The sequence below is a fragment of the Pelomonas sp. Root1237 genome (assembly GCF_001425055.1).
Lineage (GTDB): Bacteria > Pseudomonadota > Gammaproteobacteria > Burkholderiales > Burkholderiaceae_C > Pelomonas.
Genome location: NZ_LMDK01000012.1, coordinates 965,255 through 1,022,925 on the forward strand (window position 1 = coordinate 965,255; position 57,671 = coordinate 1,022,925).

The 57,671-nt window shown below is 68.4% G+C and carries 43 protein-coding genes and 2 riboswitches (2 of these 45 running past the window's edge); of the genes, 21 read left to right on the plus strand and 22 right to left on the minus strand.

Features of this window, described 5'->3' with window-relative positions; translation table 11 throughout:
- A protein-coding gene (locus ASC91_RS12225; protein WP_056196947.1) for a Bug family tripartite tricarboxylate transporter substrate binding protein crosses the window boundary here: on the minus strand, nucleotides 1-736 show its 5' portion. The gene continues 218 nt to the left of window position 1, outside the view; 736 of the gene's 954 nt are visible here — the first part of the coding sequence; its start codon is at nucleotides 734-736; its stop codon lies beyond the left edge, outside the window.
- 31 nt (nucleotides 737-767) lie between these two features.
- On the minus strand, nucleotides 768-1,331 hold the full coding sequence (locus tag ASC91_RS12230; RefSeq protein ID WP_056197263.1) for a helix-turn-helix domain-containing protein: 564 nt from the start codon (nucleotides 1,329-1,331) through the stop codon (nucleotides 768-770).
- A gap of 99 nt (nucleotides 1,332-1,430) precedes the next feature.
- Here ASC91_RS12230 and kbl point away from each other — a divergent pair, with 99 nt between their 5' ends.
- From kbl to ASC91_RS12245, 3 genes are read left to right on the plus strand one after another with little or no spacing between them, the layout of a single operon-like run.
- A complete protein-coding gene (gene kbl / locus ASC91_RS12235; protein ID WP_056196949.1) occupies nucleotides 1,431-2,627 on the plus strand; it encodes a glycine C-acetyltransferase in 1,197 nt (398 codons plus the stop codon).
- Entirely contained in the window at nucleotides 2,624-3,568 is a 945-nt protein-coding gene (locus tag ASC91_RS12240; protein ID WP_056196951.1) for an NAD-dependent epimerase/dehydratase family protein, read from the plus strand. The genes kbl and ASC91_RS12240 overlap by 4 nt, the downstream gene beginning before the upstream one ends.
- A gap of 48 nt (nucleotides 3,569-3,616) precedes the next feature.
- On the plus strand, nucleotides 3,617-4,411 hold the full coding sequence (locus ASC91_RS12245; protein WP_162247778.1) for a MipA/OmpV family protein: 795 nt from the start codon (nucleotides 3,617-3,619) through the stop codon (nucleotides 4,409-4,411).
- Here ASC91_RS12245 and ASC91_RS12250 read toward each other — a convergent pair.
- Nucleotides 4,408-4,716: an Mpo1-like protein gene (locus ASC91_RS12250; RefSeq protein ID WP_056196956.1), complete on the minus strand. Its 309-nt coding sequence runs from the start codon at nucleotides 4,714-4,716 to the stop codon at nucleotides 4,408-4,410. The two genes, ASC91_RS12245 and ASC91_RS12250, sit on opposite strands and share 4 nt — an antisense overlap.
- Before the next feature lie 83 nt (nucleotides 4,717-4,799).
- On the opposite strand from ASC91_RS12250, the gene ASC91_RS12255 reads away from it, so the two are divergent.
- Entirely contained in the window at nucleotides 4,800-6,257 is a 1,458-nt protein-coding gene (locus ASC91_RS12255) for an NAD(P)/FAD-dependent oxidoreductase (RefSeq protein ID WP_056196958.1), read from the plus strand.
- Here ASC91_RS12255 and ASC91_RS12260 read toward each other — a convergent pair.
- Together ASC91_RS12260 and ASC91_RS12265 are read right to left on the minus strand one after the other, a co-directional pair.
- Entirely contained in the window at nucleotides 6,242-7,039 is a 798-nt protein-coding gene (locus ASC91_RS12260) for an alpha/beta fold hydrolase (RefSeq protein ID WP_056196960.1), read from the minus strand. The two genes, ASC91_RS12255 and ASC91_RS12260, sit on opposite strands and share 16 nt — an antisense overlap.
- Nucleotides 7,036-8,328, minus strand: coding sequence for an O-acetylhomoserine aminocarboxypropyltransferase (locus ASC91_RS12265; RefSeq protein WP_056196962.1), 1,293 nt, complete (start codon nucleotides 8,326-8,328; stop codon nucleotides 7,036-7,038). Before ASC91_RS12265 ends, ASC91_RS12260 begins: the two co-directional genes overlap by 4 nt.
- Nucleotides 8,329-8,400: 72 nt before the next feature.
- Between ASC91_RS12265 and ASC91_RS12270 the strand changes: the two genes are divergently transcribed.
- Entirely contained in the window at nucleotides 8,401-8,868 is a 468-nt protein-coding gene (locus ASC91_RS12270) for a CBS domain-containing protein (RefSeq protein WP_056196964.1), read from the plus strand.
- Nucleotides 8,869-8,943: 75 nt separating this feature from the next.
- Nucleotides 8,944-10,041 (plus strand): chorismate synthase, encoded by a 1,098-nt coding sequence (aroC, locus tag ASC91_RS12275; RefSeq protein ID WP_056196966.1) that lies wholly within the window; start codon nucleotides 8,944-8,946, stop codon nucleotides 10,039-10,041.
- Nucleotides 10,042-10,128: 87 nt separating this feature from the next.
- Here the strand turns inward: aroC and ASC91_RS29380 are convergent, their stop codons facing one another.
- Nucleotides 10,129-11,343 (minus strand): PEP-CTERM sorting domain-containing protein, encoded by a 1,215-nt coding sequence (locus ASC91_RS29380; protein WP_162247779.1) that lies wholly within the window; start codon nucleotides 11,341-11,343, stop codon nucleotides 10,129-10,131.
- A gap of 294 nt (nucleotides 11,344-11,637) precedes the next feature.
- On the opposite strand from ASC91_RS29380, the gene ASC91_RS12280 reads away from it, so the two are divergent.
- The 4 genes from ASC91_RS12280 to ASC91_RS12295 all read left to right on the plus strand — a co-directional run bounded on the left by ASC91_RS12280 (nucleotide 11,638) and on the right by ASC91_RS12295 (nucleotide 16,787).
- Nucleotides 11,638-12,801 carry an efflux RND transporter periplasmic adaptor subunit gene (locus ASC91_RS12280; protein WP_056196968.1) on the plus strand — a complete coding sequence of 388 codons (1,164 nt, stop codon included), beginning with the start codon at nucleotides 11,638-11,640 and terminating at the stop codon, nucleotides 12,799-12,801.
- 10 nt (nucleotides 12,802-12,811) lie between these two features.
- A complete protein-coding gene (locus tag ASC91_RS12285) occupies nucleotides 12,812-16,054 on the plus strand; it encodes an efflux RND transporter permease subunit (RefSeq protein ID WP_056196970.1) in 3,243 nt (1,080 codons plus the stop codon).
- A gap of 103 nt (nucleotides 16,055-16,157) precedes the next feature.
- Entirely contained in the window at nucleotides 16,158-16,379 is a 222-nt protein-coding gene (locus tag ASC91_RS12290; RefSeq protein WP_056196972.1) for an AbrB/MazE/SpoVT family DNA-binding domain-containing protein, read from the plus strand.
- Nucleotides 16,380-16,382: 3 nt separating this feature from the next.
- On the plus strand, nucleotides 16,383-16,787 hold the full coding sequence (locus ASC91_RS12295; protein ID WP_056196974.1) for a PIN domain-containing protein: 405 nt from the start codon (nucleotides 16,383-16,385) through the stop codon (nucleotides 16,785-16,787).
- Between the two features lie 76 nt (nucleotides 16,788-16,863).
- On the opposite strand, the gene ASC91_RS12300 is transcribed toward ASC91_RS12295, so the two are convergent.
- Nucleotides 16,864-17,754 carry a LysR family transcriptional regulator gene (locus tag ASC91_RS12300; RefSeq protein WP_056196976.1) on the minus strand — a complete coding sequence of 297 codons (891 nt, stop codon included), beginning with the start codon at nucleotides 17,752-17,754 and terminating at the stop codon, nucleotides 16,864-16,866.
- 72 nt (nucleotides 17,755-17,826) lie between these two features.
- Here ASC91_RS12300 and ASC91_RS12305 point away from each other — a divergent pair, with 72 nt between their 5' ends.
- From ASC91_RS12305 to ASC91_RS12335, 7 genes are all read left to right on the plus strand, one after another.
- Nucleotides 17,827-19,140 carry an MFS transporter gene (locus ASC91_RS12305; RefSeq protein WP_056196978.1) on the plus strand — a complete coding sequence of 438 codons (1,314 nt, stop codon included), beginning with the start codon at nucleotides 17,827-17,829 and terminating at the stop codon, nucleotides 19,138-19,140.
- 482 nt (nucleotides 19,141-19,622) lie between these two features.
- Complete coding sequence (gene thiC / locus ASC91_RS12310; protein ID WP_056196980.1) at nucleotides 19,623-21,506, plus strand: phosphomethylpyrimidine synthase ThiC; 1,884 nt, start codon at nucleotides 19,623-19,625, stop codon at nucleotides 21,504-21,506.
- Nucleotides 21,506-22,504 (plus strand): FAD-dependent oxidoreductase, encoded by a 999-nt coding sequence (locus ASC91_RS12315; protein ID WP_082532649.1) that lies wholly within the window; start codon nucleotides 21,506-21,508, stop codon nucleotides 22,502-22,504. The genes thiC and ASC91_RS12315 overlap by 1 nt, the downstream gene beginning before the upstream one ends.
- Nucleotides 22,497-22,700, plus strand: a complete 204-nt coding sequence (thiS, locus tag ASC91_RS12320; protein ID WP_056196984.1) for a sulfur carrier protein ThiS — start codon at nucleotides 22,497-22,499, stop codon at nucleotides 22,698-22,700. The genes ASC91_RS12315 and thiS overlap by 8 nt, the downstream gene beginning before the upstream one ends.
- A 2-nt stretch (nucleotides 22,701-22,702) precedes the next feature.
- On the plus strand, nucleotides 22,703-23,491 hold the full coding sequence (locus ASC91_RS12325) for a thiazole synthase (protein WP_056196986.1): 789 nt from the start codon (nucleotides 22,703-22,705) through the stop codon (nucleotides 23,489-23,491).
- Complete coding sequence (locus tag ASC91_RS12330) at nucleotides 23,488-25,041, plus strand: bifunctional hydroxymethylpyrimidine kinase/phosphomethylpyrimidine kinase (RefSeq protein WP_056196987.1); 1,554 nt, start codon at nucleotides 23,488-23,490, stop codon at nucleotides 25,039-25,041. Before ASC91_RS12325 ends, ASC91_RS12330 begins: the two co-directional genes overlap by 4 nt.
- Before the next feature lie 127 nt (nucleotides 25,042-25,168).
- Nucleotides 25,169-25,681, plus strand: coding sequence for a PEP-CTERM sorting domain-containing protein (locus ASC91_RS12335; RefSeq protein ID WP_162247780.1), 513 nt, complete (start codon nucleotides 25,169-25,171; stop codon nucleotides 25,679-25,681).
- 11 nt (nucleotides 25,682-25,692) lie between these two features.
- Here the strand turns inward: ASC91_RS12335 and ASC91_RS12340 are convergent, their stop codons facing one another.
- A complete protein-coding gene (locus ASC91_RS12340) occupies nucleotides 25,693-26,625 on the minus strand; it encodes a LysR family transcriptional regulator (protein ID WP_056197265.1) in 933 nt (310 codons plus the stop codon).
- Between the two features lie 105 nt (nucleotides 26,626-26,730).
- On the opposite strand from ASC91_RS12340, the gene ASC91_RS12345 reads away from it, so the two are divergent.
- Nucleotides 26,731-27,744, plus strand: coding sequence for a zinc-binding alcohol dehydrogenase family protein (locus ASC91_RS12345; RefSeq protein ID WP_056196991.1), 1,014 nt, complete (start codon nucleotides 26,731-26,733; stop codon nucleotides 27,742-27,744).
- Between the two features lie 112 nt (nucleotides 27,745-27,856).
- Nucleotides 27,857-28,591: a DUF72 domain-containing protein gene (locus ASC91_RS12350; protein ID WP_056196993.1), complete on the plus strand. Its 735-nt coding sequence runs from the start codon at nucleotides 27,857-27,859 to the stop codon at nucleotides 28,589-28,591.
- 7 nt (nucleotides 28,592-28,598) lie between these two features.
- On the opposite strand, the gene ASC91_RS12355 is transcribed toward ASC91_RS12350, so the two are convergent.
- The 4 genes from ASC91_RS12355 to ASC91_RS12370 are packed head-to-tail and all read right to left on the minus strand — an operon-like array spanning nucleotide 28,599 to nucleotide 35,973.
- Nucleotides 28,599-30,068, minus strand: coding sequence for a hypothetical protein (locus ASC91_RS12355; RefSeq protein WP_157281503.1), 1,470 nt, complete (start codon nucleotides 30,066-30,068; stop codon nucleotides 28,599-28,601).
- 53 nt (nucleotides 30,069-30,121) lie between these two features.
- Nucleotides 30,122-33,724 (minus strand): PAS domain-containing protein, encoded by a 3,603-nt coding sequence (locus ASC91_RS12360; RefSeq protein WP_056196997.1) that lies wholly within the window; start codon nucleotides 33,722-33,724, stop codon nucleotides 30,122-30,124.
- Between the two features lie 55 nt (nucleotides 33,725-33,779).
- On the minus strand, nucleotides 33,780-34,577 hold the full coding sequence (locus tag ASC91_RS12365) for an NRDE family protein (protein WP_056196999.1): 798 nt from the start codon (nucleotides 34,575-34,577) through the stop codon (nucleotides 33,780-33,782).
- Nucleotides 34,578-34,584: 7 nt separating this feature from the next.
- On the minus strand, nucleotides 34,585-35,973 hold the full coding sequence (locus ASC91_RS12370) for an L-serine ammonia-lyase (RefSeq protein ID WP_056197000.1): 1,389 nt from the start codon (nucleotides 35,971-35,973) through the stop codon (nucleotides 34,585-34,587).
- A 129-nt stretch (nucleotides 35,974-36,102) separates the two neighbouring features.
- Here ASC91_RS12370 and ASC91_RS12375 point away from each other — a divergent pair, with 129 nt between their 5' ends.
- Entirely contained in the window at nucleotides 36,103-37,899 is a 1,797-nt protein-coding gene (locus ASC91_RS12375) for a diguanylate cyclase (RefSeq protein ID WP_056197001.1), read from the plus strand.
- 58 nt (nucleotides 37,900-37,957) lie between these two features.
- Here the strand turns inward: ASC91_RS12375 and gcvP are convergent, their stop codons facing one another.
- From gcvP to gcvT, 3 genes are read right to left on the minus strand one after another with little or no spacing between them, the layout of a single operon-like run.
- Entirely contained in the window at nucleotides 37,958-40,846 is a 2,889-nt protein-coding gene (gene gcvP, locus ASC91_RS12380) for an aminomethyl-transferring glycine dehydrogenase (protein WP_056197003.1), read from the minus strand.
- A 21-nt stretch (nucleotides 40,847-40,867) separates the two neighbouring features.
- Complete coding sequence (gene gcvH, locus ASC91_RS12385) at nucleotides 40,868-41,242, minus strand: glycine cleavage system protein GcvH (protein WP_056197006.1); 375 nt, start codon at nucleotides 41,240-41,242, stop codon at nucleotides 40,868-40,870.
- A 19-nt stretch (nucleotides 41,243-41,261) separates the two neighbouring features.
- On the minus strand, nucleotides 41,262-42,374 hold the full coding sequence (gene gcvT, locus ASC91_RS12390; protein ID WP_200955264.1) for a glycine cleavage system aminomethyltransferase GcvT: 1,113 nt from the start codon (nucleotides 42,372-42,374) through the stop codon (nucleotides 41,262-41,264).
- Nucleotides 42,375-42,401: 27 nt separating this feature from the next.
- A riboswitch (glycine riboswitch) is annotated at nucleotides 42,402-42,516 on the minus strand.
- Between the two features lie 32 nt (nucleotides 42,517-42,548).
- A riboswitch (glycine riboswitch) is annotated at nucleotides 42,549-42,646 on the minus strand.
- A 77-nt stretch (nucleotides 42,647-42,723) separates the two neighbouring features.
- On the opposite strand from gcvT, the gene ASC91_RS12395 reads away from it, so the two are divergent.
- Entirely contained in the window at nucleotides 42,724-43,557 is an 834-nt protein-coding gene (locus ASC91_RS12395; RefSeq protein WP_056197009.1) for a hypothetical protein, read from the plus strand.
- Nucleotides 43,558-43,714: 157 nt separating this feature from the next.
- Here ASC91_RS12395 and ASC91_RS12400 read toward each other — a convergent pair whose 3' ends face one another.
- From ASC91_RS12400 to ASC91_RS12430, 7 genes are all read right to left on the minus strand, one after another.
- Entirely contained in the window at nucleotides 43,715-46,975 is a 3,261-nt protein-coding gene (locus tag ASC91_RS12400; protein ID WP_056197010.1) for an amidohydrolase family protein, read from the minus strand.
- Nucleotides 46,976-47,040: 65 nt separating this feature from the next.
- The gene (locus ASC91_RS12405) at nucleotides 47,041-49,614 is read right to left on the minus strand and encodes a hypothetical protein (protein ID WP_056197012.1); all 2,574 of its coding nucleotides are present in this window, start codon (nucleotides 49,612-49,614) and stop codon (nucleotides 47,041-47,043) included.
- A gap of 4 nt (nucleotides 49,615-49,618) precedes the next feature.
- Complete coding sequence (locus tag ASC91_RS12410) at nucleotides 49,619-50,536, minus strand: aspartyl/asparaginyl beta-hydroxylase domain-containing protein (RefSeq protein ID WP_235531965.1); 918 nt, start codon at nucleotides 50,534-50,536, stop codon at nucleotides 49,619-49,621.
- Nucleotides 50,533-51,402, minus strand: coding sequence for a lysophospholipid acyltransferase family protein (locus ASC91_RS12415; protein WP_056197013.1), 870 nt, complete (start codon nucleotides 51,400-51,402; stop codon nucleotides 50,533-50,535). The genes ASC91_RS12410 and ASC91_RS12415 overlap by 4 nt, the downstream gene beginning before the upstream one ends.
- An 87-nt stretch (nucleotides 51,403-51,489) precedes the next feature.
- Entirely contained in the window at nucleotides 51,490-51,819 is a 330-nt protein-coding gene (locus tag ASC91_RS12420; RefSeq protein WP_157281506.1) for a hypothetical protein, read from the minus strand.
- A 17-nt stretch (nucleotides 51,820-51,836) separates the two neighbouring features.
- Nucleotides 51,837-55,718 (minus strand): DUF4157 domain-containing protein, encoded by a 3,882-nt coding sequence (locus tag ASC91_RS12425; RefSeq protein WP_056197016.1) that lies wholly within the window; start codon nucleotides 55,716-55,718, stop codon nucleotides 51,837-51,839.
- A gap of 270 nt (nucleotides 55,719-55,988) precedes the next feature.
- Nucleotides 55,989-57,671 carry the 3' portion of an ATP-binding protein gene (locus ASC91_RS12430; RefSeq protein WP_056197017.1) on the minus strand. 279 nt of this gene lie beyond the right edge of the window, so the window shows 1,683 of its 1,962 coding nt (coding positions 280-1,962); its start codon lies beyond the right edge, outside the window; the stop codon is at nucleotides 55,989-55,991.

Genomic DNA, 57,671 nt, shown 5'->3' on the forward strand with positions numbered 1-57,671 from the left:
AATAGGGCAGATCCTCGAAGCCCGCGACGCCCAGTTCCGCAAAGGTCGGCACCTCCGGCAACACGCCCTGGCGCTGCTGGCCCATGACGGCGACGATGCGCAGCTTCTTCTGCTGGTGGTTGGTGATGAGGTCGGGTACCGAGCCGACGCCGGCGCTGATCTGGTTGCCCAGCATGTCGGCAATCATCGGCGCGCTGCCGCGGTAGGGCACGGCCAGCAGGTTCAGGCCATTCTTCTCGCCGAGCAGCTTGACGAGGAACTCCGGCACCGAGGCCGGCGCCGGCACGCCCACGCTGCCCTGGCCGCCCTGCTTCTTCACCCAGGCGAGGTACTCGGGCAGGCTGGCGGCGGGCGTGCCGCCCGACAGGGCCAGGGCATTGGCAAAGGTCGCGAAGCCGGCCACCGGTACGAAATCGTGGGCCGGGTCAAAGCCCGGGTTCTTCAGCACCAGCGGCAGGATGGAGATGGTGTGGTCGTGGCTGACGAAGAAGGTCGTACCGTCGGGTGCCGCGGCCTTCAGCGCCTGGGCCGCGATCTGGCCGCCGGCGCCGGGCTTGTTCTCGACGATGACCGGCGTGCCCAATGACGCCTGCAAGGCCTCACCCAGCAATCGCGCAATCGCGTCGGTGCCGCCGCCGGCCGGAAAGCCGACGAGGAGGCGAATGGGCTTGTCATCGGCGCGGGCGGCAAAGGGCAGGGCGGCCAGCGCGGCCAGGGCGGAACGACGTTGCAGCATCGGCGGGCTCCTTGGTTGAACCCGCCGGAGTCTACGGGTGGAGCACCACCAAAAGTGCGGTCGCCGCCGACTTGCCCACGTTGCGGATGGCATGCGGGCCGTCCACCGCATAACGCGCCGTCTCGCCGGCCTTGAGCTTGTTGGTCATGCCCTGGGCGCTGACCTCCAGGCTGCCCGTCAGCACGCTCAGGTGCTCGCGCGAACCCGGCTCATGGGCCTGGCTGTCCAGCACGCCACCGGGTTGGATGTTCAGCTCGTACCACTCGAACTGCCCGGCCAGCTCGATGGGGCCGAGGATGCGCAGCTTGCAAAGCCCGTCCGGGCTGGTCAGCCCCGGCGTCGCGTGGGCCGGCACGGTCTCGATGGCAGGCGTCGCTGCGCGCTCGCCGCCCAGCAACTCACCCATGTCCACGCCCAGCGCATTGGCCAGCCGCCACACCACGGCCACCGTGGGATTGGCCTGGTTGCGCTCGATTTGCGACAACATCGACTTACTCACGCCGGCCCGCTTGGAGAGATCATCCAGCGACAGGCCACGGCTGCCGCGCAGCGCCTGCAGGGCGGCGCCGACGCGGGGCGGTTCGGTGTTGTCCATGTTCATGCTTGACCTGGATAGATGATTTTCAGATACTGCACAAAAGTTCGATATATCGAACGAGTTCACTAAACCGGATTGTGCATCAGGAGCAGCGCCATGAGCCAGGCCTTCTATCAACACCTGCAGACCGAGCTGGACAGCATCCGCGCCGCCGGGCTGTTCAAGTCCGAACGCATCATCACGACGCCCCAGGGCGCCGTCGTGAAGACGGCCGACGGCCGCGAAGTCATCAACCTTTGCGCCAACAACTACCTGGGCTTGTCGTCGCATCCCAAGGTCATCGAGGCCGCGCATGAAGCCCTGCGCACGCATGGCTTCGGGCTGTCTTCGGTGCGCTTCATTTGCGGCACACAGGATGTGCACAAGGAACTGGAACAACGCATCGCCCGCTTCGTCGGCTGCGAGGACGCCATCCTCTACGCCGCCGCCTTCGACGCCAACGGCGGCCTGTTCGAGCCGCTGCTGGGTGAGCAGGACGCCATCATCAGCGACGCCCTCAACCACGCTTCCATCATCGACGGCATCCGTCTGTGCAAGGCGCAGCGCTACCGCTACGAGCACAACAATCTCGACGACCTCGAGCGCTGCCTGAAGGAAGCAAAAGAGAAGGGCGCCCGTTTCACGCTGGTGTTCACCGACGGTGTGTTCTCGATGGACGGCACCATCGCCCAGCTCGACAAGATCCGCGCCCTCTGCGACCGCTACGACGCGCTGCTGGGCATCGACGAATGCCATGCGTCAGGCTTCATGGGCAAGACCGGCCGTGGCACCGCCGAGCATCGCGGTGTGTTTGGCAAGATCGACATCATCACGGGCACCTTCGGCAAGGCCCTGGGCGGCGCCAGCGGTGGCTTCACGGCCGCGCGCAAGGAAGTCGTCGAGCTGTTGCGCCAGCGCTCGCGCCCCTATCTGTTCAGCAATACGCTGGCCCCCAGCATCGCCGGCGCGTCGCTGGCCGTGCTGGACCTGCTGGAAGGCTCCACGGCGCTGCGCGACAAGCTCGAAGCCAACACCGCCTGGTTCCGCGAGGCGATCCAGGCCGCCGGCTTCGAGATCAAGCCCGGCACCCACCCCATCGTGCCCATCATGGTCTACGACGCGGTGAAGGCGCAGGAGCTCAGCAAGCGCATCCTGGAGCTGGGCATCTATGCCGTCGGCTTCTTCTTCCCCGTCGTGCCCAAGGGCCAGGCGCGCATCCGCGTGCAGGTCTCGGCCGTGCATGAGCGCGAGCACCTGGAGAAGGCCGTTGCCGCCTTCACGCAGGCGGGCCGTGAGCTGGGCCTCGTCAAATGAAGATCCTCATCATTGGAGCGAATGGCCAGATCGGCACCGAGCTGGCGACCGAACTGGCGAAGCTGCATGGCAATGAAGCCGTCGTCACCAGCGACCTCAGCCCCAAGGGCCGCGTGCCCAGCCTCCAGCACGAGGCGCTGGATGTGACCGACGCGGGGGGCCTGGCCACCGTCGTCAAGCGCCACCACATCACGCAGATCTACCACCTGGCCGCGGCGCTGTCGGCCAACGGCGAGAAGCACCCGATGTGGGCCTGGGACCTGAACATGAAGGGCCTGCTCAATGTGCTGGAGCTGGCCCGCCACGAGAAGCTGGACAAGATCTTCTGGCCCAGTTCGATCGCGGCCTTCGGCCCCAACACGCCAGCCATCGACACGCCGCAGACGACCGTCATGGACCCGACGACGGTCTATGGCATCTCCAAGCTCGCCGGCGAACGCTGGTGCGACTGGTACCACGCCAAGCACGGCGTGGACGTGCGCAGCCTGCGCTACCCCGGCCTCATCAGCTGGAAGACGCCGCCCGGCGGCGGCACGACAGACTACGCGGTGGAGATCTTCCATTCGGCGATCAAGGAAGGCCGCTACACCTGCTTCCTGAAAGAGGACCAGGCCCTGCCGATGATGTACATGCCCGATGCGCTGCGCGCCACCATCGAGCTGATGAACGCGCCGGCCGACCAGGTCAGGCAGCGCGGCAGCTACAACCTCGCCGGCGTCAGCTTCACGCCGGCAGGCATCGCCGCCTCCATCCGCCGCCGCCTGCCCGAGTTCACGATGGACTGCGTGCCAGACTTCCGCCAGGCCATTGCAGCCAGTTGGCCACAACGCATCGACGACGCAGCCGCCCAGGCCGATTGGGGCTGGAAGCTGCAGTACGACCTGGATGCCATGGTTGACGACATGCTGACTGAGCTGACACGCGAACTACACGTTGGCTGACAGGCGGTGCCAGGTCTGGCTGGTACGCTAGCCTCTATGAGAGTCGCGTTGACTACCCTCCTGGCTCTGTCCGTGGCGACGTTGGCCCAGGCCGAGCAGCCCGAGGTGGAAAGTCCGTCAGCTCGCTATCTGCTGGGGGCCGCGGTGGCCTCGCAGCCGGAGTACGACGGCGCGAGCAGCCGTGACATCAAGATCAAGCCCTTGTGGGCATTCAAGCTCGGCCGAGTGCGCATCAGCACTTCCGGCGCGGGCAGCCTGATGGGCTTCGGGCGTGAGGAGGCGGCCGGCGGTGCCAGTACCCAGTTCATTGACACAGACAAGCTGCGCGTGGGTGTGTCACTGCGCATGGACAGCGGCCGCAGCAGCGGCGACGCCAGCACCACGCGGGGCCTGCCCGACGTCCGGCGCACGCTGAGGGCGCGCTTCTATACCAACTACAGCCTCACCAAGGACCTGACCATCGGCGCGACGCTGTCGCAGGACCTGCTCGGCCGGCAAGGCGGCACGACGCTGGGCGCGGACCTGGGCTGGCGGTTCTACCGCAGCCCGACGCTGGAGTGGACCAGCGGCTTCGGCATCTCGGCCGCCAGCGCTCGAAACCTGCGCAGCTATTTCGGCGTGCCCGAGTCGGCCGTCGCGGCCAGTGGCAAACCCGCCTACGAACCCGGTGCCGGCCTGCGCGATGTGCACGTGGGTGTCGGCTTCATCCGGCCGCTGACCAAGCATTGGCTCGTCTACGGCAATGCCGGCGCGAGCCGCCTCCTCGGTCCCGTCGCCGACAGCCCGCTGGTCGAGAAACGCACCGGCTCGTCGGTGGGCATCGGCCTGGCCTGGCGCAACTAAAGCTTCACGCGACCGCGCCAGATGTCGGCGTACATGACCCAGTCGCCGATGAAGCTGTAAAGCGGATATTTGAAGGTCGCCGGCCGGTTCTTCTCGAAGAAGAAATGCCCGACCCAGGCGAAGCCATAGCCGCACAGCAGGCCGTAAAGCAGCCACACCAGCGCGCCCGTCCTGAACAGCTGCCACAGGCAGACCAGCACCAGGGTCGAGCCGACGAAGTGCAGCCGGCGGCAGATGGCGTTGCCGTGCTCGCTGAGGTAGAAGGGATAGAAATCGGCGAAGCGAGAGAAGCGTTCGGTGCTCATGGAGGGTCAGTGCTGGCAGGCCCTGATTCAAGCGCGGGTTGCGCCCGAGCGGCAAGCGGGGATGCCCTCGCAATAATGCGCCGATGCGCGCCATGCCCACCGAGTTGGAGGTTGTCATCCTCGGTGCGGGCATGTCCGGGCTGTGCATGGCCATCCAGCTGCAGCGCGCGGGCGTCGATGACTACCTCATCGTCGAGAAGTCTCATGGGCTGGGCGGCACCTGGTGGGACAACCGCTACCCCGGCGCCCAGGTCGATGTGCCGGCACCGGCCTACAGCTTCAGCTTTGCGCCCAACCCTCATTGGACGCACCGCTTCGCCGACGCGCCCGAGATTCACCGCTACCAGCAGCGCCTGGCCGAGCAGCACGGCCTGGCGGCACGCATGCGTCTGGGCGTGGCCATCACCGAGGCGCGCTTCGACGCACAGGCCGGCCGCTGGGAGCTGAGCCTGGACGATGGCAGCGCCTTGAGCGCGCGCTTCTTCGTCTGCAGCACCGGCCCGCTGAGCCGGCCGCGCTGGCCCGACATCCCCGATCTGGCCTCCTTCAAAGGGCAGTTGCTGCACTCGGCGCGTTGGCCGGCCGACGCGGACTTGGGCGGCAAGCGCATCGGCGTCATCGGCACGGGCTCCACGGCGTCTCAGCTTGTGCCGGCGCTGGCACCCACGGCGGCACGGCTCACGCTGTTCCAGCGCACGCCCAACTGGGTGATGCCGCGGCTGGACCGGCGCTATGGCGCACTCGACCGCTGGCTGGCCCGCTTCCCGCCCTATGCCGCGCTGGCCCGCCATGCCTGGGTGCAGTTCCTGGAGCTGGGGCGGCGCGGCTTCGACGAGGGCACGCTGGCCCGGCGCGCCATAGTGGCCACGGCCCGCGGCCATCTGCGGCGCCATGTGCCCGATGCTGTGCTGCGCGAACGACTGACACCCCGCTATCCGCTGGGATGCAAGCGCATCATCTACTCCAACGACTACTTCCATGCGCTGGCGCTGCCGCAGTCGGAGCTGGTCACGGAGGCCATCACCGGCGTGACGGAAAGAGGCGTGCTGACCCTGGACGGCCGGGAGCACCAGTTGGACGCACTGGTCTGTGCCACCGGCTTCGACACGACGCAACTCCTGGCGGAGCTGCCCATCACAGGTCTCGACGGGCGCACGCTGGAAGAGACCTGGCGCGTCAATCCCAGCGCCTACTTCGGCCTGACGGTCCCGGGCTTTCCCAACCTCTTCCTGACGCTCGGCCCCAACACCGGCACAGGCCATACCTCGACGCTGCTTTTCATCGAGCCCCAGGTCCAGCACGCGCTGGCCTGCATGCGCAGAGTCAAGCAATCAGGCAAGCGATGGATAGACGTGCGCCCTGAAGCGTTTGCAGCCCAGGACGCCAACGTCCAGCAAAGGCTCGCCGGCTCGGTCTGGAGCCGGTGCAGTTCCTGGTACCGCAACGACAGCGGCCGCATCATCGCGATCTGGCCGGGCTTCACCGGCGAATACGCCCGGGCCGTGCGGCGGCCCGACGAAGCAGCCTACGAGCTGGGCTGAAGCGCCGCCCTCAGCGCGGCCAGCACGGCGTCCGGTGCTTCGGCCATCAGCGCGTGGCCGGCTGGCACGGTATGGATGCGCGGCTTGAGCAGGCCGCCGAGCACGGCGTTCTGCTTGGGCGACGTCATCTGGTCCAGCGCGCCGAGGATGAAATGCACCGGGCAGGCCACGCGAGCGGCCGCGGCCTCGCCGCCGGCATAGCGGTCGCAGACCTGGAAGTCGTTCTCGAACAGATTGACTTCCGTCTGGCGCCCCTGCAGCCGGCGCATCAGCGCCATCGAGCCGCCGCGCAGCCAGGCGCCCGGGCCCGGGTAGCCCGGCTTGGCGCTGGCCAGCGAATGCGAAAAGGCCGTGACCATGGCCATCGCGGCCTCGGGCTTGTCGCGCGCCGTCGTCAAAAGAGCCTCCGAGACCTTCATCGGGTAGGCCGTGCCGACCATGACGAGAGTGGACGCTCGTTCGGCCGCTTCGAGTGCGATCAGCGAGCCCATGCTGTGGCCGACGAGGGTGGCCTTTTGCACGCCGGCCGCGTCGAGCAGACGGTGCAGCCAGGAGGCGATGTCCTCGACGCTCTTCAAAGGCGTGCCAGCGCTGCGGCCATGGCCCGGCAGGTCGACGGCGAGCACGCCGTAGCCGTGGTGGGCACACCAGCGCGCCAGCAGGGTCCAGACGCTGTGGTCGTTCTGTGCGCCATGGATGAAGACGACGCAGGGCAGGGCGGGGTCTAACGCCTTGCCGCCCGTGTACGCATAGGCCTCTTGGTTGTCGACGATGAACTTCATGCCTTGCCTGCCATCTTGAGCGCGCGCTTCAGGTCGTCGATGAGGTCGGCCGGGTCTTCCAGCCCGACGGACAGGCGGATGGTGCCCGGGCCTATGCCGGCACTCCTGAGCGCCGCGTCATCCATGCGGAAGTGGGTTGTGCTGGCGGGGTGGATGACCAGGGACTTGGCGTCGCCAACGTTGGCCAGGTGGGAGAAGAGCTTGAGCGCCTCGATGAAGGCGCGGCCCTGTTCCCGCGTTCCCTTCAAGTCGAAGGAGAACACCGCGCCAGCGCCGCGTGGCATGAGCTTTCGCGCCAGCGCATGGTCGGGGTGGGAGGCCAGGCCGGGGTAGGCCACCTTCTCGACGAGGTCGTGTGCCTGCAGGAACTCGGCCACCGCCTGCGCATTGGCCACATGCCGGGCCATGCGCAGCGGCAACGTCTCCAGTCCTTGCAGCATCAGCCAGGCCGTGTGCGGGCTCATGCAGGCGCCAAAGTCGCGCAGCCCCTCCCGGCGGGCGCGCAGCAGGAAGGCGCCGACGGTGCTTTCCTCAGCGAACACCATGCCGTGGAAGCCGTCATACGGCTCGCACAAGGTCTCGAATCGCCCGTGGCGATCATGCGCGGCCTGCCAGTCGAAGGAGCCCGCATCCACCAGCACGCCGCCAACCACCGTGCCATGGCCGCAGAGAAACTTGGTGGCCGAGTGGTAGACGAGATCGGCGCCCAGTTCGGCCGGGCGCTGCAGGTAGGGTGTCGTGAAGGTGGCGTCCACCAGCAGAGGCAGGCCGGCCTCGTGCGCCAGTGCCGACACGGCCGGGATGTCCAGCACGTCCAGCCCCGGGTTGCCCAGGCTCTCGCCAAACAACAGCCGCGTCTCGGGCCGGATGGCGGCGCGCCAGGCGTCCAGGTCGCGTGGGTTGACGAAGGTCGTCTCGATGCCGAAACGGCGCAGCGTGTAGTGCAGCAGGTTGTGGCTGCCACCATACAGCGCCGTGCTGGCGACGATGTGCCCACCGGCGCCCATCAGCGTGCAGATGGCCAGGTGCAGGGCCGCCTGGCCGCTGGCCGTGGCGATCGCGCCGATGCCGCCGTCCAGCGCCGCCATGCGCTCCTCGAAAACCGCCGTCGTCGGGTTGGAGAGCCGGCTGTAGACGTGCCCCGAACGCTCCATGTTGAACAGCGACGCCGCGTGCTCGCTGTTCTCGAAGACGAAGGAGGTGCTGAGGTGCAGCGGCGTCGCCCGCGCGCCGGTGCCCGGATCGGGCGTGGCGCCGGCATGCAAAGCTAGGGTGTCGAAGCCCGGCATGGTGTTTTCTATGGGGTGGAGTCGCGGGCATTGTGTGCTATGTTGACTGGCAGTTTTCGCATGGAGGCCCCTATGAAAGTCGTCGATATCCTGCGTGTCAAAGGTGGCACCTTGTTCACTGTCACGCCTGACGAGCCGCTGAAGGATTCGCTGGCCGTCATGGCAGAGCGCGACATCGGTTCGCTGGTCGTCATGGAGCATGGCGACCTGGTCGGCATGCTGACCTTCCGCGAGGTCATCCAGGCCATCGTGAAGAACCAGGGCACGGTGGGCACGACCATCGTCCGCACGGTGATGGACGACGCGCCGCTGACCTGCACGCCCGAGACAGAGATCGACGAGGTGCGCCGCATGATGCTGGGCCGCCACGCGCGCTATATGCCGGTGATGAACGGCAAGACGCTGATGGGCGTCATCTCTTTCTACGACGTGGCCAAGGCGGTGGTGGACAGCCAGGACTTCGAGAACCGCATGCTCAAGGCCTATATCCGCGACTGGCCGGTCGAGGAGCCCATCGAGGACCCTGCCAAGGCCGGCTGAGCCGACTTGGTTCGTTGTCCATGAAGGCGGCCTTTGCAGGCCGCTTTTCATTTGGACGGCTCCTAGAATGGCGGCATGTCCGGTAGCACCCTCGGCGAACTCTTTCGCGTCACCAATTTCGGCGAAAGCCACGGTCCGGCCATCGGCTGCGTCATCGACGGCTGCCCGCCGGGCATGACGCTCAGCGAGGCCGACATCCAGCCCGAGCTGGACCGCCGCCGCCCCGGCACCAGCCGCCACGTGACCCAGCGCAACGAGCCCGATGCGGTCAAGATCCTGTCCGGCGTCTATGAGGGCGTGACGACCGGCACGCCAATCTGCCTGCTGATCGAGAACACCGACCAGCGCAGCAAGGATTACGGCAACATCCTCGACACCTTCCGCCCCGGCCACGCTGACTACACCTATTGGCGCAAATACGGTGTGCGCGACCCGCGCGGCGGCGGCCGCGCGTCGGCGCGGTTGACGGCGCCCATGGTCGGCGCCGGCGCAGTGGCCCGCAAATGGCTGCGGGAGGCTTATGGCACCGAATTCCGCGGCTGCATGACCCAGCTCGGCGAGATCGAGATTCCTTTCGAAGGCTGGCAGCACGTCGGCCAGAACCCCTTCTTTGCCGCCAACGCCAGCAAGATCGCCGCGCTGGAGGACTACATGGACGCCTTGCGCAAGGCCGGCGACTCGGTTGGCGCACGCATCCGCGTGGAAGCCACCGGCGTGCCGGTCGGCCTGGGCGAGCCGCTGTTCGACAAGCTCGACGCCGACATCGCCTACGCGCTGATGGGCATCAACGCCGTCAAGGGCGTCGAGATCGGCGCTGGCTTCGGCGTTGTCGCACAGAAGGGCACCGAGCATGGCGATGAGCTGACACCGCTGGGATTTGCCAGCAACAACTCGGGCGGCATGCTGGGCGGCATCTCCACCGGCCAGGACATCGTCGCCAGCATCGCGATCAAGCCGACCAGCTCGATCCGTTCGCCCAAGGCGAGCATCGACCGCGCGGGCAATCCTTCCGTGGTGGAAACCTTTGGCCGCCACGACCCCTGCGTGGGCATCCGCGCCACGCCCATCGCCGAGGCCATGCTGGCCCTGGTGCTGATGGACCATGCCCTTCGTCACAGGGCGCAGTGTGGAGATGTCGTGCTGCCGGTCGATGCCATCCCGGCACAACGATAGGTTGAGGCGAGCGCGTCGGGCTGACGACGGGCAAAGCCCGCAACGGGCGAGCAATGCCGTGGACTACAGCTGAACTGAGTTGCTAAATCAGGTCAGCGATTCAAGCCCGACAGCGTTCGGGTTTGGGCTGTGCGGCTGGACAACCTTCTTGCGGAAAGCAAGAAACACCGCGAGCGTCCCCAGACCGAAACACAGCAGCCATCCGCTGCTGGGCTCAGGGACTGGAACTGCTGACACCTTCCAGTCGTGAGCAGTATTTCCCAGCGCCGAAAACGCCGTCGTTGTCGATCCATTCGCCAAAGTAATGGACGTAATGCCGGCCCAATAGATTGAATTTCCGAAATTGGCGAACGAATCGACCGAGGAGTTTGATCCCGCCAGCGTATAAGCCGTCGTGTCGATGCCGGCGTCCAGGGCGAACGCCTGACCAAACGTAACGGGAATGCTCAGCTCCCAGAATCCGCGTAGATCCCCGGTGTAGTCGAGGCCATTGACGCGGGTGAATGTATATGTTGGATCGGTGCCCAGATGAGTCAATGCCGCCTGAACATTGAAGCTGAATACAGTGGCGCCACCCGCGCTGAAAACGAAGTCAGCCGCAGCCGTTCCAGCAAAGCTTCCCCCCAAACCAGCCGTGCCGCTGTTGAGAAGGCTGCCTGAGGCGGGATCGACGAAGAAACGAATATTGGCCCAGCCGGTGCCGGACAAGCCTGCGCCAGCCACTGTGACGGAGTCACTCCAGTGTGCGGCGGCATATGCCTTTCCCACCGACGCGAATCCATTGAAAATGTTGCCACGGCTCGCGCTGGCAATGGCTGAAGATTTGAGTACACCGTAGTCTGCGGTAGCGCCGCTCGAGCCGCCCGAGCCTGACCATACGCTGCTGATCTTTTCAGACACCGAGCCATTCACTGAAGAATGAGTGATGGGGCCGACGCCGCCATTGCTGCCATCTTCGGCCGTGTAGTTTGCAAAAACAGTGACCTTGACTTCCGAAGCACTTGCGGAAATCGCCGGCCCCATCGCAGCCAGGCAAATCACGGCATTGAAAATCCACGTGGCGCCCGGGCTTAACATAGACCTTGTGCGGAACATCTGAAGTTGGGACATCGTTCTCACCCCTATTGATTTGAACCCGAATACATCCAACACCCACTGTGTCGGCTGTTCAAACTCGGGGCACTCACCGAGGTGAAGCTCAAAGTGAAATCGACCGAGCCAAGATGCGAGCGAACTGCACTGTAGGCTTCGTGATGTCGGGGCCTGCTGCGCTGATCCCCAGAACGCGGGGAACGTTTTCATTCGAATTGATGTCGAGAGGTGGCAGCGCATTGGACTGGTCGGCGCTGGCAGCAGCAGCGGCGATGGCCGCTCGCCGGCAATTGGTGTCGCTATGACCTCGTCATGACGCTGCGCAGCGGATTTGATGCAGGCCGCCTCTCGTGATCCGCAACTCGTCCGCCGGGATTCCAGCCTGATCGCCGGCCGGTGCAGCTCAGCCCTCGCAAACCGCGTTTCGTCACAAGCCCGCTGCGCGGCTTGCCGCCGGTTTCTAGACTGTAAAGGTCGTGAAATCAGAGAGTGATTGGGGGAGCCATGCGCAAGTCTTGGAAGATCGGTAGCGTCGTCGCAGCCGTGTTGTTGGTGGGCGGTGCCGGGGTGGCCGTCATGGCGAGCAAGGGGGATGGCCCCAACAAGCCGGGTGACGAGAAGGCCAAGGCCGTGCTGGAGTTCGTGCCCAGCGAAGTCGTCAAGCCGACGCTGACCGCCATGCCGGCCCAGATCGAATTCAGCGGCCCGCTGGTGGCGCCGGGCACGGCCATGGTTCGCGCCAAGTCCAACGGCACGCTGCTCAACCTCGCTGTCGGCGAAGGCAGCCGCGTGAAGGCGGGCCAGGCTCTCGGCCAGGTCGACCTGGAAGAGCTTCGCTATCGCATCGCCGAGCGCGGCGCCAGCGTCGAAGCCATGCGGGCCCAGATGGAGCAGGCCGAGCGCAGCTTCAAGGCCAACGAAGGCCTGGCTGCCAAGAACTTCATTGCCCAGACCGCGCTGGACAACTCTCGCGCCGCCTACGAGTCGGCCCGCGCCAACTGGAACGCCGCCAAGGCCCAGCTCGACACCAGCCAGGTGACGATGCGCCAGGCCGCGCTGGTCGCCCCCATCAACGGCGTCGTCTCTAAGCGCCATGTGGTGCCCGGCGAGAAAGTGGCGGCCGAACAGCAGATCCTGACCATCGTCGACCTGTCCAAGCTCGAACTGGCCGGCCTGGTCGGCACCCATGAAGTCAGCCGCCTGAAGCCAGGCATGACGGTGCAGGTGAAGGTGGAGGGCGTGGAAGAGCCGGTCGAGGCCAAGATCGACCGCATCGCGCCGAGCGCCGAGCCGGGCACGCGTTCCATCGGCGTGACCCTGGTGCTGGCCAACCCCAAGGAGGCCTACCGCGCCGGCCAGTACGCCGTTGCCAAGGTGGTGCTGCAGGACGACACCCAGCGCCTGACCGTGCCCATCGCCGCCATCAGCCGCAATGCCGGCCAGGAACAGATCTGGATGATCGAGAGCGGCGCCCTGGTGCGCCGGATCGTGACGACCGGCCGCAGCGACGCCCGCGAAGGCCGCGTGGAGGTGTTGAACGGCCTCAAGCCCGAAGCCCAGGTGCTGGCGGCGCGCTTCGACAACCTGCGCGAAGGTGACAAGGCGAACATCGTCGCCGCCAAGGCCAAGGTGGCCAGCTCGGCCGCGTCGGCCGCCACGGTTCAGTAAGGGGCGTGCCATGTGGATGACCCGCGTTTCCATCCAGAACCCGGTCTTTGCGACCATGGTGATGGTGGCCCTGTGCGTGCTGGGCCTGTTTTCCTACTCCAAGCTGGGCGTCGAGCAGATGCCCGACATTTCCTTCCCCGGCGCGCAGGTGGACGTGCGCTACCCCGGCGCCTCGCCCGAGGCCGTCGAGCGCGAGATCGCCAAACCGCTTGAAGAGGCGCTGAACACGATTGCCGGCGTGGAACGCATCCAGTCGCGCAGCTTCGAGGGCCGTGTGCAGGCCAGCGTCGAGTTCTCGCTGAACGCCGACATGGGCCGCGCGATGCAGGACCTGCGCGACCGCGTCGCCGCCGCGCAGGCCCGATTCCCGCGTGACGCCAAGCCGCCGACGGTGCAGCGCTTCGAGAACGACAACTCGCAGCCCGTCGTCGTCATGGCGCTGCTGAGCCCCACACGCGGCTCGCGCGAGCTGTCCATGATGGCCGACCTGATCGTCTCCAAGCGCCTGGGTCGTGTGGAAGGCGTGGCCAAGGTGGACGTGGGCGGCCTGACCACCCGTGAGGTGCGTATCGACCTCGACCCGATGCGGCTGCGCGCCTACAGCGTGACGCCGGCCGAGATTGCCAAGGCGCTGGCTGAGGCCAACGCCGATCAGCCGGTGGGCCTGCTGTCCGACTCCACCTCCGACGCCATCCTGCGCGTGGAAGGTCGCGTGAAGGACCCCAAGGCTTTCGGCAACATGATCGTCGCCCGCCGCGGCAACCTGGCGCTGACGCTGAACGACCTCGGCACCCTGGTCGAGCGCGAGCGCGAGCAGGACAGCATCGCCCGCATCAACGGCCAGCCGGCCGTCAGCTTCAACATCTTCAAGCAGCAGGACGCCAACATCGTCAAGACCGGCGAGTCCGTGAAGGAAGCAATGGCCGAGCTGCGCAAGACGCTGCCCAAGGACGTCGAGCTGCGCCTCATCTACGCCGCTAGCGACTTCGTCAAGGGCTCGCTGACCGGCCTGCAGCACACGCTGATTGAAGGCGCGCTGCTGACGGTGGCCATCGTCTTCCTGTTCCTGCACAGCTGGCGCTCGACCATCATCACCGGCCTCACGCTGCCCATCGCCGTCATCTCCAGCTTCATCGCCGTGCAGGCCTTCGGCTTCACGCTGAACTTCATGACGATGATGGCCTTGAGCCTGTGCATCGGCCTGCTGATCGACGACGCCATCGTCGTGCGCGAGAACATCGTGCGCCATGTGGCCATGGGCAAGGACCACCGCCAGGCGTCGTTCGACGGCACCAACGAGATCGGCCTGGCCGTCATGGCCACCACCTTCGCCATCTGCGCGGTGTTTGTGCCCGTCGCCTTCATGGGCGGCATCATCGGCAAGTTCTTCTACCCCTTCGGCATCACCGTCGCGGTGGCGGTGCTGGTCAGCCTGTTCGTCAGCTTCACGCTCGATCCGATGCTGTCGTCGGTCTGGCCAGACCCGCCGGGCACGCGCATCAAGCACTGGCCTGTCATCGGTCATCTCATCCGCGCGACCGACTGGAGCATGGACCGCCTGCACGACCTCTATGCCAGGACGATCGACTGGGCCTTCTCCGGCCGTCGCTACCGCGTCTTCGTGCCGCCGATTCCCGCCTATGGCCATCCGTTCAGCGCGGACGGCAAGCGCGACAAGGCCGCGAAGCGCGTGTTCCGCTTCGCGACGCTGACGCCGCGTGGCCTCGTCATGTGGGGTGCCTTCGCCAGCTTCGTCGCCGCACTGGCCCTGGCGCCCATGGTCGGCAGCGAATTCGTGCCCGAGACAGACAACGGCTTCACGCAGGTCAACCTGCGCATGCCGGTGGCCAGCAGCATCGAGCGCGGCAGCGCCAAGGTCGCCCAGATCGAGGAGATCCTCAAGAACTACCCCGAGATCAAGACCGTCTCGACCGTGGTCGGCAGCACCGGCGAAGGCCTGTCCACCGGCCGCAACCAGGCGGCGCTGAATATCACGCTGACCGACCGCAGCGAACGCAAGCGCACGCAAAAGGAGATCGAGGACGCCATCCGCGCCGACATTGCCAAGATCCCCGGCATCGAGGTCAGTGTTGGCTTCAACCGCCCGATCTGGATCACCATCCTGGGCAGCGACCCCGAAGTGCTGACCCAGGCCGCCACCGACCTGGTCGAGAAGATCAAGAAGATCCCCGGCGCCGTCGACGTGGACACGACCGTCAAGCCCGGCCTGCCGGCCTTTGCCGTGCGCCTGAAGGATTCGGCCATCCGCGAACTGGGCCTGACCGCCCCGCAGATCGCCTCCAGCCTGCGTGCCTACGTCAACGGCGAGATCGCCACCTACTGGACGACGCCGGATGGCAACCAGGTCGAGGTGCTGCTGCGCCTGCCGCGCGAACAGCGCGAGCGCATCGAGCAGATGAGCAAGCTGCCGGTGGCCTTCTCCAAGGACGGCGCGCCCATCGCGCTGGACCAGGTCGCGACCATCGAGCCGGTGTTCAACCCCGAGGTGATCCGCCGCGAGAACCTGCAGCGCCGCGAGGCCGTGTTCGCCGGCGTCCAGGGCCGCCCGGGCGGCGACGTGAATGCCGATGTGCAGAAGCTGATCAAGGCCACCCAGCTGCCCCCGGGCACCAGCTTCAAGGTGGACGGCGCCGGCAAGCAGCAGGCCGAGGCCTTCAACGGCCTGCTGGCGGCCATGGCGCTGGCCGGCATCTTCATCTACATCGTGCTGGCCAGCCAGTTCGGCAGCTTCCTGCAGCCCATCGCCATCATGGCTTCACTGCCGCTCGCCCTCATCGGCGTGATGCTGGCCCTGCTGCTGTGGCGCTCGACGCTGAATGTGTTCTCGATGATCGGCCTCGTCATGCTGATGGGCCTGGTGACGAAGAACGCGATTCTTCTCGTCGACTTCGCCAACCATGCCCGCAAGGCAGGTGCGACCGTCGCCGAAGCGTTGCGCGAGGCCGGCCTGATCCGCATGCGCCCCATCATCATGACGACGGCCGCCATGGTCTTTGGCATGCTGCCGATGGCCATCGCGCTGAACGACGGCGGCGAAATCCAGGCGCCCATGGGCCGCGCCATCATCGGCGGCGTCATCACCTCGACGCTGCTGACGCTGGTGGTGGTGCCGGTGCTGTACAGCTATCTGGTGCGGGAGAAGAAGCCCGCCAAGAAGACGGCAGAGCAGGGCGGCGCCTCGTCGATGCCGCTGCATGGCATGCCGGGCGCGATGCCGGCGGACAAGGAATAAGCAAGAGATCCCTCGAGCGCTTCTGCGCTTGGGCCGGTCACGTCAAGTGGTCGGCCCTTTTTGCTTCTGCGAATTACAATCGCGCCGATAGTAAGGAGTTGCCATGTCCGAATCCACCGTCACTGCCAAGGGCCAGACCACCATGCCCGCAGAAATCCGGGCGCTCGTGGATGCCAAGCCTGGTACGCGCCTGGTGTGGTCGGCCATGCCCGATGGCACCCTGATCGTGCGGGTCAAGAGCAAGTCCATCCTCGACATGGCCGGCATGCTCAAGGCCCCCAAGGGCAAGCGCATCGGCATCGATGAAATGAACCCCTGGCGCTGAGGCATGCCCGCGCTCGATACCAACGTCCTGGTGCGCTACCTCGTGCAGGACGACGCCGCGCAGGCCGCCGCGGTGCGGCAGCTGATGGCGCGGCTGACGGGTGAAGGGGCCACGCTCTTCGTGCCCGTCACCGTCGTGCTGGAGCTCGAATGGGTGCTGCGCAAGAGCTATGGCTTCGACAAGGACAGCGTGCTGCACGCCCTGTCATCGCTGTTCTCGGCGGCCGAGCTGAGCATCGAATCGGAGCGCGCGCTGGAGGTGGCGCTGCAGCTTTTCCGCCAAGGCCCGGCGGACTTCGCCGACTGCCTGCACATCGCGCTGGCCGCCCAGGCCGGCGAGCAGCCGCTGTGGACTTTCGATAAAGGCGCTGCCCGGGTGGGCGGCGCGCAACTGCTGGCCAAGGGCTGACGCGGCTCAGCCGGGGGCGCGCGCAAAAGCCTGGCGAGCGCAGCGGCTTGTGCACTCGAGGGCGACTTGCCGTAGATCAGGCCGCGCAGACCTCGCGCACGCAGCCACGCAACCACCGATGCGCCGCATCCCCATCCATCCGAGGATGCCAAAGCAGCGAGACGGTGAACGGCTCCAGTGCCAGCGGCAGATCAATAGCCAGCAAACCGTCGCGCAGATGCCCGGTGTGCCGCTCGGGCACCGTTGCAATCAGGTCCGTGCCGCGCGCCAGCGCCAATGCCTCCGAGAACCCCGCCACCGTGACGACGATGTCGCGACAAAAGCCGAGGGCGGACAAGGCCTCGTCGACAGGCCCTGCCGCCGTGCCGCGCCGGGAGATGGCGACATGCCGGCCCGCCGCGTAGCGCCTCGCCGTCAGCTTACCGCTCGCCAGCCCATGACCTTGGCGCACGACGGCCACAAAACGATCGCGAAACAGCGCCTGCGCGCGCAGCTCCGGCCCACTTGATGCAGTGACGATGCCCGTCTCCAGGTCGACGCTGCCATCACGCAGGGGCGTGCTGTCACGGTCGGGCTTGGGGACGAAGCGCAGCCGCACGCTCGGCGCTTCCGAACTCATGCGCGCTAGCAGGGCTGCGCCGAAGTTCTCGACAAACCCTTCGCGCGTTCGCAACGTGAACTCTCGCTCCAGTTTGTCCAGCCGCAACGCCGCCGCCGGCCTCAACGCGGCCTGCGCCTCCTGCAGCAGCGGTCCGATGCGCTCGCGCAATTCCAGCGCCCTAGGTGACGCCACCAGGCCACGCCCGGCCCGCACGAGCAGCGGGTCGCCCGTCGCCTCGCGCAACCGCGCCAGCGACCGGCTCATCGCCGACGGGCTCAGCCTGAGACGCCTTGCAGCGCCAGCGACGCTGCCCTCGGCCAGCAGGGCGTCCAGCGTCAGCAGCAGGTTCAGATCAGGGTCTGACATGGCGTCTCGCGCATTGATGAAGTGCAGATGATGCGTCTTCCGCCATGCCCAGCAAATGCCTAAGGTCGGGGCATGAATACCTCGACCGTCGCTCAACCCGCCGCAACGCCTGTCACCGGCGTGCTTGTCGGCCTGGCCCTTTGCACCCTGCTGCCTTCGCTGGCCGTCAGCAGCGCCAATGTCGCGCTGCCCACGCTGGCTAGCGCCTTCGGTGCCGGCTTCGCCGAGGCGCAATGGGTCGTGCTGGCCTATCTGCTGGCGATCACGACCCTCATCGTCAGTGCCGGCCGGCTGGGTGACCTGATCGGCCGACGCCGCCTGCTGCTGGCCGGCATCGCGCTGTTCACGGCCGCGTCGACGCTCTGCGCGCTGGCACCCACGCTGCCGCTGCTGATCGCCGCCCGGGCACTGCAAGGCGTGGGCGCTGCCGCCATGATGGCCTTGACGATGGCCATGGTGGGCGCGGCGCTGCCCAAGGCGCGCACGGGCAGCGCGATGGGGCTGCTGGGCACGATGTCGGCAGTCGGCACGGCTCTCGGTCCGTCGCTGGGTGGCGCGCTGATCGGTGCTTTGGGCTGGCAGGCCGTATTCGCCGTCAACCTGCCGCTGGGCTTGCTGGCCATTGCGCTGGCCTGGCGGTATCTGCCGGCTGACCGAGGGCAGGGCGCTGCCGGCTTCGACCTGCCCGGCACGTGGTGGCTGGCGCTGACGCTGGCGGCCTATGCCCTCGCGATGACGTGGCATCTTGGCCTGCTGGCTGCCGCCGCGGTGGGCCTGCTGCTGTTCCTGCGCACCGAGGCGCGCGCTGCGGCGCCTCTCGTGCGGCTGGACCGGCTGCGCGACCCCGCCCTGAGCACAGCCCTGGCGATGAACGCCCTGGTGTCTGCCGTCATGATGGCCACCCTGGTCGTTGGCCCCTTCCACCTCAGCGGCGCGCTCGGCCTTGGCGCTGCCACAGTAGGTGTGCTGATGTCCGTCGGCCCCCTCCTTTCGGCCGGCAGCGGCATTCCGGCCGGCCGGCTGGTGGACCGCTTCGGCACACGGCGCACGAGCCAACTGGGCCTTGCCGTCATGGCGGTTGGCTGCGCGCTGATCGCGCTGCTGCCCGCGTCACTTGGCGCCATCGCCTATGTGGGCCCACTCGCCATCGTCACGCCAGGCTATGCACTCTTCCAGGCCGCCAACAACACAGGGGTCATGGCCGAGGTGCCGGCCGAACAGCGCGGCGTCATCAGCGGCCTGCTGACGCTGTCGCGCAACCTCGGCCTCATCACCGGCGCCTCGGCCATGGGCGCCGTTTTCGCCGCCGGCGGCCTGCGCTTGAGCTTCGTCATCGCGACAGCTTTGGTTGCCGTCGCCCTCGGGCTTGCCAGACGCGCGAATTGACAAGCACAATCGCCCCCGCTCCGGGGTGCCCGGGCCTGGCGAAAGCCGAGCCCAGACGCTGAGATGGTCATCCTGGGCTTGTTAACACGACGGCAATGGGCCGCGAAGGCCATCTGCCAGGGGCCAATCAAGGCGTAGCGCGCCGCCCGCATTGATATGCGGGCAAGCGGTGCAACGCGGAGTGACCCCTGGCAGATGGCCTTCCCTTCGGGTTGTGGCCAGAAAGGCCGCGCGCGGCGTTGCAAATGCTCGCCGGGTGCCCAACCCGGCTCCGCTTTGCGCCTTGCTCGCGGCCTTTCTGGCCACAACGCGGCCCGTTGCCGTCGTGTTAACAAGCCCTGACCAAACCCGTGAACTTGAACCGGCTAATACCGGCGTAAGGAGAGCGCATGCCTCGCGGCGTGCAGGTGTGGCCTTCGGGCCGGACCTCACCCACAGGCGGCCTTGGAGCACCGAACCCACTGCTCCAGGAGACCGCCGCCATGAACGCCCCCGAAAAGAACCTCTCGCTCGATGAGCGCCTGTCGCTGACGCGCGAGCCCTTCCCGGCATCAAGCAAGGTCTACGTGACCGGCAGCCGGCCCGACGTGGCCGTGCCCATGCGAGAAATCGCGCTGACGAATGGCGAGCGGGTCGTCGTGCACGACACCTCCGGCCCCTACACCGACCCCAAGGCGCAGATCGACGTGCGCCGCGGCTTGCCGTCCATCCGCTCCAGCTGGGTTGGTGACCGCGCCGACACCGAGGCCTATACCGGCCGCACGCGCGTGGCGCTGGACGATGGCGGCAAGGAGGACAACGAGCGCATCGCCCAACTGCGCGCCGAGGCCGCCGCGCTGCAGCGCCCCCCGCGTCGCGCCCAGGCCGGCGCCAACGTCAGCCAGATGCACTACGCCCGCCGCGGCATCGTCACGCCGGAGATGGAGTTCGTCGCGCTGCGCGAGAACGGCAAGCGCGAGTGGATGCGCGAATACCTCTCCGACGCCGAGCGCGAGCAGCGCCTGCGTGGCGACTCGCTAGGTGCGGCCATCCCCGAGAGCATCACCCCCGAATTCGTCCGCCAGGAGGTGGCGCGAGGCCGCGCCGTCATCCCGGCCAACATCAACCACACCGAGCTGGAGCCGACCATCATCGGCCGCAACTTCCTCGTCAAGGTCAACGCCAACATCGGCAACTCGGCCGTCACGTCCAGCATCGAGGAAGAGGTCGAGAAGCTGGTCTGGTCCATCCGCTGGGGTGCGGACACGGTGATGGACCTCTCCACCGGCCGCAACATCCACACCACGCGCGACTGGATCGTGCGCAACTCGCCCGTGCCCATCGGCACCGTGCCCATCTACCAGGCGCTGGAGAAGGTGGGCGGCATCGCCGAAGACCTCTCCTGGGCCATCTTCCGCGACACGCTGATCGAGCAGGCCGAGCAGGGCATCGACTACTTCACCATCCACGCCGGCCTGCGCCTGCCGTTCATCCACCTGACGACCAAGCGCCGCACGGGCATCGTGTCGCGCGGCGGCTCCATCCTGGCCAAGTGGTGCATCACGCATCACCGCGAGAACTTCCTGTACACGCACTTCGAAGAGATCTGCGAAATCATGAAGGCCTACGACGTGACCTTCTCGCTGGGCGACGGCCTGCGCCCCGGCAGCGGCGCCGATGCCAACGACGAGGCGCAGTTCGCCGAGCTGAAGACGCTGGGCGAACTGACCAAGGTGGCCTGGAAGCACGACGTGCAGACCATGATCGAGGGCCCCGGCCACGTGCCCATGCATCTCATCCAGGCCAACATGACGGAGCAGCTCAAGCACTGCGACGAGGCGCCGTTCTACACGCTGGGCCCGCTGACCATCGACATCGCGCCGGGTTACGACCACATCGCCAGCGCCATCGGCGCGGCCATGATCGGCTGGATGGGCACGGCCATGCTCTGCTACGTGACGCCCAAGGAGCACCTGGGCCTGCCCGACCGCGACGACGTGAAGCAGGGGCTGATCGCCTACAAGATCGCGGCCCACGCGGCCGACATCGCCAAGGGTCACCCCGGTGCCCGCGCACGTGACGACGCGATGAGCAAGGCGCGCTTCGAGTTCCGCTGGAACGACCAGTTCGCACTCGGCCTTGACCCCGACACGGCGCGGGACTATCACGACGAGACCCTGCCTAAAGACTCGTCCAAGGAGGCGCACTTCTGCTCCATGTGCGGCCCGAAGTTCTGCTCGATGAAGATCACGCAGGACGTGCGCGAGTACGCGGCGGCCAAGGGGCTCGAAGCGGCGGACGTGGTGGCTGACGGCATGGCGCAGAAGTCAGCCGAGTTCCGCAAGGCCGGCGGCGAGCTCTACATCCCCATCAAGCCGCAGGCGTGATTCGCGTTGCAATTGCAGGCGCCGGCGTCATGGGCCGGCTGCTGGCCTGGCAGCTCGCGCGGGCCGGGCATCGCGTGACCGTGGCTGACCCTGCCTCGGGACCGATCGAGCCCGGCGCCGCCGCCTTCACTGCTGCCGGCATGCTGAGCCCGCTGGCCGAGCAGGAGCATGCCGAGCCCGAAGTGGCGGCGCTGGGCTGGCGGTCGCTCGCGCTGTGGCCGGCAATCGCCGCGGCGCTGGGGCAACCCGGCCTGGTGAAGACCGAGGGCAGCCTGCTGCTGGCGCATGGCAGTGACCTGGGCGCGGCGCGGCGAGTGTTGGCCCGCCTGGCGGAAGGCCCCGAACCGCTGGATCGAGTCGCGCTGCAGGCGCTGGAACCCGCGCTTGCGCCCGATCTGAAGGCCTGGCTGCTGCCCGGCGAAGGCCAGTTGCTGCCGCGCGAGTTGCTGGCCGCCCTGGCCGAGCAAGCCGCCGATGTCGACTGGCTCTGGGGCCGCCGCGCCGTCGCTGTCCGGCCCCACATGCTGGAACTCGACGATGGCCGTCGCCTGGATGCCGACCTCGTCATCGACACCCGCGGTCTCGGTGCCAGGCCCGACCTGCCGGACCTGCGCGGCGTTCGCGGCGAGATCCTGTGGCTGCACGCGCCGGGCGTCGTGCTCAACCGCCCCGTTCGGCTGCTGCATCCACGCCACCGCGTCTACCTCGTGCCCCGGCCGGGCGACGTCATCGTCGTTGGTGCGTCCGAGGTCGAGAGCGAGGACCGCTCGCCCGTCAGCCTGCGCAGCGCCGTCGAGCTGATGGCTGCGGCGCACAGCGTGCTGCCGGCGCTGGCCGAGGCACGCATCGTGCACATGGAAACCAACCTGCGCCCAGCGCTGCCGGACCACCGCCCGCGCATTGATCACAAGCCCGGCCTGCTGCGCATCAACGGCCTGTTCCGCCACGGCTGGCTGCTGGCGCCGGCGCTGGCCGAGAAAGCGCTTCAGCATGTCTGAGTTCACCTTGAACCGCGAGCCCCGCCCCTGGCGCGAAGGCCTGAGCGTCGCGGCGATGCTGGCCGAGCAGGACAGGGCGCCCGAAGCCGTCGCCACGGCGTTGAACGGCGCCTTCGTGCCCCGTTCGCTGCGTGAGGTGACGCTGATCCAGCCCGGCGACGAACTGACCCTCATTCAACCCATCACCGGAGGCTGAGCATGTCTTGGACCCTTTACGGCCGCCAGCTCACCAGCCGCTTCCTGCTCGGCACCGCCGGCTACCCCTCGCCCGAGATCCTTCGCCGGGCCGTGCTGGCCAGCGGCGCCCAGGTGTTGACCGTCGGCCTCAAGCGCACGCTCGCGGCGGCCGGCGACAACGGCTTTGTCGCCGCCATCCGCGCGACGCTCGCCGAGACCGGCGGCCACCTGCTGCCCAACACCGCCGGGTGCCGCACCGCGCAGGAGGCCGTCACGCTGGCGCACATGGCGCGCGAGCTTTACGACACGCCGTGGATCAAGCTGGAGGTCGTCGGCGACGAGTACACGCTGCAACCCGACCCCTGGGAGCTGGTCACGGCCGCCGAGCAGCTCGTGAAGGACGGTTTCGAGGTCTTCCCCTACTGCACCGACGACCTCGTCACCTGCCGCCGCCTGCTGGACGCCGGCTGCCAGGTGCTGATGCCCTGGGGCGCACCCATCGGGTCGGGCCAAGGCCTGCTCAACCCGTTCGCCCTGCGCACGCTCCGCGAGCGCCTGCCCGGCGTGCCGCTGATCGTGGACGCCGGCATCGGTGCGCCCTCGCACGCGGCCCAGGCGATGGAGCTGGGCTTCGACGGCGTGCTGCTCAACTCGGCGATAGCCCAGGCCGGCGACCCCATCCGCATGGCCACCGCCTTTGGCCAGGCCATCGCGGCCGGGCGAACCGGCTTCGAGGCCGGCGTCATGAGCAAGCAGGACATGGCTGTCGCGAGCACACCGGTGGGCGGCAGGCCCTTTCTGATTCCATGAGCAAGCCACCCATCATCTGGAGCATTGCCGGGCTGGACAGCGGTGGCGGTGCCGGCCTGTCGGCCGACCAGCGCGCTGCCGATGCGGCGGGCGTGCACCTTTGCCCCGTGGCGGCCGCATTGACGGCGCAGAACAGCGTCGCCGTCGACGCGGTCTTTCCCGTGCCGCCCGAGCAGCTCGACGCCCAGCTCGCTGCGCTGGCCGATGACCTGCCGCCTGCTGCGATCAAGACGGGCCTGCTCGGTGGTGTTGAGCAATTGCGCGTTGTTGCACGCTGGGTTGACCGGCTGCGCGAGCGCGCTCCCGTCACTCTGGTTGTCGACCCGGTGCTGCGGGCCTCCACCGGCGCCAGCTTTGCCGACGAAGCGCTGTTGCGCGCCTATCGCGAGGAGCTGCTGCCGCGGGCCAGCGCCGTCACACCTAACCAGCGCGAGGCCGTGCGCCTGGTGGGCGAGGGCAGCGTGCCTGCGCAGGCGCGCGCGCTGCTGGCCCTGGGGGCCCGCGCTGTCTGCATCACCGGTGGCGATGCCGGCGGCCCGCTCGCCCTGGATTGGCTGGCGGCCGAGCATGCAACCGGCTGGCTGGCCTTGCCGCGCCGCGCCGCTGGCAACAACCACGGTACTGGCTGCACCTTCGCGACCGCCCTGGCTGCGGCATCGGCCCGCGGTTTCGTCGCTGCCGATGCGGCCGTCATCGCCAAGATGCTGACGACCTCCGGCCTACGTGCCGACCTTCAGTCGCCTGGCGCTGGCGCGGGGCCGGTGCGGCCCGAGTCCGGCTTCATCGGCGATGCCAGCCTGCTGCCCGCGCTGTTCGACGACGAGGCACCACCCGAGGCCTGGCCGGCAGCGCGCCGCGGGGCACCGGCCCTTGAAGAGGTCTACGCCATCACCGACAGCGGCGCCCATGCCGCCAGCCTTTTTGAGGGCGGCCTGCAAGCCGTTCAATTGCGCGTCAAGCGAACCCTGGGCGAGGCCGACTCCGTCTGGGCAGCCCGGCTGCGCGCCGAAATCAAGGCCGCGCGCCGCCCGGGCGCGGTCCTCATCGTCAACGACCATTGGCGCGAAGCGCTGGCCTCGGGAGTCGACTTCATCCATCTGGGCCAGGAAGATCTGCTGGCGCTTTCCGCTGCCGATCGACGTGACCTCGCCGAGGCGCGGGCTCGGGGCCTGCGCCTGGGCCTGAGTTCGCACAGCCTGTGGGAGCTGGCCCGCGCCGTGGCCTGGTCGCCCGACTACATCGCCTGCGGTCCCGTCTGGCCAACGCTGACCAAGGCCATGCCGTGGCGGGCGCAAGGGCTGCACAACCTGGCCTGGTGGGTGGCCATGGCGCCGGCGCCGGTGGTCGGCATTGGCGGCGTGCTGGAGCTGCAGCAACTGGCCGAGATCGCCGCCAGTGGCGCCAGCGCCGGCTGCGTCGTGCGCGGCCTTGCACCCGGGGCGACCCACCTGCCGCAGGCCTGGCAACGGGCGTGGCGCGATGGGCGTGCTGCGCTGCGTTTTCACGCGCCGCACTGGCCGCTTCCCGGCCTGCCCGTCAAGCTCGAATGAGGTGCTTGAGCCCGATTGCGGTGTCGGTGGGCTTTACAGCGCCTGTTACAAAGAATGTGCGCTTCATAGGAGAAACCAGCAATGGCCCGGAGCTTGCTTTGATTTGCTAAATCGCCTGGAGAACAAGATGAATTTCCGTACCGTCCTTGCCGGTGTTGCCCTCGCAGCGTCTGCTTTGGTTGCCCATGCCGCACCCGTCCTGATCATGCAGGGTGTTGGTGGCGTGGATCTGAACAACCTGCTCATCGGGCAAACCTTCCAGGTCGAAGTGATCGTCCAAGGCGGTTCGGCCGGCGAGGTGGATGCCGGTGGTTCCGGCGGCGGTGCGTTCACTGCCGATGGCTCGCCCGCGCTGAACCTGACAAACATCGTCATCGGTACCCTGGGTAATGGTGTGGAGTGGAATCTTGACCCGTCGCTGTTCATCATCGATTACACGGCCGTTGCCGCGGGTTCCGGTTTCATCGCCACCAATTCTCAGTGCCTGAATTCCAACCTTCAGAACTACGGCTGCGGCTTCACCAGCGGCCCGCTGAATTTCACAGTGCGTGACCCGAACCGCCTGCCCGAGCCCGCCAGCCTGGCGCTGACTGGTCTTGCATTGCTCGGCCTGGGCGCCATCCGCCGCCGCGCCCACTGAACGTCGCGGCCTCAGCGCCGCACTTCGCTTCCATCCAGGGCCCCACAGTGGGCCCTGATGCTTTCTGCGAGCCGCCGCAGGGCCGGCGTCAGGCGGTGCCGCCCGACCGCCATCCAGTGAAGCGGCGCGGGCTCGCCGAGCCATTCCGGCAGCAGCGCCACCAGCCGCCCGGCCGCCAGGTCGGCGGCCACGTCGAGGCGGCTCTTGTAGGCGATGCCCAGCCCGGCCACGGCCCATTCGCGCACCAGGCCGCCGTCGTCCACGGTGCGGTCCCCACTGACCTCGACCGCGCAAGCCTCTCCATCGGGTGACGTGAAGCGCCAGCGGCCGTGCAGGCTGTCGCCGAGCACCCAGCGCAGGCAGTTGTGGCCGCGCAGGTCAGCGGGCGTCGCCGGTTGCCCGTGGCGAGCGACATAGGCCGGGCTGGCGCACAGCACGCGACGGTTGTCCGGCGCCAAGGGCAGGGCGATGAGACTGGAGTCCGGCGGCTCGCCGTAGCGCACGGCGTAGTCGACGGGCTCCTGCACAAGATCGGCCACCCGGTCGCTGAGTCGCAACTCCAGTTGCAACGCCGAGCTGCCATCGCTGGCAATGAAATCCTCGATCCAGTGCCAAAGATGCTGGCGCCCGATGTCGCTGGGCAGGCTCACCCGCAGGCGGCCGCTGAGGGGCTGGTCCTCGGCCGTGATGCTCCGCAGCGCGGCTTGGCCACCCTCCCATGCCGCCAACAGCTGCCGTGCATGCGGCAGCCATTGCTCGCCCGCTTCGGTCAGGCGCAGCCGGCGCGTCGAGCGCTCGAACAGCCGCACGCCCAGCTCACGCTCTAGCCTTGCAATGGTGGCGCTGGCCTGCACGGGGCCGAGGTCCAGGCGTCGCGCGGCCGCCGAGAAGCTGCCAGCCTCTGCTGCGCAGACAAAGAGCTGCAGCGGTGAAAAGCGATCCATCTTCATTGTTGTGATGAAACTGATTCTCCGATCCTAGTCTTTCTGATTTGAATGCCGGCCGCCACCATGACGACCATCGTTGATTCGTCTCAGAAAGGACGCCCCATGAAAGCCGTCGGCTATCTGCAATCCCTGCCCATCGATCACCCCGAATCCCTGATCGATCTCGAACTGCCCGCGCCGGCGCCCGGCCCGCTGGACCTGCTGGTTCGCGTCGCGGCCGTGTCGGTCAACCCCGTCGACACCAAGGTGCGACGCAACCGCGCGCCCACGGCATTCCAGCCCGAGGTCCTCGGCTGGGACGCCGTGGGCACCGTGGAGGCGCTGGGCAAGGACGTCGTTGGCTTTGCCATCGGTGACCGCGTCTACTACGCCGGCGCCATCAATCGCCCCGGCTCCAATGCCGAGCTGCAGGTCGTCGACCATCGCATCGCGGCGCTGGCGCCAAAAAGCCTCACCGATGCCGAGGCCGCCGCCCTGCCGCTGACCGCCATCACGGCCTGGGAGCTGTTGTTCGACCGCCTCGGCGTGCCTGAGGGCGGCGGCGCGGGCCAGAGCCTGCTGGTCACCGGCGCGGCCGGAGGCGTCGGTTCCATCCTCGTGCAGCTCGCCCGTGAGCTGACCCAGTTGCGCGTCATCGGCACAGCCAGCCGGCCCGAAACGCAGGACTGGGTGAAGCAACTCGGCGCCCATATCGTCATCGACCACAGCCAGCCATTGCGGCCGCAACTGGTGGCCGCCGGCGTCGCAGAGGTCGAGTTCATCGCCAGCCTCACCCATACCGAGCAGCACTGGGACGCCCTCATCGATGCCGCCGCGCCCCAAGGCCGTCTGGGCCTCATCGACGACCTCTCGGGCCCCATCGATGTGATGACGCTCAAGCGCAAGGCCCTGTCCCTGCACTGGGAAATGATGTTCACGCGACCGATGTTCGGCACGGCGGACGTCGCGGAGCAGGGCCGCCTGCTGGTGCGCATCGCCGCCCTGGTCGACGCGGGTCGTGTGCGCACCACGGTCAGCGAGCAGCTGCGCCCGATCAATGCGGCGAACCTGCGGCGGGCGCATGAACTCGTTGAATCGGGCCGCATGCGCGGCAAGATCGTCCTCAGCGGCTTCTGAGCCGCGTCGGACAGGGGCGGGCCCGCGCTGCGCCCTTGTCTGACGCCCGACCCCTGCCAGCCTGCCTAGGCTGGGGACATTGCGATCTTGACGCGGAACTGGTCGACAGCCCATGTCCACTCGGCGCTTGGACGTCACTGCACCCGTCGTTATCGCCACGGCTGCCTGGTCCATCCCGGCCAAGGTGGCGGCGGCCTTTCCGGCGGAGGGCTCGCAGCTGGAGCGTTATGCCGCCGTCATGAACGGCGTCGAGATCAATTCCTCCTTTTACCGCCCGCATCGGCCGCAGACTTATGAGCGCTGGGCCGCCAGCACACCCGAGCACTTCCGCTTCGCCGTCAAGCTCCCGAAGCAGATCTCGCATGAGGCGCGGCTCGAAGGCGTGCAGGAACTGCTGGTGCGCTTTGCCGGCGAAGCCGGTGCCCTGGGCCAGAAATGGGCCGTGCTGCTCGTGCAGTTGCCGCCATCCCTGCATTTCGACGCCGGCGTGGCCGACCGCTTCTTCAAGCAAGTGCATGCGGTGTTCGGTGGCGGCGTCGTCTGCGAGCCGCGCCATCTGAGCTGGTTCTCACTCGAGGCAGAGAAGTTGCTGCGCGATCACGAGGTGGCGCGTGCTGCGGTCGACCCGGCCAAGTGGCCGGGTTCCCACGAGCCCGGCGGCTGGCCAGGCCTGCACTATTTCCGCTGGCATGGCTCGCCGCGCATCTACTGGTCACCCTATGAAGAGGCCTGGTTGCAGGAGCGCGCCGAGTTGCTGCCGCGAGACGTGCCCTGCTGGTGCGTCTTCGACAACACAGCGTCCGGTGCGGCGCTGCAGGATGCACTGCGGCTTCAGGCCCTGCTGTGAACCCGGCTCACCACTTGCAGCCCTTGCCGCGCGCCGCGTCCACGGCCAGTGGCAGGGCGGCCAGGATGCCGGCGTTCGCGTAGGCCTTGCGACAGTCCTTGTTGGCGGCATCTTCGATGGACTGCTCGAGCTTGGACTTGCGCTCCGGTGGCTGCGGCAGCATGTCGACCAGGCCCGGGCCGCGGCGGGCGGCAATGTCACCGCGCGGCAGTGACAGGTTCAGCGGCGCGCGCGGTGCGCTGGCCGCGGCCGACGGCGGCATGGGCAGGTCGGGGCCCAGGCGTGAGCCGGCATCGGGCGAGCCTGCCGCAGCTTTGGGTGCGGCATAAGGGCTGGCGTTGGGATCGCCTTTCGCCGGGCCGGCCGGGGCGTTGACCTCGCCGGGCACGTTGCCTGACAGCTCGTTCAGCGCCGACGCGCCAGGTGCGGCCGCGGCGGTTCGCGGGGTGGCGGTGCTTTGCAGCGGCGTGACTGCAGCACCGCCATCGGCCGACTCCAGGCGGCGCACCGGTGCCGGCAGGTCCTGGCTGTTCAGCGCCGGCGCCGTGGCCGTGGCGGCTGCCGCTGGTGCGCGCAGTTCGCTGGAGCGCGTCAGCGGCGTGACAGCGCCGCCTTCGGCTGTCGGCGCCTCCAGCCGCTGTACGGCGGAGGGCAGGGCGGTGCTCGGTTCAGGCTGGGCGACGGTGCTCGGCGGCGCGGCACGCAGCTCGGCAGCGCGTGGCGGTGCCCGGCTCACACCCGCCTCGGCTGGCGCCTCGAGGCGGCGCACCGGGGCCGGCAGCTCGACGCTCGGCGTGGCGGTGGTGGCCGGCGCAGGCGCAGCACGCAGCTCAGCCGGCCGGGGCAAGGCGGCCGCAGGGGCGGCGGGTGCAGCCTCCAGGCGGCGCACCGCCGAGGGCAGATCGGCAGGCAGGGTGGGCAGTTCGGTCGGGCGGCTCGGCGCACGCAGGCTGGTGGCGGAGGGCAATGGCGCCACGGCAGCCTCGGGCCTGGCTTCCAGGCGGCCAACGGCGGCGGGCAGTTCCGCCGAGGGCGTTTGCAGCGGCGCGGTGCGCGGCGGTGCACTGAGGTTCTCGCGCTCCACGGGTTTGAAGCCCTCGGGCAGCTCCAGCGTCGCCGCGCTCGGCGGCGCGGGCGAGGGCTCCTCGGTGCGGGCGGCTTCGGGTGGCACTTCCTGCGGGTTCGTGCGGCCCAGCCTGGCGGCGCCAGCTTCGGTAACGGCGGGCGTTGGCCCACGCTGTCCGCCGGAGTCGGCCGTGCTGCTGTCGCTCGGCGGCGCGCCGGCTTGGTTGCCGCTGCGGCCCAGCAGCTTGACGGTCAGGCTGCCCCAGACACCCTGGCCCGGCGCGGCCGTGCCGCTGGCGTTGCCGAAGACGAGCACCAGCCAGACGTGCAGCAGCACCGCCAGCAGCAGGCAGCGCTGCAGCTGCTTGGGGTCGGGCGGCAAACGGCGGGGAAGGGCGACGGCGGCAGTCACTGCGGGCGCATTTTGGCCCGGCGCCGCGCCCGGGTTGTTACCAGCTCCGGCGATCAGAAGATGGTTTGCGCGAAGGTGTCACGCCCGGCGGCCTTGGCGCGGTACAAGGCCCGGTCAGCGCGCTCGAGAAGGTCGTCGGCACCGTCGCCCACGCCGCCCCAGCAGGCCATGCCGACGCTGGTCGTCACGAGGATCTCGCCGCCCCCGGGCAGTGGCATCGGCGGGCGGATGGCATCGACGAGCTTGGCCGCCACGTGCGACGCCTCGGCATCGCTCAGCAGGCCTTCCAGGATGACGACGAACTCGTCGCCGGCCAGACGCGCCGCGGTGTCGGTGCTGCGCACGGCGCCGCGGATGCGCGTGGCAAATTCCTTGAGCACGGCATCACCGGCGGCATGGCCATGGCCGTCGTTGATGCGCTTGAAGTGGTCGATGTCCATGAAGATCAAGGCCAGGGCCTTCTGGCCGCGGCGGGCGCGCGCCAGCGCCAGGGCCAGCCTTTCCTCGAACTCGCGGCGGTTGGGCAGGCGGGTCAGCGGATCGATGCGGGCCAGTTCATGCAACCGGCGCTCGATGTCCTTGGTGGCCGTGATGTCGGTGGACAGGGTGTAGACGCCGGCGACGTTGCCGTCGGCGCGCCGGTCGGGGATGTAGACGGTGTGAAGGTACCGGGTCAGGCCCAGGGCCTGGGACGCGACCTCAAATTCAACGCGTTCGCCGCGCAGCGCCTGCTCCAGGGCCGGCTGGCGCTGGGCATAGAGCTCGGGACCGATCAGCGCCTTCAGGTGGCTGCCGACGGCCAGTTCGGGGGCCACGCCCATCCATTCCTCGAAGGTCTTGTTGACGAAGGTCAGGCGTTGGTTACGGTCGATATAGGAGATCAGCACCGGCAGGTTGTCGGCGATGGCCTTGAGGTGGGCCTGGGCGTCGCCGAGACGCTGGGCGGCGAGCTTGCGGTCGGTGATGTCGAAGGTCACCGCGAAGACGCCGACGACCTGATCGTCGGGGTCGAACTCCGGCACATAGGTCTGCTGGTATTGGCGGGCCTGGCCAACACTGGGGCCGGTCTCTGATTCGAAGACGACGGTCTGGCCCGCCATGGCCTTGGCCAGCCAGGGGTGCACCTGCGCGACGTAGTCCGCGTCACGCACTTCGTCAATGCGCCGGCCGAGCAGTTGCTCGGGATCGAGTTTGAGCAGGGTCTCGAACTGGCGGTTGGCGAACAGATAGCGGCCGTCGGCATCCAGGTGGGAGATCAGGGCCGGCAGGTTGTCCGTGATGGAGCGCAGGCGCCGCTCGCTGCGCTCCTGCTTCAACTGGGCACTGCGCAGGGCCGTGATGTCGAAGGTCATCAGATAGAAGCCGCTGACGGCATCGGTCTGCGCGTCGCGCATCGGCACGAGGTGGATCTGGAAATAGCCAGTGCCATCGCGCCAGGGTAGCGAGCCCTCGAAAGTCTGGCGCTGGCCTTGCAGCACGGCCTTCACATGGGGCTCGTGCAGGGCATAGCTGGCCTCGCCCAGGCCGTCGCGCATGGGCAGGCCGATGGCCTTGTCGCGGTCGACGTTGTGGATCTTGAGCGCCAGGTCATTGGCAAAGATGCAATGCTCCTCGGCATCGAAGACGCCGACGATGGCCGGGATGGCGTTGGTCACGTCGCGCATGCGCTGCTCGCTGGCGGCGAGTTGGCGGGCAGCGGCCTTGCGCTGGCTGACGTCGCGCACGAAGGCATTCGCGGCGTAGCCGTCGCCTGCCGCCATGGCGGCAACGGACAGCTCCACGTCCAGCAGCCGGCCGTCGCGGTGCTGGGCCACGAGCTCGACACGCTGGTTGACGACGCGGCCCTGGCCGGTGTGCCGGAAACGCGCCATGCCGGCCTCGTGGGCGGCGCGTGACTCAGGCGGGATGATGAGTTCGGCAACGCGCTGGCCCCTCGCCTCGGCCTCGGTGTAGCCGAACAGGCGTTCAGCCTGCAGGTTCCAGTCGGTGATGAGGCCTTCGCTGTCCAGGCCGATGAAGGCGTCGCTCGAGTTGTCGAGGATGGCGCGGCAGCGCGCCTGCTCGCCGGCCAACTGCTTCACCAGGGGCCTCACGTGCTGCCTGAGCACCCAGGTGCCTATCAAAGTCAGCACCGTCAGCAGCAGGGCCAGCCAGCCCAGGCGCTGGCGGATGACGGCGAAGACGGCGTCGATGTCGGCCTTGACGACCATGGCTAGGCCGGTGCGCCCGAGCGGCACATAGGCCGCGACGACCGGCACGCCGCGCAGGTCTGGCGTTAGCGTGACGCCCGTCTCGCCGAGCAGGGCGCGGTTGATCGGCAGGTTGACGTTGCCGCTCGCGTCGAACATCGGGATGGTGAAGGCCTTCGGGTAGAGCTTGGACGGCACACAGGACGCGACCTTGTCGATGCGGTTGCAGATCAGCACGTCGGAGGAGGCGTCGGTATCGCGGATGCGCATGACCAGGCGGTCCATCAATGCCAGGCGCTGCTCGCTCTGGAAGCGGCCCACCACCTCGCCCTTGTCCATGACCGGAACGTCGATCGCAAGCAGGAAACCGCTGGTCCAGGCGAGACGACCCGTGGCGGCGTAGTCGGACGCCAGCGCCAGCGACGGCGTGCCGGCCTGGGCCGCGAAGGCGCCTGCCTCGGCCAGCGGCGCGCCGGTGGCGTCGACGAAGCGCGCCGCGGTGACGCCGGCCGTCAGCAGGCTGCGTGTGATGTTGCCCAGGCGCTCGCGCCGGGCGGTGTCGGCCGGGCTGCTGGCCAGCGCCGCGAGTTGCTCGATGACGATGGGGCGGGTGGCGATGGTCTGTGCGAGCCAGACGCCGCCGTCGACGGCGCTGACCAGTGCCTCGGCGGTGAGCACTGCCGTGGAGCGCACATCTTCCTTGCGCGTGTGCTCGAATTCCGATTCCAGCGCTGCGAAGCCGCCCGCACCGGCCGCCACGGCGACCAGGGCCAGCACGGCCAGCGAGCGCCGCGTGATGCGCTGCTCATGCAGGTCGATGCGCTCACGCAGGTCGCTCCAGCTCAGGCGCAATTCCCAGATCGACAGGGCCAGCAGCGCCAGGCCAGCGGCCGTCGGCAGCGTCAGGCGGTTGTATGAACCCCAGTGGTAGAGCTGCTCCAGATTCAGCAGATAGCCCAGGATGCCAAGGAGGGCGATGCAGGCCGCGACGATGATGCCGACCGCGCTCAAACGCCGGGCCAGCGTTCGTGGCGGGCCGGCCAGCAGGCCCAGGCAGGCGAACAGCAGCAGCAGGGCCACGCAGCCATTGGGTGAGATGCGGCCGGGGTGAGGGTTCAGCGCCGTTGGCAGCACGCCGGGGCGGGTGATGTCGATACCCAGGGACAGGCCCCCCACGGCCTCGATGAGCATCAAGGCTGGCAACACGGCCATCAGCAGTGCCATGCCCTGCACGGCGCGCCTGGCAGCAGCGCTTGGCGCTTGCCCGCTGCGCCAGCCGGCCATGACCCAGGCCGTGGCGCCGCCGAGCAGCAGCAGCACCGACGACACGATGCCGATCTCGGCCAGCCCGGGCAGGAAACTGCCGACATCCAGTTGCAGGCACCAGCGCACCGCGACAAAGCCGGCCAGGAGCATGCAGGCCAGCGCGGTCCAACGGGCGGTCGACAGGCGAGGCAAGGGTTTCATCGGGCAGCGAGAAGCGGCAGTGCCCGCCTGTATATCAGCTTGAGCGGCGCCTGGGTCAGGGCCAGCGGCTCAATTCGTGGTGGACGGGCGGGAGCCAGTCACCGCCGGCCGTGATGCTGCGCTCGATGACGTGGGTAGTACCGTTGGCCTCACGGATCAGCACGGTCGCACAACGAGTGCCGTAGACGGCAACGCCGGGCTGCGCGGGGTCGGTCATGCGCACGAAGCGGGGCGACAGCAGGCGCTCCCGGGCCAGGCCGACGCCGGTGTCGGGCAGGGCCGCGTCCGGAGCCGGCGTGGCGTCGGCCAGCGCGGCGAAGAGCCGGCTTGCCAGTTGCTGCACCGAGGTTGAGCTGTCGAGCGCCTCGGCCAGCGCTTCCGACAGGCCCAAGGTCTTGGGCCAGGGCGTGTCAAGCGAGGCATTCGATAGCGCGTGGATGCCGGGCCGCAGTTCAAGCGGCGCGGAGGCACGGTTGCTGATCCAGTGCCAGGCGTTGCGGGCCAGATCGGCAGTGACGAGATTGAAGCCGTTGTAGCCCTGTGCCAGCCCGGCCGCGAAATCGTCAGCGTCGCTGGACGAGCCAAGCCAGTCAACGACCAGGGCGCCGCGCGACGGCGCATCGGCGACTTGCCGACCGGGCTCGCGCACATTGGTCAGCAGCGCCAGCCGGCCGCCGCGCGTCAGGCCGAACCAGGTGCCACCGGCGCTGAGATCGCGGCCGGCGAGGATGTCGGGCAGGTCCGGCCACCAACCCATGGGCGCGGCCTCGCGAGCGAAAAACTCGTCGCGGTTGGCGGCGATGACGAGGGGGAAGCGCGGGTGGGTGTTCAGCGCGAACGCAGCGAGGCACATGGCCGCGTCAACATTCGACGATGTTCACGGCGAGGCCGCCGCGGGCCGTTTCCTTGTACTTGGTCATCATGTCGGCACCGGTGTCGCGCATGGTCTTGATGACCTTGTCGAGGCTGACGAAATGGGTGCCGTCGCCGCGCAACGCCATGCGCGCCGCGTTGATGGCCTTGACCGAGGCGATGGCATTGCGCTCGATGCAGGGGATCTGCACCAGGCCGCCGACCGGATCGCAGGTCAGGCCCAGGTGGTGCTCCATGCCGATCTCGGCCGCGTTCTCGACCTGCTCGGGCGTGCCGCCCATCACCTGGCAGAGGGCCCCTGCAGCCATCGAACAGGCCACGCCGACCTCGCCCTGGCAGCCGACCTCGGCACCGCTGATGGAGGCGTTTTCCTTGTAGAGGATGCCGATGGCCGCGGCCGTCAGCAGGAAGTCGACGACGCCCTTTTGCGTGCTGCCGTGCACGAAGCGCGTGTAGTAGTGCAGCACCGCGGGCACGATGCCAGCTGCGCCGTTGGTGGGCGCCGTGACGACGCGGCCACCGGCAGCGTTCTCCTCGTTGACGGCCAGGGCATAGAGATTGACCCAGTCCATCACCTGCAGTGGGTCGCGCAGCGCGGCCTCGGGGTTGGCTGTCAGGTCGCGGTGCAGCTGGGCCGCGCGGCGCTTGACCTTGAAGCCGCCGGGCAGGATGCCCTCGGTCTTGCAGCCGCGCGTGACGCAGGCCTGCATGACGCCCCAGATCTTCATCAGGCCGGCGTCGATCTCGGCCTCGGTGCGCCAATGGCATTCGTTGCGGCGCATCAGCTCGGCGATGGAGATGCCGTGGCGCTTGGTCAGCTCCAGCAGCTCGTCGCCGGACTTGAAGGGGTAGGGCAGCACGGTGGTGTCTGGCGCGATGACCTTCTGCTTGCTGCCGTCGGCCGCCACCTCGTCGCTGACGACAAAGCCGCCGCCGACGGAGTAGTAGACGCGGTTGGCGATTTCGTTGCCATCCGCGTCGAAGGCGATGCAGCGCATGCCGTTGGCGTGGAAGGGCAGCGTCTCGCGGCGCTTGAAGACCAGGTCCTTGGCTTCGTCGAAAACGACCTTGTGCTGGCCGAGCAGGTTCAAGTCGCCTGCGCGGATGGTGTCCATCAAGGCCGGGATGGCCTCGATGTCCACTGTGTCAGGCTCATGCCCGGCCAGGCCCAGCAGCACCGCCTTGTCGCTGCCGTGGCCCTTGCCGGTGGCGCCCAGGCTGCCGTACAGGATGACCTGCACGCGCGCCACCTTGTCGAGCAGGCCGTCGTGTTGCAGCCGCAGGCCGAAAAGCCGCGCCGCGCGCATCGGCCCGACCGTGTGCGAGCTGCTCGGGCCGATGCCGATCTTGAAGAGGTCGAAGACGGAGACTGCCATGGGAGGCCTTTCGGGCAATGAGTGGAAGCCTTTCAGCGAAGCGGGTGCGGGCGCTGCCTACACTCCCGCCCCATGCTGAAGAGGTGTTTGGGTGGGCGCCGGCAAGCCTGGCGGTGGTGGGTGGCGGGGATGTTGTGGCTGCTGTCGGGCGTCGCCTGGGCGGGTGGTGTCGACCTGCAGGCCCTGCCGGCCGATGGGCTGGCGCTGGGGCCGCACTGGGAGCTGTTGCAGGACCCGGACCGCAAGCTGGATCTGGCGGCCGTAGCGCGCGGCGACTGGCAGCCCAGCACGGCCGGCGGCGAGGCCGTGTCGTTCGGCTACACCGGGGCCGCGGTCTGGCTGCGCCTGCCGCTGCGCAACGGCGGCAGCCAGCCGGTGCAGGCCATGCTGGACATCAGCTATCCGCTGCTGCAATACCTCGACGTGATCCTGCTCGCGCCGGACGGCACCACCGTAAGGCATGAACTCGGCTACCAGCGCCCCTTTGCCCAGCGGCGCTGGCCGGGCGGCAACTTCGCCGTGCCGATCACGCTGGCGCCGGGCGAGACCCGGATGCTGGTGCTGCGGGTGGCGTCCGCCAACTCGCTGATCGTGCCGGCTCGGCTGTGGCGCGCCGATGCCTTTCCGCACTTCGACCAGCGCCGGTTGGCCGTGCAGATGCTGTACTTCGGGCTGGCGCTGGCCGTGGGCCTCTACAACCTGGTGATCTTCCTGCTGCTGCGCGACGCGTCGTTCGGTTGGTACGTGCTGTTCGCCGGCAGCATCGCGGCGTCGCTGGCTTGCTTCACCGGCATCGGCACCAACTTCCTTTGGCCGGATGCCCCCTTCTGGCAGCAGCGCGGCGTGAACGTGCCCGGCTCGGTGGCGGCCATCGCGCTGATGATGTTCTCGCGCCGCATGCTGCGCACGCCGCAGACCATGCCGCGGCTGGACCTCGGGCTGCGTGCGCTGATCGCGCTGAATGTGCTGCTCATCCCGTTGCTGATGGGCTGGTTCGCGCAGACGGCGCCGTTCTGGGCCGTCTGCAGCGCCACGACGGCCGCGCTGCTGCTGGCCTGCGGCATCACCGGCACGTTGCAGCGCCAGCGCAGCGCCTACTTCTTCGTCGTGGCCTTCAGCGTGCTGCTGGTGGCCGTGCTGCTGGGCCACATGCGCAACCTGGGCGTGCTGCCCAGCAACCTGATCACCAGCGCCGGCACCCAGGCCGGCTCGGCGGTCGACCTGCTGCTGCTGTCGCTTGCACTGGCCGACCGCTACGCGCGCATGCGCGCCGACAAGGAGCAGGCCCAGGCGCGCGCGCTGCAGGCCGAGCAAGCCCGCGTGCAGGCACTGACCGACAGCGAACGGGTGTTGGAGGCGCGCGTGCTGGAGCGCACCGCGGCGCTGGAGGCGGCCAACCGGCAGCTCGAATTGATGAGCCAGACCGACGGCCTGACCGGGCTGGCCAACCGGCGGCATTTCGACGCGGTGCTGGCTGCTGAATGGGCGCGCGCCCAGCGGGCCGGCCAGCCGCTCGGGCTGGGGCTGCTCGACGCCGATCTGTTCAAGGCCTACAACGACAGCATGGGTCATGTCGCCGGTGACGACTGCCTGCGCCAGATCGCGGCTGTGCTGACCGAGACCATCGGCCGGCGCAGCGGTGAGCTTGTGGCCCGCTACGGCGGCGAGGAGTTCGCCTTCATCGTGCCCGGTGCCGGCGCCATGCAGATGCAGGCGCTGGGCGAGCGCATCGTCGCCGCGTTGCGAGCGCGGGCGCTGCCGCACCCGGCCAGCTCCACCGGCCACGTCACAGCCAGCATCGGGCTGGCAGCCGAAGTGCCCGGCGCAGATCGTCGCCCCGAGCTGTTGGTGCAGACCGCCGATACGGCCCTCTATGCCGCCAAGGCGGCTGGGCGTGATCGGGTGCAGCTGGCGCACGAGGGCTAGAACCGGTACCGGGATGTCGTCTGTTTTCCGATACCAGCGAACCCGCATGGCCTGAGCCTCAGGCCTCTTCGTACTCGCTCAGCGGCACGCAGCTGCAGAACAGATTGCGGTCGCCCCACACGTTGTCCACGCGGCCCACCGGCGACCAGTACTTCTGGCGGCGCAGCGAGGGCAGTGGGAAGGCGGCGGCTTCGCGGCTGTAGCCGTGGGTCCAGTCGGTGGCGCTGACGACCATCGAGGTGTGCGGCGCGTTGACCAGCGGGTTGTCCTCGCGGCTGACCTTGCCGGACTCGACGTCGGCGATCTCCTGGCGGATCTGGATCATCGCGTCGATGAAACGGTCCAGCTCGGCGCGGGACTCGCTCTCGGTCGGCTCGACCATCAGCGTGCCGGCCACGGGGAAGCTCAGCGTCGGCGCATGGAAGCCGTAGTCGATGAGGCGCTTGGCCACGTCCTCTGCGCTGACGCCGGAGCTGTCCTTCAGCGGACGCAGGTCCAGGATGCACTCGTGGGCCACGCCGCCGCCCTTGACGCCGTCGATGTTGCCGCTGAAGTGGATGTCGTAGTGGTCCGACAGGCGGGCCGCGACGTAGTTGGCGGACAGGATGGCCACCTCGGTGGCCTTCTTCAGCCCCTCGGCGCCCATCATGCGGATGTACATCCACGAGATCGGCAGCACGGCCGCGTTGCCCAGCGGTGCGGCCGAGACAGCGCCGATGTTGGTTTCCTTGCCCAGACCGGCGGTGCGGTGCGCCGGCAGGAAGGGCACGAGGTCATCGACGACGCAGACCGGGCCGACGCCCGGGCCGCCGCCGCCGTGCGGGATGCAGAAGGTCTTGTGCAGGTTCAGGTGGCTCACATCACCGCCGAACTCGCCGGGTGCTGCCACACCCACCAGCGCGTTCATATTGGCGCCGTCCACGTAGACGCGGCCGCCGTGGGTCTTCACCATCGCGCAGATTTCCTTCACGTGCGTGTCGAACACGCCATACGTGGAGGGGTAGGTGATCATGATCGCGGCGAGCTTGGCGGCGTGCTGTTCGCACTTGGCCTTCAGGTCGACGAGATCGATGTTGCCTTCCTTGTCGCACTTGGTGACGACGACCTGCATGCCCACCATCTGCGCCGACGCCGGGTTGGTGCCATGGGCGCTTTCCGGGATCAGGCAGACATTGCGCTGATGGTCGCCACGCGACTCATGCCAGGCCTTGATGGCCAAGAGGCCAGCGTACTCGCCCTGCGAGCCGGCGTTGGGCTGCAGGCTGATGCCGGCATAGCCGGTGCACTCGGTCAGCCAGTTCTGCAGCAGCTGGTCCAGCTCGGTGTAGCCGGCCAGCTGGTCCTGCGGCGCGAAGGGATGCACCCCCGCGAACTCAGGCCAGGTGATGGGGATCATCTCGGCCGTGGCGTTGAGCTTCATCGTGCACGAGCCCAGCGGGATCATGCTGCGGTCCAGCGCCAGGTCCTTGTCCGAGAGGCTGCGGATGTAGCGCAGCATCTCGGTTTCGCTGTGGTGGGTGTTGAAGACCGGGTGGCTCAGGTAGGCGCTGCTGCGGCGCAGTTGCGTCGGGATCAGGCTGTCGACGCCGGCGGCGAACTCGGCGACGGTCGGCACGGCCGCACCGGCGGGTGCAAACCAGCTCCAGACCGCCTCGATGTCGGCGCGCGTCGTCGTCTCGTCCAGCGCGATGCTGACGTGCTTGTCGCTGATCTTGCGCAGGTTGGCTTGCGCGGCCACGGCCTTGGCCATGATCGGGGCGGGATCGCACTCGACCAGCAGCGTGTCGAACACATGCGGCGTGACGACCTTGGCGCCCATGCGCGTCAGGCCGGCGTGCAGGATGGCCGTGTAGCTGGCCACGCGTTCGGCGATGCGCTTGAGGCCTTGCGGGCCGTGATAGACCGCGTACATGCTGGCCACGACGGCCGGCAGCACTTGCGCCGTGCAGATGTTGGAGGTGGCCTTCTCGCGGCGGATGTGTTGCTCGCGGGTCTGCAGCGCCAGGCGCATGGCCGGGTGGCCTTGCGCGTCCTTGCTGACGCCGACCAAGCGACCCGGCATGGAGCGCTTGAATTCGTCCTTGCAAGCCAGGAAGGCGGCGTGCGGGCCGCCGGCGCCCATGGGCATGCCGAAGCGCTGGCTGTTGCCGGCAACGATGTCGGCGCCGAACTCGCCAGGCGAGACCAGCAACGTCAGCGCGAGCAAATCGGTGCAGACGATGAAGGCGGCGCTCTTGGCGTGGGCCTGGTCGGCAAATACCTTCAGGTCATGGATGAGGCCGGTGGTGCTGGGGTATTGGCAGACGACGGCGAAGTAGTCGTTCTCGGCCATCAGCGCGGGCGCCATGCCGACCTTCACGTCGATACCCAACGGCGCGCAACGCGTCTGGATGACTTCGATGGTCTGCGGGTGCACGTCACCAGCAACGATCAGCGTGTTGCTCTTGCTCTTCACGCCGCGCTTGGCCAGCGTGACGGCTTCTGCGGCCGAGGTGGCCTCGTCCAGCATGGAGCCGTTGGCGATGTCCATGCCGGTGAGGTCGGTCACCATCGTCTGGAAGTTCAGGATGGCTTCCATGCGGCCCTGCGAGATCTCGGCCTGGTAGGGCGTGTAGGCCGTGTACCAGGCGGGGTTCTCGAGGATGTTGCGCAGGATGACGCCCGGCGTGTGAGTACCGTAGTAGCCCTGGCCGATGAAGCTCTTGTAGACCTTGTTCTTGCCAGCGATCAACTTCAGCTCGGCCAACGCACCCGCCTCGGTGATGGGCGCGGGCAGCTTCATGCCCTGGGCGCGGCGGATGGACTTGGGCACGACCGCGTCGATCAGCGCGGTGCGGCTGGCCACGCCGACGGCGGCGCACATCAGGGATTCATCGACGGCATCCGGCCCGATGTGGCGGGCGTGGAATTCGGAGGCGTCTTCGAGTTGAGAAAGCGGCGTCGGCATGGCGGGTCTTGCTTCGAGGATTTACAGGGTCTTCAACAGGGCGTCGTAGGCGGTCGAGTCCATCAGGGCATCGAGCTGGCTGGGATTGCTCAGCTTGACCTTGAAGAACCAGCCGGCCTTGAGCGGGTCGGTGTTGGCCAGCGCCGGGTCGTCGCGCAGGGCTTCGTTGACTTCGACGACTTCGCCGTCCACGGGCATGTAGACGTCGGCCGCGGCCTTGACGGACTCGACGACGCCGGCGACTTCCTTCTCGGCGTAGGTCTTGCCCACTTCGGGCAGGTCCACGAAGACCACGTCGCCCAGCGCGTCCTGCGCGTGCACGGTGATGCCGACCGTCGCCGTGCCGTCACCGTGGACGTCAAGCCATTCGTGATCGGGGGTGTACTTGATGCTCATCGTTCAGGCTCCGAGAGGTTTAGCCGCGGTAGTAGCGGTTGGGGGTGAAGGGGGTGGCGGAAACAACCATGGGCGTGCGCTTGTCGCGCACGATGGCGAAGACTTCGGTGCCAGCGGCGGTGTGGGCCTTGTCGAGATAGGCGAGTGCCACCGGTTGGTTGACCGTGGGGCCCAGTGTGCCGCTGGTGACGACGCCGATTTCGGTGCCGTCTGCCGACACGATCTTGGCGCCCTCACGCACGGGCATGCGTTCCTTGCCGACCAGGCCCACGCGCTTGCGGGCAGCGCCGTTGGCCAGTTGCTCGTCGATGACGGCCGCGCCGGGATAGCCACCGGCACGCGCACCGCCGGCGCGGCGCACCTTCTGGATGGCCCAGGTGATGGCCGCTTCGACCGGCGTGGTCGTCTCGTTGATGTCGTGGCCGTAGAGGCACAGGCCGGCTTCCAGGCGCAACGAGTCGCGCGCGCCCAGGCCGATGGGCTTGACCTCGGGTTGCGCCAGCAGCTTGCGGGCGAAGGCGATCGCGTGATCCTGGTGGACCGAGATTTCGAAGCCATCCTCGCCGGTGTAGCCCGAGCGGGTCAGGAAGAAGTCAATGCCGTCGACATAGAAGAAGCCGCCGGTCATGAAGGTCAGCTTTTCGACACCGGGAATCAGGCGGCTGAGCGCGTCGACGGCCAGCGGGCCTTGCAGCGCCAGCAGCGCGCGCTCAGGCACGGGAATGACCTCGCAGCGCGAGCCGATGTGCTTTTGCATGTGAGCAATGTCCTGCTCCTTGCAGCCGGCGTTCACCACCACGAACAGGTCGTCGGGGCGCTTGCAGACCATCAGGTCGTCCAGCAGGCCACCCTGGTCGTTCGTGAAGAGGGCGTAACGCTGCTTGAAGACGCCGAGGTCGACGATATCGACCGGCACCAGGATCTCGAGCGCAGCGGCGGCATCCGAGCCGACCAGGCGCACCTGGCCCATGTGCGACACATCGAACAGGCCGGCGGCCGCTCGCGTGTGCTTGTGCTCGGCCATCACGCCGGCGGGGTATTGCACCGGCATGTCGTAGCCGGCGAAGGGCACCATCTTGGCGCCGAGTTCGACGTGAAGGGCGTGCAGGGGCGTTTGCAGCAAAGAGGACATCAAGTGCTCCGACGAAATTCGGGTTTGGATGTCCTCGCTGTCCGGGGTACCTGAGAGATTGACAAGGCGGTGTGCAGTCCCGCGCAAGCTTGCCCCTTCGGTGAGCCGACTCCAGGGTCGGCTTCTCTCCAGTGAGGAACGTCGGGAGTGTCTGCCACTGGTGGCGCCCACTCAAGACGTTTGTCAGTCCTTTTGCCTGAGCGTTCGGATCGCTAGACCCTGCGCCTTCGGCGGCCCCCAACTTCAGCGGGGCGCTCTCCTGACGAGTGAGGATTCTATGCACATCTAGGGGGCTGTCCGCGCAAGCAGCTAGGGGCAGACTCGCGGCCATCATTTATGAGGAGCCGCCATGTTGCCCATCCGCGCCGCGCTTGCCCTAGCGATTGCCTCCTTGGCGGCCCCCGCCGGAGCCGTCACCAGTGTCACGGTGCAGCTGGGTGTGAACCCGAATTTCTTCGGCGGCACCGGCCCGGTGAATACCTTGCTGACCCAGCCCAGCACCGCTGAATTGAGCAGCGGCCTCGTGACCGGCGGCTTCAATTCCAGCGGCGCCGCCCATGCCTTCGCACAGGCCGGCACCCTGAAGATGGACGGCACCTCGACGGGCAGCCTGAACAGCCTGGCCCGGGCCATCTTCCGCGACGATTTCAAGCTGGATTTGGCCGGGGTTGCCGCGGGCACCCAGGTGGTCGTGCAATTCGATCTGCTGCTGAGTGGCAGCTTCAGTGTCGGCGCGTCCAATGAGGCTGCGGCGAACTGGCAGGTGCGCGCCGACGTGGGTGGTGGCGCCTTCGACCTGGGTGCTGGGGGGCATCTGTACAACAACTCCCCGACGCTGGCCATCCACGGCTATGTGGGTGACCCTGTCGGCACTTTGCACGGCACGGCCACCATCAACACCGGCCAGATGCTGCCCCTGTATGTGGAGCTGGAAGCGTCGGCCCAGACCGCATACAACGGTCAGGGCGGCGCCTTGGCCACGGCGGCTTTCGACCTGGGGCACACGCTGCGCTGGGGCGGCATGACGGTTTCGCTCAACGGTGTGCCGCAGAGCCAGGTGACGCTGACCTCGGGCTCGGGCTTCGACTATCTGCAGGCCGCGCCTGTGCCCGAGCCGGGCACACTGGTGCTGGCACTGTGCGGCGCTTCAGTCCTGCTGGCGAGAAGGATGCGCCGGTCCTGAGATGTTCTGTCCGGCGGGCCGAGCGCCGGGCCGCTCCCTAGCCGGCCCGCACTGGCGATGTGCTTGGCGGTCAATCCGCCAAGCATCGCCGTCCCCTCGGGGGACCGCCCGGGCGGACACGCGTTCAGCGCGGCCGGACCGGGCGAGGGGCGCCATTTCAGTCGCCGAGGTGGCCCGACTCCAGGGCCTCGCTGTCGATGGGCATGGTCTGGCCATCGGCACCTTCGAAGAACAGTGGCTTGCGCGTCTTGGCGACGGGTGCGATCTGGTTCATCGTCATCGCGTCGAAGAGGCGGCCGTTCTGCATCACCTGGGCGATGCGGTCGGTCTGGCGGATGTCGGCCAGCGGATTGCCGTTGATGACGACCAGGTCAGCCAGCTTGCCGGGTTCGATGGAGCCCAGGTCCTTGTCGAAACCGAAGTTGCGTGCCGGGTTGATGGTGGCCGTCCGCAGGGCTTCGTGCGGCGTCATGCCGCCGAGCACGAACATCCACATCTCCCAGTGCGAGCCCAGGCCCTCGCGCTGGCCGTGGGCGCCGATGGAGGTGTTGACGCCGGCGCGTGACAGCTGGGTGGCGGTACGGGCCACGCGGATGACGTTGAAGTCTTCCTCGGGCGCGGTCTCGCGGCGAATCGAGCGCGGCTCGAGCACGGTGCGCGGCACGTAGCGGCTCAGCAGCGGGTGCTTCCAGACGTCGGTGCGGGCATACCAATAGTTCTCGCCGAACAGGCCGCCGTAGCCGACGTTCAGCGTCGGCGTGTAGCCCACGGCGTTCTGGCTCCACAGCTGCTTGACGTCGTCCCAGACCTCGGCCAGCGGCAGCGCATGCTCCACCGTCGTGTGGCCGTCGACGATCATGCTCATGTTCAGCTGAAATAGCGAGCCGCCTTCGGGCACCACCATCATGCCGGTCTGGCGTGCGGCCTCCAGCACCTGCTGGCGCTGGTCGCGGCGCGGCTGCTGGTAGCTCTTGACGCTGATGGCGCCTTCGGCCTTCTGGCGGTTCAGATGGGTCAGCGCGTCGTCCAGGCTGTTGACGTTGGAATAGAAGGGCGTGCGGGCGCCGTAGAGGATGGTGCCGGTCGAGTAGATGCGCGGGCCCAGCACGATGCCGGCGCGCTGCATCTCGCTCTGCGTGAAGATGGCCGAGCTGAGGTTGGACGGGTCGTGCAGCGTCGTCACGCCGAAGGCCAGCGATGCGAGGTTGACCCAGCTCTGCTGCGGGATCAGGCTCGAGTCGTTCATGGAACCATGCCAGTGGGCATCGATGAAGCCGGGCACGATGGTCTTGCCGCTGGCGTCGATGCGCTTGGCGTCAGCCGGGACGGTGACGTCCTTGCCGACGGCCACGATGCGGTTGCCGTCGACCAGGACGGTGCCGCCTTCAATGACCTCGTCGCCCTTCATCGTCACGATGCGGGCGCCCGTCAGCGCGATCTTGCCGCTGGGCTTGTCGCTGGCCTGCTCGAAGCCGATCTTCTGCGCGGTGGCCTTGTCCTTGCCTTCGGCGTTCGCGGTGAAGAGCTCATCACCCAGCGTGAAATGCAGCTTCCTGCTGTCGCCGCTCCAGTGCAGCGCCGAGCCGGCGTTGACGTCGAGCTGGCGCACCGGCAGCGCGTCCATCTTGGCGCCGACGGTGATGGTCTTGCCGGACTGGCCTTGCACGGCTGGCAGCGGCGTCACATAGGCGTGGTAGCGCTCGACGAAGCCCAGCCACTGGCCGTCGGGCGACACACTGTACTCGGCCGCTGCGTCGCTGCGCGCCACCTCGGTCTCGCTGTGATCGCGCAGGTTCAGGCGGGTCAGCGAGAAGCGCTGTTCGACCTCGCTCGTGCTGCTCGTCTTGGTGAAGAAGAGCTCGTCACTCTTCGCACCGAACTGCGCGCCGCTGCCCTCCTTGGCTATCCGCTCGGGCTTGCCCGAGCCATCGGCCGCGGCGAGGTAGAGGCCGGTGTCCAGGCTGTGCCAGGGGCTGGTCAGGCCGCCGCCCTTGACCTTGCGGTAGACGACCTGCTTGCCGTCCGGCGACAGGCGCGGCTCCAGGTACTTGCCCGGCTCCTTGACGAGCAAGGTCTCCTTGCCCGAAGCGATGTCCAGCCGGCGCACGCTGCCCTGGGTGTCGTCGCGCCAAGTGGCGTAGACGACGGACTTGCCGTCGCGCGCCCAGTTCGGCGCGAACTCGAACGACTCGTCCTGCTTCGTCAGCCGGCGCGGTGCGCCGTCGGGAAGGTCCTTCACGTACAGCGACCCAAGCGCCGAGTAGACGACGCGCTTGCCGTCCGGCGACACCTGGGCACCGCGCAACTGGTGCACGGCGAACTTCGCCGGGGCCACGTCCTGCGCAAAGCGCATCGGCTCGCGCAGCTCGCGCGTGTCCTTCACGTGGAAGGGAATGTCGGCAGCCGTGCCCTTGAAGGGGTCGACACGCCAGATCTTGCCCTCGGCCCAGACGACGATCTCCTTGGAGCCAGGCATCCACGCGAAGCTGGGGTAGACGCCCCACATCGCCCAGATCTCCTGCAGGTCGCGTGACAGGCCACTCCAGGCCGGGCGCTCGACACCGGTGCTCAGGTCCTTCAGGAACAGCGTGCTCTGGTTGCGCACGCGGCGCACGAAGGCCAGGTATTTGCCATCCGGCGAGGGCGTGGGCCGCACCGCGCCACCAGGGCCTTGAACGAAGGCCTCGACCGACCCGTCGCCCAGGTCCTGGCGGAAGATCTTGTAGATCTCGCCATTGCTGTCCTTGTTGTATTCGAAGGTCTTTCCGGGTGTCGTGTCCTGCGAGTAGTAGAGGTACTTGCCGTCCGGCGACACGGCCGGCTCGCCGAGGTCCTTCTGCCAGTTGGGCTTCTCGTTGAGCTGCACGCCCTTGTTCTTGGCCGCGTCGCCATCGACGTGGAAGAGCCAGATCTCGCCCGAGCCCGCGCTGCGCGTGCCGGTGTAGTGCTTGCGCGCCAGCAGGTATTTGCCGTTCGGGTGCCAGACAGGGTTGTTCAGCAGGCGGAAGTCTTCCTTGGTGACGGCGCGCGTGCCGCTGCCGTCTACGTTCATGACCCAGATGTTGTCGCCGCCGCCGGCGTCGCTGAGGAAGGCGATCTGCTTGCCGTCCGGCGAGAAGCGGGCTTGGTGTTCCCAGGCGATGGAGTGGGTCAGCGCCTTGGCCTCGCCGCCGCCGATCGGCAGCGTGTACAGGTCACCCAGCAGGTCGAACACGATCGTCTTGCCGTCGGGGCTGACGTCCACGCTCATCCAGGTGCCTGTCTTCACATCGATGCTGGCCGTCCTGGCCACGCCGGGCGGCGTGTTGACATTCCAGACCGCGGACGCGGCCGGCGCGGCAGGCTTGGGCGCTTCTTGCGCGTTCGCGGCCAGGGCTGCGGCCAGCAGCAGGGCGGGGGCGGCGTTCAGACGATGCATGGAGGCGGGTGTTGGGAAGACCAAAACCTTCGATGCTAGCGAAGGGTGGCTTGCCCGCCCGTTCGTCACGCCCCAGCCAAGGCCAGGGCTTCTGCGAGGTTCAGGGTTTGCCCGGAGGCCCAGGCCAGCTTGGCGCCGTCGCGGCTGAGTTGGGCGCCGGCCAGGCGGCGCACACGCGCCAGCGCGCGGGCTTCACGCGAGCCCAGGGCGCCCAGATGGCGCTGCCAGTACTGCTCTGCAAAGGCCGCCAGCTGCAGCGCCTGCTCGGGGTGGCGCAGCCGTGCCAGCGGCCGGGGGAAGAGCTGCAGCGTCAGGGCCCGCGCGTGCAGATGCTGACGCCCATGCGCGATGCGCAAGGCCTGGCGAGCCGCCGCGAGCATGGCCGGCCAGTCGCGGCGGGCTTCGTGGACCATGGCGAGCGAGATGGCCGCGTCGAGTTGGCCCACGCCGTCGCCGTCGGCCTCGGCCAGCCGCTGGCAGGCGGTGATCCAACCCAGCGCGGTGGCGATGTCGCCCAGCTCGATCAGGCACTGGGCGCGGTTGCGCAGCCTTGCGGCGGCCTGGCGCGAGTGGCCGACCGCCTCCCACAGCTCCTGGGCGCGGGCGTACAGCGCCTCGGCCTGCGCGGGCTGGCCACGCGACACGGCGATGGCGGCCAGTTGCTGCCAGGCACGTGCCTCGGTGGCCACGTCGCCGACGCGCCGGGCCAGGCCGATAGCTTCTTCAAGCGGGCGGGTCTGGCCCTGCTCGCGGTTGTCGCCGGCCAGCAGCACCCAGGCACGGCGCACCAGAGCCGGTGCGCGGGCGACGGGGTCGCTGCCGGCCAGTTGCAGCGCACGCTCGGCCTCGGCCAGCGCGAGGGCGCGGTCGCCGTGTGTGAAGGCCAGTTGCGCGCGCAGCTCATGGCCGGCGGAGGAGGGTGCGAGTTGCAGCAGCAGGCCGAGCTGGTCCACCAGCGTGCGGTCCACGCCGTCGCTTTCCCAGCAGGGGCGCATGGCCAGCGCCAGGCGCACACCCGCGGTGGCGTCGCCATCGTCGACGGCACCGGCGATGAGGGCGCGAGCCTGCTCGCGCCGTGGCGCCCACGCCGTGATCGGCGCTTGCAGGCCCAGCGCAAGTGCCCAGTCACACAACGCCGCGCGCAGCGTGCCGCGCGCACCGCGCTGCTCGGCCGCGTCCACGCCTGCGAGCACCCCGCGGCGCAGCAATTCCAGCATGCGGTAGCGCGGCTCGGCATCGCCGCCGGCCTGCAGCAAGGAATGGCTGACCAGCTCATTGAGCACTGCCGGCGTGCCGCCGAGGGCTTCCACATCGGCCCAGGCGAAGGCGCCGGGCAGGGCGGCCAAGCGCTGCAGCAGGGCGCGTGGCTCGGGGCCAAGCAAGGCCAGGCTCCAGTCCAGCAGGCCCGCCACCGAGGCGTGGCGGGGCGCTCGCGTCGGGCTGGCGAGCCAGGCAGGCAGTGGCGCGGCCTGCGTGCCGAGGCCGCGCCACTGCGCCAGCATCTGGGCCGGCGAAAAGCTGCGTACGCGGGCGGCGGCCAGCTCCAGCGCCAGCGGCAGGCCCTCAAGCTCGCGGATCAGTTCGGTCAGCGCGGCCTGGTTGTCGCGGCTGGCGTGGAAGTCGGCCCGCACGGCGCGGGCGCGGTCGATGAAGAGAGCCTGGGCGGTGTCCTGGGCCGAATTTTCAGCACTTGCAAGCGGCGTCACGTCGATGAGGGTTTCGCCGTCCACCTCCAGCGCATGCCGGGACGTGACGAGCAAGCACAGCGTGGGCGCCTGCGCCAGCAGCCGCTGCACGGCCTGGGCGACGACGCCGAGGGCCTGCTCGGCGTTGTCCAGCACCAGCAACCGCAGGCCGCCGGGGTCTTGCAGCGCAGCCTCGATGGCCGGCCAGCCGCCGCCACGCGTGACGGTCAGGGCGCGCTCAAGCGCTGCCACGAGGCCGGCCTCGTCACGCACCTCGGCCAGGGCCGCCATGCCGCAGCTCCAGTGGTGCTCGCTGAACTGCAGCCAGGCCAGCTCCACCGCGAGCCGGGTCTTGCCCACGCCGCCTGGGCCGACGAGCGTCAGCAGGCGCAGCTGGGGCAGCCGCGTGGCCAGCGCTTCGAGCCGGCCCGGCGGCGCGAAATAGCGCGTCAGGTAGCGCGGCAGGCTGGTCGCGAACGAGGGCAGGGCGGGAGCGTGCACGAACTCGAGCACCGGCTGCGGCTGCAGGGGCAGATCGTCGGCCAGCGCCGCCAGCCGATGCCGCTCGGCGACGACCCAGTCGTCGAAATGGCCAGGCAGCAGCTCACCGCCATAGTGGGACGGGTTGCGAGTCGCCTCGAAGTCCTGCACGTCGGACGAGAGCGAACCGGGCAACAGCGAGATCTGCAGACGGTCGGCGTTGAAGAGCGGTGCTTCGTCGGTTTCGAGCAGGGCACGCAGCGTGGACAGGGTCTGGCGCAGCCGGTTGCGGCCGACGTCCAGTTCGACACCCGGCCACAGCAGTTCGACAAGTTCCTCGCGCGGATGCTGGCGCCTGGGCGCCAGCGCGAGGCGGGCCAGCAGCAGCACGCTGGCGCGGCTGGGCAGGCGCGTCAGCTCGACGCGGCCGGCCCGCTCGATCTCAAAACCACCGAGCAGGCGCAGACGGAGCATGGGTTCAGAACAGCCACCAGACGAACAAGCCGCCAAAGATCAGCCACTGCAAGCCGTAGTAGGCGAAGCGGCTCCTGGCCTTGATGCGTTTGCCGAACATGCGCACCTGCTGCACATAGGCAAACAGCCGGTTGATGCCGCCGGTCTTGTCGGTGTCCGAGTTGGGGGCGGCTGCGGCGCGGATCAGCGTGTGGCTGATGAAATGGTTGAACCAGCGCGCCACCGGGTTGTTGAGCGGCCGCTCGACGTCGCAGAACAGGATGATGCGCATCACGTCCGACTGGTTCTCTGCGTAGTGCAGATAGGTCTCGTCGAAGATGACGCCCTGGCCGTCACGCCAGGAATAGCGCTCGCCGTCGACCGAGATATAGCAGCTGTCGGCATTGGGCGTGACGAGACCGAGGTGATAGCGCACCGAGCCGGCGAAGGGATCGCGGTGGGTGACGAGGCGCCCGCCCGGCGGCAAGGCCGCGAACATGGCGGCCTTCACGGTCGGGATGCGCTGCAGCAGCCCGGTCGTCACCGGGCAGAGTTCGCGCGCCGACGGATGCGCGTCGCCATACCACTTCAGGTGAAAGCGCGTCCAGCCGGTCTTGAAAAAGCTGTTGAAGCCCGCGTCGTTGTACTTGTCGCTCTTCTTGATCTCGCCCGCGTCGGCCAGCTTGAAGGCTTCGGCGCGGATGTCCTGCCAATGGTCTTGCAGCAGCTTGAGCTCCGGGAAGCCGGCCACCGGCAGATAGGGCTTGGCCGGCAGCCTGGAGAACAGGTACATCAGGCAGTTGATGGGCGCCATGAAGGTGGAGTGATCCATCAGCTGGCGGAAGAAGCGCAGGCGCACGCGACCGCGGAAATGCACGTACATCGTGCTCGCGATGAAGACCGCCACGATGAGCAGCTTGATATAGGGAATGTCGTGGGTCATTTGGCGTAGAAGTCAGCCTCGCCGGGAGGCCGTGACTTGAAGCGCTTGTGCAGCCAGAAGTATTGGTGCAATTGTCGGCGCGCTTGAGCCTCGATGACGGCATTCATGCGGGTGGCGTCCGCCACGATATCGTCGGTCGGGAAATTTTCCAGCGCCGGCTCGATGACGAGCGTGTAGCCATCCGCCTCGCGGCGCGGGTAGCAGGGCAGCACAGCCGCTTTGGTCACGGCGGCCATGCGCGACAGCCCGCCGATGGTGGCCGCCGGCACGCCAAAGAAGGGCACGAAGACCGAGTCGCGGTGGCCAAAGTCCTGGTCGGGCAGGTAGTAGAGGCGATAGCCTTCCTTCAGCGCCCGCAGCGTCGGCCGCGTGCCCTGCTGGCGCGCAAAGATGATGCCGGTGCCAAAACGCAGCCGCTTGGCGCGAAAGAACGCGTCCAGCCAGGGGTCCTTCTGAACCGAGTAGATGCTGACCAGCGGCGTCTCCAGCGACACCCGCAGGCCGGCCAGGTCCAGGCCGGTGAAGTGGGGCATCATCAAGATGACATTGCGGCCATCCAACGCGCGCAGGTTCTCAAGGCCTTCGATGCGGACCAGGCGCTTCAGGCGCTCGCGCGAAGCGAACCAGCCATAGCCGTACTCCAGCAGCATCTGCACCATGGCGACGAAATTCTGGCGCAGCAGGCGGCGGCGAGCTGCCGGTGTCCAGTCCGGCAGCGCGAGCTTGAGGTTGACTTCACCGATGTGCCGGCGTGACGACGGCATCGATGCGACGAGGTTGCCAATCAGCCAGCCCAGGCCCGTGATGGCGCGAAACGGCAGCCAGCTGAGCAGCCAGACAAAACCGACAAGAAGCCTCAGGCCCACGATGTTTCCTGCCGTTTTTTCAAGGCATTCCTTTTAAAAACAATCACTTAGGGGTGAAGTGCGCCCTGCTGGCGCGCGGCCATTGTCTCAGGCCGCCAGCACCGTGCGCCGCAGGCGCAAGCGCTGCGCCGTCAGCATCAGCAGCGGGATGGCCGCCAGCCAGGCGTAGGCCCAGGCGGATGGATGCATCGACCACGCCGCCGCGACCAGGCCGCATTGCAGCAACATGGCATTGCCGAAGCCCGCGCCGCGACCGCCGGTGTAGCTGGCGATCAGCATCGCCGCCAGCCACAGGCCGAGCAGGATGCGCAGGGCGAGCCAGAGCATGCCGGGCTGGTCGAGGGCCAGCAGGCCGACCAGCGCCGGCCATTGCAGCAGCGCGAAGGTGCAGGGTTCGGAGAGGGCACGGTTCAGCATGGGGTCTCCCGGGCTCATCAGGGTTCGACGGTGTAGTTGCGCCAGCGCGTGGTGATGGTGTTGGCGACGCTGATGTTCAGGTTGGACGTCCGGCGTCCGCTGGCGTTGAGGATCTCGGCTCGGCATGTGATGGTGCTGGGGATGTATTGCTCTTCCTCGACCACACCGCGGACGGCCTCCAGCTCACGGCGCCGGCTGGCGCCGGCCGTGGCGAGCTCGGCGTTGATCTCGTTCAGGGCCGCTCCGCGGTTGCCGCGGCCGTAGTTCATCGTCACATTGAAGTTGCGCGCCGAGCCACCGCCGTCCACCGCAGTCTTCACGTCCGTCTCGAAGGCATGCAGCATCGAGGCGCCGCCGCGGTTGTTGGCGTCCTGCGTGATGGGGCCGAGGTTCTCCCAGATATTGCCGGGGCCGTCGAGGTTGTGGTTGAGCAGGTGGCCCTTGACGTAAAGGTGGTCGCCTGCATTGCCGTCGCTGCGGCGCTTGGCCAGCCGCACCCAGCGCGCCGACGTGACGCTGGGCTCGCCACCGCGCACTGGCCAATGCGAGCGTTGGGCGTTCAGCCGATCGATCTGCGCGGAACGGGCCCATCCCTGCGCGGTGACGGTGCCGAACGCCGGCGGTGTGGAGGCGCCACCGCCGGCCGGCATCAGGCGCCGCGTGACGGTGGCGATCTCGGTGATCAGCGCGACGATGGCGGCGGAAACCACCTGAGGATCGTTGGACGTCATCGGATCGGCCGAACCGCCCGCGGCCGCAGCGCCCGCAGCCGGTGCCGCGCTGCCCAGCGAGCGGGCACGACGGCGCAACTGCTGCAGCCGGCGGTACTTCTGCTGGGCGTCCGTGCGGTCTTCGCTGGCGGGCAGGCCGGCCAGGAAGTCGGGGAAGCGCTGTGGCGTCGAAGCCACCATCAGCTCGCCTTCCTCGCCTTCACCCTCGAGATAGAGCTCGTGCGGCTCGCCGCTCTCCGTCGTGAAGCTGAAGCGCTCGCGCCACCATTGCACGACCGCACCAACGGCACCGCGCACTGCCGCCACGCCGCGGCGCGCCATCGCGATGAAGGCCTGGCCGAGCTCGATGGCACGGTCGATCAGCCAGTCGATGGCCTGGTCGACCAGCGCGCGCACGGTCTCCAGCAGCTCGTGCATGCGCTCGCCGATGCGGCCCAGGCCGAACTGGTTGGCCAGGAAGCCGATGGCCACCGGCATGGCGCGGTCCAGCGCGTCCTCCAGGAAAACCGCCGCGCCGTCGATGGCGCCGTGGGCGATGTCCAGGATGCCGTCCAGCACCTTCGAGACGATCTCCAGCATCTCGCGCAGGTACTGCATGAAGGACTCGATGGCGTTGTAGACGGCCACCAGCGTGTTGATGACCGGCATGATGCCGGTCACGTCCAGCAGGCTCATCAGCCAGCGCGTGGCGCGGCCGATGATGGCGTCGGTGACCCAGCTGATGACGCCGTCCAGCACGCGGTCCCACAGGTTGGACAGCTGGTTCTGGATCTCCACCCACAGCCCCGCCGGCCCCTCGTTGATAAGGATGGACAGGAAGTGCCAGGCGCCGGTGGCCAGGTTCATGATCTGGCGCAGGCGCCGCACGGTGCTGGCGTCGAGCTTGAGCGTCAGCCGCTCGAAGATGTGCTCCACCGTGATGCCCAGCACCTGCAGCACGAAGCCGAAGATGGAGCCGATCGAGAAGTCGGTCGGCGGCGTGATGCCGGCGGACTCGGCCTGGCCGAACAGCCAGCCGCTGACGCCGTTGAGCAAGTGGGTACCGATGTTCTCGAAGAAGCGCCCGAAGCCGGCCTTCACGGCGCCCAGCAGGTTGATGAGGAAGCCGACCGGGTCGGTCAGGATGTCGCCGATGGCCGCGGCGGCCTTGGCCAGCACCTGCACCACCAGCTCGGGCGGCAGGCCCAGCACGCGCAGCACCGACTGGAAGAAGGTCCAGGCGGCGCCGGCCAGGTCGCCGTCGACAAACACCTGGCGCAGGATGCGCAGCGCGGTGGCCTGCACGCGCGGCCACAGCGTCGGGTCGCTGAAGAACTGGCCGAAGACGGGAATGCGCGCCAGGATCTGGTTGAAGACGAAGTTCTTGATGGGCTCGCGGATGCAGCAGGGAATCGCCTCCCAGACGCTGGACAGGATGAGCTGGGGCAGGCGCATCAGGTCGCCCACCACGCCGATGAGCTTGCGCACCACGCCCACCGCGTTCTCGATGAAGGGCGTCAGCGCGTCGAAGCCCTGCAGGATCCAGTCGAACAGGCCGCGCACCTTCTCGTCCGCCCAGCTCACGAGGCGCAGCGCCGCGTCCTCCAGCCAGCCCAGGGCATTGGCCAACATGGCCATCAGGCTGCTGGAGCGCAGGCTGCCCATCAACGAAGACACCGCCGTGCCCAGCGCGCCCACCTTGGTCGACACCCAGCCACCGGCCTCGACGATGACGTTGCGCACGGTGCCGATGACCTGGGTCACCGACGGCAACACCGTGGCCAGCGTGTCGCGGTTCTCGGCCACGCCGTCGCCGCCTTCCATGGCCGTGGCCGAGGCGTTGAGCTGCGTCGACATCTGCTGCATCTGCTGGCCGAAGTTGCGCATCCACGGCGGCGGCAGCATGTCGGCCACCTTCTGAGCGGTGGCGGCGATGGGCTGCCAGACGGGTGCCGTCTGCTCCTTGACCCAGTCCCAGGCTTCCCCGGCCTTGCTCGTGATCCAGCCGACGATGCCGCCGGAGCTGTCGGCGCTGGTCGCATCCTCCGGCCCGAAGAGCTGCTCCTTGACCCAGCCCCAGGCATCGCCGACGGCATTGCGCACCGGCGCGGTCCAGTTCCAGATGTCGGTGCCGAAGGCCTCGATGCGCGCCCACACGGCGCCGGCCTTGCTGCGCAGCCATTCGATGGCCGGCGCGCCATAGCCGTTCCACAGGTCGGTGAAGAAATCGCCGATGGGCTGCAAAAAGGTCGTCAAGCGGTCCCAGGCTTCGCCGGCCACTTCCGTCACGAAGGTCTTCAGCTCGTCGATGGCGTTCAACAGCGGCTGGCAGTCGCCCGAGATCAGCGCGGCGGCAATGCCGGCGGCGCGCTCGACAAGGCCGGTGAACACGCCCAGCATCGTCGTCAGCGTGCCGCTCGGGTCCAGCGCGTTGAGCACCGAGGCCAGGCCGTCCAGCGCCGAGGACACCATCTCGCGCAGCAGGGCCATCGGTCCGCGCTCGATGACGGGCACCAGGCTGGGTGCCACTTCGCGCACCAGGCGCATGGCCACGGCGCCGATGGCTTCGCCGACCGCCTCGACGGCGGAACCGGCTGCATCCACGCCGGCATCCACGACATCGCCGCCGAAATCGGCCACGGCGCCCGCGGCGTTGCCGAGGGTGTCCAGAATGCCTGAGCGCTGCACGCCGGCGGCAGGTGTTTCCTTGGCCGTCAGCGGCGCGCTGCTGGCCACCTTCTTCGCATTGGCCTCGGCCTCGCGTTCGGCCTTGTCGTGGTGGGCGCCACCGTCGGCCGCGCTCGGCTGGGTCGCAGGCACACCCGCACGCTGCTGCTGCACGACGTGGGTGAGCTCGTGCGCGAGCAGGCCGCGGCCCTCTGCGCTTTCCGGCGCGAAGTGGGCGGCGCCGAAAACGATATTGCTGCCGGCCGTGTAGGCCCGCGCACCCATGCCGGCGGCGGACTCGGCGGCGTCGCCGTCGGTGTGCACGCGAACATCGGCCAGCGGCACGCCGAAGCGGCCTTCCATCTCGGTGCGCATCGGCGCCGGCAGCGGCTGGCCGCCGCCGGCCTTGTCCTGCAGATAGCGGGGCAGGCCTGCGGCCGATGTTTTGGCTGCCGCTGCGCGCGGCGGCCCGCGGCTGGCTGCGCCTCGCGGCTTGCGTGCGGTGGCGGTGCGCGCCTGCATGGTCAGGGCCTGCTAACGCTACGGGAATCGGTGCGAGAGGGGCTACGCGGGTGCACGGCTAGGCGTCGCGCTGAAGCCCGGGCTGGGTGCCCGGGCAAGGCGCGCAACAAAGCCATGCGCCCGCGTAGCCCCTCTCCCGAAGGGTTGTCACTCAAAAGCCCGCGCGCGGCGTTGCGAAGCCTCGCTGGGGTCGACCCCAGCTTCGACTTCGCGCCTTGCTCGCGGGCTTTTGAGTGGCAACGCATCCGATCCCCGTAGTGTTAGCAGGCCCTACAGCTCGGACGGCGCGCTACGCCCCAGCTTGCGGTACTCGGCGCGCAGGCCGTCAGCAATGTCCGCATAGGCAATGCGCTCACCGCGGGCGCGGGCCTGGGCGGCGGCAGCGAGCACGGCATTGCGCACATGGCCACCGGCGAAGTCGCCCAGGGCCGCCAGGCGGTTCAGGTCGGCGGCGCTGCAATCGCTGGCCTCGCCCAGGTGGGCCTGCCAGAGGCTGCGCCGCGCGGTAGCGTCGGGCGCGACGAAATCGATGATGAAGTCCAGCCGGCGCGCGAAGGCCGGGTCGAAGCGGGCGCGGCTGTTGCTCGTCAGCACGACGATGCCGCTGTGGGTCTCGATGCGCTGCAGCAGGTAGTTGGTCTGCGCATTGGCGAAGCGGTCGTTGGCGCTGGCCACCTCGGTGCGCTTGCCGAACAGGGTGTCGGCCTCGTCGAAGAGCAGCACCGCGTCGGCATGCTCGGCGCGGGCCAGCAACTCGGCCAGGTTCTTCTCGGTATCGCCTATCCATTTGCTCAGCATGGCCGCCAGGTCCACGCGGTAGACCGGCAGGCCCAGACGGTGGGCCAGCCACTGGCCGGCAAGCGACTTGCCGGTGCCGGAGCCGCCGGTGAACAGCATGCGCACGCCATCGCAGGCGCGCGTGCGTGTCGCCGCGCCCAGGCCGACGTGCAGGGTCTCGCGTTGCATGCAGCGCTGCACGATGCGCTCCAACTCGGAGCGAAATTGCGGGCTGGCGACGAGGGCGGCGTCGGGCACGGATTCGCTCAGCGGTTGGGCCAGCGCGTCGAGGGCGCGGCCCGAGGGTGTCATCAGGGCGGCGCGGTGCAGGCTCTCCGTCGTGGCCTGGCCGGCACCGAGCAGGCGAGCCAGGCGGGCGTGGTCGCTGATCTGGGCGTAGCCGGCGCGGTAGCGGCCAGCGGCTTGCGTGGCCAGGGTCTCATCGGCCAGCGCGTCCCGCCAGAGCGCGGTGCGGGTCGCCGCATCGGGCAGCGGCACGCGCCAATCGGCCATGGGGCCATCGCGACGCACGCCGCCGTCCAGGCCGGTGACGACCAGGGCCGGGCCGTCGTACACGGCCAGGGCTGGCAGCGTGGCCACGGTGCCCGGCGCGCCGTCGATCTCGAAGACGGGAACCCGGCCGGTCAGCACCAGCCAGGCTTCGGCACCGGGCGGCAGGGCGTCCGCGTTGGCAAACCAGGCCGGCTCGGCGTCGAGACGACGCACCAGCTCGGCGGCCAGGCCGCGCGCCTCGTGAGGCGCGGCGCTGCGGATGACGAGGCCGGAGCGTGGCATCGCGGCCAGGTCGCGGGCCCAGTCGGCCAGCGCCGCATCCAGAGCGGGGACGGGCGTCACGGGCCACAGTGCGGGCAGCGGCGCGCCGGGCCAGTCGCAGGCCACGCCGGCCAGCGCGGCGGCGATGGGGGCGGGCACGCGCAGTGCGGTCTCGCACAGTGGGCGTGCACAGTTCGGCTCCTCGGCTTGCAGCAGGCCGTGGCGCATGGCGCGGCCATAGGCCACGGCATGCAGGGTCGCGGCTTCGCTGCGCTGCGGGTCCAAGGCGCTGAAGCTCTCGTGCAGCGGCGCAAAGGCGCGCGCCAGCAGGGCCAGCGTCGGCCGAGGGCTGGGCTGCGGCGCCTGCATCCAGGCGATGACGCGGCAGGCCAGTGGATCATC

Coding starts and splice junctions, on each gene's coding strand:
- ASC91_RS12230 (WP_056197263.1), bottom strand. CDS start 1,331: ATGGACAACACCGAACCGCCCCGCGTCGGCGCCGCCCTGCAGGCGCTG.
- kbl (WP_056196949.1), top strand. CDS start 1,431: ATGAGCCAGGCCTTCTATCAACACCTGCAGACCGAGCTGGACAGCATC.
- ASC91_RS12240 (WP_056196951.1), top strand. CDS start 2,624: ATGAAGATCCTCATCATTGGAGCGAATGGCCAGATCGGCACCGAGCTG.
- ASC91_RS12250 (WP_056196956.1), bottom strand. CDS start 4,716: ATGAGCACCGAACGCTTCTCTCGCTTCGCCGATTTCTATCCCTTCTAC.
- ASC91_RS12255 (WP_056196958.1), top strand. CDS start 4,800: ATGCGCGCCATGCCCACCGAGTTGGAGGTTGTCATCCTCGGTGCGGGC.
- ASC91_RS12260 (WP_056196960.1), bottom strand. CDS start 7,039: ATGAAGTTCATCGTCGACAACCAAGAGGCCTATGCGTACACGGGCGGC.
- ASC91_RS12265 (WP_056196962.1), bottom strand. CDS start 8,328: ATGCCGGGCTTCGACACCCTAGCTTTGCATGCCGGCGCCACGCCCGAT.
- ASC91_RS12270 (WP_056196964.1), top strand. CDS start 8,401: ATGAAAGTCGTCGATATCCTGCGTGTCAAAGGTGGCACCTTGTTCACT.
- aroC (WP_056196966.1), top strand. CDS start 8,944: ATGTCCGGTAGCACCCTCGGCGAACTCTTTCGCGTCACCAATTTCGGC.
- ASC91_RS29380 (WP_162247779.1), bottom strand. CDS start 11,343: ATGAAAACGTTCCCCGCGTTCTGGGGATCAGCGCAGCAGGCCCCGACA.
- ASC91_RS12280 (WP_056196968.1), top strand. CDS start 11,638: ATGCGCAAGTCTTGGAAGATCGGTAGCGTCGTCGCAGCCGTGTTGTTG.
- ASC91_RS12285 (WP_056196970.1), top strand. CDS start 12,812: ATGTGGATGACCCGCGTTTCCATCCAGAACCCGGTCTTTGCGACCATG.
- ASC91_RS12290 (WP_056196972.1), top strand. CDS start 16,158: ATGTCCGAATCCACCGTCACTGCCAAGGGCCAGACCACCATGCCCGCA.
- ASC91_RS12295 (WP_056196974.1), top strand. CDS start 16,383: ATGCCCGCGCTCGATACCAACGTCCTGGTGCGCTACCTCGTGCAGGAC.
- ASC91_RS12300 (WP_056196976.1), bottom strand. CDS start 17,754: ATGTCAGACCCTGATCTGAACCTGCTGCTGACGCTGGACGCCCTGCTG.
- ASC91_RS12305 (WP_056196978.1), top strand. CDS start 17,827: ATGAATACCTCGACCGTCGCTCAACCCGCCGCAACGCCTGTCACCGGC.
- thiC (WP_056196980.1), top strand. CDS start 19,623: ATGAACGCCCCCGAAAAGAACCTCTCGCTCGATGAGCGCCTGTCGCTG.
- thiS (WP_056196984.1), top strand. CDS start 22,497: ATGTCTGAGTTCACCTTGAACCGCGAGCCCCGCCCCTGGCGCGAAGGC.
- ASC91_RS12325 (WP_056196986.1), top strand. CDS start 22,703: ATGTCTTGGACCCTTTACGGCCGCCAGCTCACCAGCCGCTTCCTGCTC.
- ASC91_RS12330 (WP_056196987.1), top strand. CDS start 23,488: ATGAGCAAGCCACCCATCATCTGGAGCATTGCCGGGCTGGACAGCGGT.
- ASC91_RS12335 (WP_162247780.1), top strand. CDS start 25,169: ATGAATTTCCGTACCGTCCTTGCCGGTGTTGCCCTCGCAGCGTCTGCT.
- ASC91_RS12340 (WP_056197265.1), bottom strand. CDS start 26,625: ATGGATCGCTTTTCACCGCTGCAGCTCTTTGTCTGCGCAGCAGAGGCT.
- ASC91_RS12345 (WP_056196991.1), top strand. CDS start 26,731: ATGAAAGCCGTCGGCTATCTGCAATCCCTGCCCATCGATCACCCCGAA.
- ASC91_RS12350 (WP_056196993.1), top strand. CDS start 27,857: ATGTCCACTCGGCGCTTGGACGTCACTGCACCCGTCGTTATCGCCACG.
- ASC91_RS12360 (WP_056196997.1), bottom strand. CDS start 33,724: ATGAAACCCTTGCCTCGCCTGTCGACCGCCCGTTGGACCGCGCTGGCC.
- ASC91_RS12365 (WP_056196999.1), bottom strand. CDS start 34,577: ATGTGCCTCGCTGCGTTCGCGCTGAACACCCACCCGCGCTTCCCCCTC.
- ASC91_RS12370 (WP_056197000.1), bottom strand. CDS start 35,973: ATGGCAGTCTCCGTCTTCGACCTCTTCAAGATCGGCATCGGCCCGAGC.
- ASC91_RS12375 (WP_056197001.1), top strand. CDS start 36,103: ATGTTGTGGCTGCTGTCGGGCGTCGCCTGGGCGGGTGGTGTCGACCTG.
- gcvP (WP_056197003.1), bottom strand. CDS start 40,846: ATGCCGACGCCGCTTTCTCAACTCGAAGACGCCTCCGAATTCCACGCC.
- gcvH (WP_056197006.1), bottom strand. CDS start 41,242: ATGAGCATCAAGTACACCCCCGATCACGAATGGCTTGACGTCCACGGT.
- gcvT (WP_200955264.1), bottom strand. CDS start 42,374: ATGTCCTCTTTGCTGCAAACGCCCCTGCACGCCCTTCACGTCGAACTC.
- ASC91_RS12395 (WP_056197009.1), top strand. CDS start 42,724: ATGTTGCCCATCCGCGCCGCGCTTGCCCTAGCGATTGCCTCCTTGGCG.
- ASC91_RS12400 (WP_056197010.1), bottom strand. CDS start 46,975: ATGCATCGTCTGAACGCCGCCCCCGCCCTGCTGCTGGCCGCAGCCCTG.
- ASC91_RS12405 (WP_056197012.1), bottom strand. CDS start 49,614: ATGCTCCGTCTGCGCCTGCTCGGTGGTTTTGAGATCGAGCGGGCCGGC.
- ASC91_RS12410 (WP_235531965.1), bottom strand. CDS start 50,536: ATGACCCACGACATTCCCTATATCAAGCTGCTCATCGTGGCGGTCTTC.
- ASC91_RS12420 (WP_157281506.1), bottom strand. CDS start 51,819: ATGCTGAACCGTGCCCTCTCCGAACCCTGCACCTTCGCGCTGCTGCAA.
- ASC91_RS12425 (WP_056197016.1), bottom strand. CDS start 55,718: ATGCAGGCGCGCACCGCCACCGCACGCAAGCCGCGAGGCGCAGCCAGC.